Annotated in this window: 54 protein-coding genes and 1 pseudogene (2 of these 55 cut by a window edge); 28 read left to right on the forward strand and 27 right to left on the reverse strand. The window is 71.9% G+C overall.

All coding sequences use genetic code 11. The annotated features are described in order from the left end of the window. Positions 1 to 111, forward strand: the end of a protein-coding gene (locus AB0B35_RS25085; RefSeq protein WP_361049393.1) for a glycosyltransferase 87 family protein. The gene continues 1,317 nt to the left of window position 1, outside the view; the window shows 111 of its 1,428 coding nt (coding positions 1,318–1,428); the start codon falls outside the window, past its left edge; its stop codon occupies positions 109 to 111. Between the two features lie 79 nt (positions 112 to 190). Here the strand turns inward: AB0B35_RS25085 and AB0B35_RS25090 are convergent, their stop codons facing one another. Beyond that, complete coding sequence (locus tag AB0B35_RS25090) at positions 191 to 2,071, reverse strand: hypothetical protein (RefSeq protein WP_361049395.1); 1,881 nt, start codon at positions 2,069 to 2,071, stop codon at positions 191 to 193. Between the two features lie 10 nt (positions 2,072 to 2,081). Continuing rightward, on the reverse strand, positions 2,082 to 2,867 hold the full coding sequence (locus AB0B35_RS25095) for a deoxyribonuclease IV (protein ID WP_361049397.1): 786 nt from the start codon (positions 2,865 to 2,867) through the stop codon (positions 2,082 to 2,084). A 181-nt stretch (positions 2,868 to 3,048) separates the two neighbouring features. On the opposite strand from AB0B35_RS25095, the gene AB0B35_RS25100 reads away from it, so the two are divergent. From AB0B35_RS25100 to rplI, 5 genes are all read left to right on the forward strand, one after another. Continuing rightward, positions 3,049 to 3,888 carry a hypothetical protein gene (locus tag AB0B35_RS25100; RefSeq protein WP_361049399.1) on the forward strand — a complete coding sequence of 280 codons (840 nt, stop codon included), beginning with the start codon at positions 3,049 to 3,051 and terminating at the stop codon, positions 3,886 to 3,888. Between the two features lie 476 nt (positions 3,889 to 4,364). After that, complete coding sequence (gene rpsF, locus AB0B35_RS25105) at positions 4,365 to 4,655, forward strand: 30S ribosomal protein S6 (protein WP_120317645.1); 291 nt, start codon at positions 4,365 to 4,367, stop codon at positions 4,653 to 4,655. Between the two features lie 98 nt (positions 4,656 to 4,753). Then, on the forward strand, positions 4,754 to 5,269 hold the full coding sequence (locus tag AB0B35_RS25110) for a single-stranded DNA-binding protein (RefSeq protein WP_191838515.1): 516 nt from the start codon (positions 4,754 to 4,756) through the stop codon (positions 5,267 to 5,269). Positions 5,270 to 5,321: 52 nt separating this feature from the next. Next, a complete protein-coding gene (gene rpsR, locus AB0B35_RS25115; RefSeq protein WP_120317647.1) occupies positions 5,322 to 5,561 on the forward strand; it encodes a 30S ribosomal protein S18 in 240 nt (79 codons plus the stop codon). Positions 5,562 to 5,575: 14 nt separating this feature from the next. Beyond that, the gene (gene rplI, locus AB0B35_RS25120) at positions 5,576 to 6,025 is read left to right on the forward strand and encodes a 50S ribosomal protein L9 (RefSeq protein ID WP_361049401.1); all 450 of its coding nucleotides are present in this window, start codon (positions 5,576 to 5,578) and stop codon (positions 6,023 to 6,025) included. Positions 6,026 to 6,191: 166 nt separating this feature from the next. On the opposite strand, the gene AB0B35_RS25125 is transcribed toward rplI, so the two are convergent. Then, entirely contained in the window at positions 6,192 to 7,643 is a 1,452-nt protein-coding gene (locus tag AB0B35_RS25125; protein WP_361049403.1) for a von Willebrand factor type A domain-containing protein, read from the reverse strand. Positions 7,644 to 7,812: 169 nt separating this feature from the next. Continuing rightward, on the reverse strand, positions 7,813 to 8,463 hold the full coding sequence (locus tag AB0B35_RS25130; RefSeq protein WP_361049405.1) for a hypothetical protein: 651 nt from the start codon (positions 8,461 to 8,463) through the stop codon (positions 7,813 to 7,815). A gap of 390 nt (positions 8,464 to 8,853) precedes the next feature. On the opposite strand from AB0B35_RS25130, the gene dnaB reads away from it, so the two are divergent. The 4 genes from dnaB (at position 8,854) to crcB (AB0B35_RS25150) (ending at position 11,400) form a co-directional block, all read left to right on the forward strand. Next, positions 8,854 to 10,185, forward strand: a complete 1,332-nt coding sequence (gene dnaB / locus AB0B35_RS25135) for a replicative DNA helicase (protein ID WP_239120468.1) — start codon at positions 8,854 to 8,856, stop codon at positions 10,183 to 10,185. A 16-nt stretch (positions 10,186 to 10,201) separates the two neighbouring features. After that, positions 10,202 to 10,594 carry a fluoride efflux transporter CrcB gene (crcB, locus tag AB0B35_RS25140; RefSeq protein ID WP_361049407.1) on the forward strand — a complete coding sequence of 131 codons (393 nt, stop codon included), beginning with the start codon at positions 10,202 to 10,204 and terminating at the stop codon, positions 10,592 to 10,594. After that, positions 10,576 to 10,899, forward strand: coding sequence for a DUF190 domain-containing protein (locus tag AB0B35_RS25145; RefSeq protein ID WP_361049409.1), 324 nt, complete (start codon positions 10,576 to 10,578; stop codon positions 10,897 to 10,899). Before crcB (AB0B35_RS25140) ends, AB0B35_RS25145 begins: the two co-directional genes overlap by 19 nt. A 138-nt stretch (positions 10,900 to 11,037) precedes the next feature. Continuing rightward, positions 11,038 to 11,400, forward strand: a complete 363-nt coding sequence (crcB, locus tag AB0B35_RS25150) for a fluoride efflux transporter CrcB (RefSeq protein ID WP_361049411.1) — start codon at positions 11,038 to 11,040, stop codon at positions 11,398 to 11,400. Between the two features lie 15 nt (positions 11,401 to 11,415). Here crcB (AB0B35_RS25150) and AB0B35_RS25155 read toward each other — a convergent pair whose 3' ends face one another. Together AB0B35_RS25155 and AB0B35_RS25160 are read right to left on the reverse strand one after the other, a co-directional pair. Continuing rightward, a complete protein-coding gene (locus AB0B35_RS25155) occupies positions 11,416 to 12,858 on the reverse strand; it encodes a glycosyltransferase 87 family protein (protein ID WP_361049413.1) in 1,443 nt (480 codons plus the stop codon). Positions 12,859 to 12,940: 82 nt separating this feature from the next. Then, a complete protein-coding gene (locus tag AB0B35_RS25160) occupies positions 12,941 to 15,466 on the reverse strand; it encodes an EAL domain-containing protein (RefSeq protein WP_361049415.1) in 2,526 nt (841 codons plus the stop codon). 303 nt (positions 15,467 to 15,769) lie between these two features. Here AB0B35_RS25160 and moaCB point away from each other — a divergent pair, with 303 nt between their 5' ends. The 3 genes from moaCB to AB0B35_RS25175 all read left to right on the forward strand — a co-directional run bounded on the left by moaCB (position 15,770) and on the right by AB0B35_RS25175 (position 18,456). Next, on the forward strand, positions 15,770 to 16,768 hold the full coding sequence (moaCB, locus tag AB0B35_RS25165) for a bifunctional molybdenum cofactor biosynthesis protein MoaC/MoaB (RefSeq protein ID WP_361049551.1): 999 nt from the start codon (positions 15,770 to 15,772) through the stop codon (positions 16,766 to 16,768). A gap of 81 nt (positions 16,769 to 16,849) precedes the next feature. Then, positions 16,850 to 18,037, forward strand: coding sequence for a molybdopterin molybdotransferase MoeA (locus tag AB0B35_RS25170; RefSeq protein WP_361049417.1), 1,188 nt, complete (start codon positions 16,850 to 16,852; stop codon positions 18,035 to 18,037). Then, positions 18,034 to 18,456, forward strand: coding sequence for a molybdenum cofactor biosynthesis protein MoaE (locus AB0B35_RS25175; RefSeq protein WP_361049419.1), 423 nt, complete (start codon positions 18,034 to 18,036; stop codon positions 18,454 to 18,456). Before AB0B35_RS25170 ends, AB0B35_RS25175 begins: the two co-directional genes overlap by 4 nt. Before the next feature lie 83 nt (positions 18,457 to 18,539). On the opposite strand, the gene AB0B35_RS25180 is transcribed toward AB0B35_RS25175, so the two are convergent. From AB0B35_RS25180 to AB0B35_RS25190, 3 genes are all read right to left on the reverse strand, one after another. Continuing rightward, entirely contained in the window at positions 18,540 to 19,964 is a 1,425-nt protein-coding gene (locus tag AB0B35_RS25180) for a glycosyltransferase 87 family protein (RefSeq protein WP_361049421.1), read from the reverse strand. 286 nt (positions 19,965 to 20,250) lie between these two features. Further along, the gene (locus AB0B35_RS25185) at positions 20,251 to 20,772 is read right to left on the reverse strand and encodes a DoxX family membrane protein (protein WP_361049423.1); all 522 of its coding nucleotides are present in this window, start codon (positions 20,770 to 20,772) and stop codon (positions 20,251 to 20,253) included. 10 nt (positions 20,773 to 20,782) lie between these two features. Beyond that, a complete protein-coding gene (locus AB0B35_RS25190; protein WP_361049425.1) occupies positions 20,783 to 21,262 on the reverse strand; it encodes a hypothetical protein in 480 nt (159 codons plus the stop codon). A gap of 54 nt (positions 21,263 to 21,316) precedes the next feature. On the opposite strand from AB0B35_RS25190, the gene AB0B35_RS25195 reads away from it, so the two are divergent. From AB0B35_RS25195 to AB0B35_RS25235, 9 genes are all read left to right on the forward strand, one after another. Further along, on the forward strand, positions 21,317 to 22,075 hold the full coding sequence (locus tag AB0B35_RS25195; protein ID WP_361049427.1) for a prepilin peptidase: 759 nt from the start codon (positions 21,317 to 21,319) through the stop codon (positions 22,073 to 22,075). Positions 22,076 to 22,474: 399 nt separating this feature from the next. Continuing rightward, entirely contained in the window at positions 22,475 to 22,648 is a 174-nt protein-coding gene (locus tag AB0B35_RS25200; RefSeq protein ID WP_361049429.1) for a Flp family type IVb pilin, read from the forward strand. 71 nt (positions 22,649 to 22,719) lie between these two features. Next, the gene (locus AB0B35_RS25205) at positions 22,720 to 23,115 is read left to right on the forward strand and encodes a TadE family protein (RefSeq protein WP_361049430.1); all 396 of its coding nucleotides are present in this window, start codon (positions 22,720 to 22,722) and stop codon (positions 23,113 to 23,115) included. Continuing rightward, complete coding sequence (locus tag AB0B35_RS25210; protein ID WP_361049432.1) at positions 23,103 to 24,191, forward strand: pilus assembly protein TadG-related protein; 1,089 nt, start codon at positions 23,103 to 23,105, stop codon at positions 24,189 to 24,191. The genes AB0B35_RS25205 and AB0B35_RS25210 overlap by 13 nt, the downstream gene beginning before the upstream one ends. Before the next feature lie 23 nt (positions 24,192 to 24,214). Then, positions 24,215 to 24,985 carry an RcpC/CpaB family pilus assembly protein gene (locus AB0B35_RS25215; RefSeq protein ID WP_361049434.1) on the forward strand — a complete coding sequence of 257 codons (771 nt, stop codon included), beginning with the start codon at positions 24,215 to 24,217 and terminating at the stop codon, positions 24,983 to 24,985. Between the two features lie 10 nt (positions 24,986 to 24,995). Continuing rightward, positions 24,996 to 26,222: a P-loop NTPase gene (locus AB0B35_RS25220; RefSeq protein ID WP_361049436.1), complete on the forward strand. Its 1,227-nt coding sequence runs from the start codon at positions 24,996 to 24,998 to the stop codon at positions 26,220 to 26,222. Positions 26,223 to 26,227: 5 nt separating this feature from the next. Next, positions 26,228 to 27,682 carry a CpaF family protein gene (locus tag AB0B35_RS25225; RefSeq protein ID WP_361049438.1) on the forward strand — a complete coding sequence of 485 codons (1,455 nt, stop codon included), beginning with the start codon at positions 26,228 to 26,230 and terminating at the stop codon, positions 27,680 to 27,682. A gap of 146 nt (positions 27,683 to 27,828) precedes the next feature. Next, positions 27,829 to 29,670 carry a type II secretion system F family protein gene (locus AB0B35_RS25230; RefSeq protein WP_361049440.1) on the forward strand — a complete coding sequence of 614 codons (1,842 nt, stop codon included), beginning with the start codon at positions 27,829 to 27,831 and terminating at the stop codon, positions 29,668 to 29,670. A 2-nt stretch (positions 29,671 to 29,672) separates the two neighbouring features. Next, positions 29,673 to 30,602 (forward strand): type II secretion system F family protein, encoded by a 930-nt coding sequence (locus tag AB0B35_RS25235; RefSeq protein WP_361049442.1) that lies wholly within the window; start codon positions 29,673 to 29,675, stop codon positions 30,600 to 30,602. 120 nt (positions 30,603 to 30,722) lie between these two features. On the opposite strand, the gene AB0B35_RS25240 is transcribed toward AB0B35_RS25235, so the two are convergent. From AB0B35_RS25240 to moaA, 5 genes are all read right to left on the reverse strand, one after another. Beyond that, positions 30,723 to 31,331 (reverse strand): response regulator transcription factor, encoded by a 609-nt coding sequence (locus AB0B35_RS25240; RefSeq protein WP_239168017.1) that lies wholly within the window; start codon positions 31,329 to 31,331, stop codon positions 30,723 to 30,725. Between the two features lie 114 nt (positions 31,332 to 31,445). Continuing rightward, a complete protein-coding gene (locus AB0B35_RS25245) occupies positions 31,446 to 34,484 on the reverse strand; it encodes a UvrD-helicase domain-containing protein (protein WP_361049444.1) in 3,039 nt (1,012 codons plus the stop codon). Positions 34,485 to 34,549: 65 nt separating this feature from the next. Beyond that, entirely contained in the window at positions 34,550 to 35,947 is a 1,398-nt protein-coding gene (locus tag AB0B35_RS25250; protein ID WP_361049553.1) for a metallophosphoesterase, read from the reverse strand. Positions 35,948 to 35,963: 16 nt separating this feature from the next. Next, entirely contained in the window at positions 35,964 to 36,206 is a 243-nt protein-coding gene (locus AB0B35_RS25255; protein ID WP_361049446.1) for a MoaD/ThiS family protein, read from the reverse strand. A 3-nt stretch (positions 36,207 to 36,209) separates the two neighbouring features. Then, positions 36,210 to 37,214 (reverse strand): GTP 3',8-cyclase MoaA, encoded by a 1,005-nt coding sequence (gene moaA, locus AB0B35_RS25260; protein WP_361049448.1) that lies wholly within the window; start codon positions 37,212 to 37,214, stop codon positions 36,210 to 36,212. A 64-nt stretch (positions 37,215 to 37,278) separates the two neighbouring features. Here moaA and AB0B35_RS25265 point away from each other — a divergent pair, with 64 nt between their 5' ends. Both AB0B35_RS25265 and AB0B35_RS25270 read left to right on the forward strand, forming a co-directional pair. Then, entirely contained in the window at positions 37,279 to 38,682 is a 1,404-nt protein-coding gene (locus AB0B35_RS25265) for a 3' terminal RNA ribose 2'-O-methyltransferase Hen1 (RefSeq protein WP_361049449.1), read from the forward strand. Next, a pseudogene (locus tag AB0B35_RS25270) lies at positions 38,679 to 41,338 on the forward strand (polynucleotide kinase-phosphatase). The gene AB0B35_RS25265 and the pseudogene AB0B35_RS25270 overlap by 4 nt, the downstream one beginning before the upstream one ends. 236 nt (positions 41,339 to 41,574) lie before the next feature. Here the strand turns inward: AB0B35_RS25270 and AB0B35_RS25275 are convergent. Further along, positions 41,575 to 42,468, reverse strand: coding sequence for a fructosamine kinase family protein (locus tag AB0B35_RS25275; protein ID WP_361049451.1), 894 nt, complete (start codon positions 42,466 to 42,468; stop codon positions 41,575 to 41,577). A gap of 149 nt (positions 42,469 to 42,617) precedes the next feature. Then, entirely contained in the window at positions 42,618 to 43,709 is a 1,092-nt protein-coding gene (locus tag AB0B35_RS25280) for a DUF4192 domain-containing protein (protein WP_361049453.1), read from the reverse strand. Positions 43,710 to 43,806: 97 nt separating this feature from the next. Between AB0B35_RS25280 and AB0B35_RS25285 the strand changes: the two genes are divergently transcribed. From AB0B35_RS25285 to AB0B35_RS25295, 3 genes are all read left to right on the forward strand, one after another. Beyond that, positions 43,807 to 44,412: an NTP transferase domain-containing protein gene (locus AB0B35_RS25285; protein ID WP_361049455.1), complete on the forward strand. Its 606-nt coding sequence runs from the start codon at positions 43,807 to 43,809 to the stop codon at positions 44,410 to 44,412. Continuing rightward, positions 44,409 to 44,669, forward strand: a complete 261-nt coding sequence (locus AB0B35_RS25290) for a DUF6457 domain-containing protein (protein WP_361049457.1) — start codon at positions 44,409 to 44,411, stop codon at positions 44,667 to 44,669. The genes AB0B35_RS25285 and AB0B35_RS25290 overlap by 4 nt, the downstream gene beginning before the upstream one ends. 142 nt (positions 44,670 to 44,811) lie before the next feature. Beyond that, entirely contained in the window at positions 44,812 to 45,840 is a 1,029-nt protein-coding gene (locus tag AB0B35_RS25295; protein ID WP_361049459.1) for a hypothetical protein, read from the forward strand. Positions 45,841 to 45,904: 64 nt separating this feature from the next. Here AB0B35_RS25295 and AB0B35_RS25300 read toward each other — a convergent pair whose 3' ends face one another. The 3 genes from AB0B35_RS25300 to AB0B35_RS25310 are packed head-to-tail and all read right to left on the reverse strand — an operon-like array spanning position 45,905 to position 49,403. Further along, entirely contained in the window at positions 45,905 to 47,719 is a 1,815-nt protein-coding gene (locus tag AB0B35_RS25300; protein ID WP_361049461.1) for a beta-propeller domain-containing protein, read from the reverse strand. A gap of 56 nt (positions 47,720 to 47,775) precedes the next feature. Beyond that, positions 47,776 to 48,207, reverse strand: coding sequence for an Lrp/AsnC family transcriptional regulator (locus tag AB0B35_RS25305; protein WP_203699059.1), 432 nt, complete (start codon positions 48,205 to 48,207; stop codon positions 47,776 to 47,778). Beyond that, positions 48,207 to 49,403, reverse strand: coding sequence for an ABC transporter substrate-binding protein (locus AB0B35_RS25310; protein ID WP_361049463.1), 1,197 nt, complete (start codon positions 49,401 to 49,403; stop codon positions 48,207 to 48,209). Before AB0B35_RS25310 ends, AB0B35_RS25305 begins: the two co-directional genes overlap by 1 nt. 194 nt (positions 49,404 to 49,597) lie before the next feature. Here AB0B35_RS25310 and AB0B35_RS25315 point away from each other — a divergent pair, with 194 nt between their 5' ends. Then, entirely contained in the window at positions 49,598 to 50,128 is a 531-nt protein-coding gene (locus AB0B35_RS25315) for a bacterial proteasome activator family protein (protein WP_361049465.1), read from the forward strand. Positions 50,129 to 50,257: 129 nt separating this feature from the next. Here AB0B35_RS25315 and AB0B35_RS25320 read toward each other — a convergent pair whose 3' ends face one another. The 8 genes from AB0B35_RS25320 to AB0B35_RS25355 form a co-directional block, all read right to left on the reverse strand. Next, positions 50,258 to 51,082, reverse strand: coding sequence for an HAD family hydrolase (locus AB0B35_RS25320; RefSeq protein ID WP_361049555.1), 825 nt, complete (start codon positions 51,080 to 51,082; stop codon positions 50,258 to 50,260). Positions 51,083 to 51,168: 86 nt separating this feature from the next. Further along, entirely contained in the window at positions 51,169 to 52,440 is a 1,272-nt protein-coding gene (gene serS / locus AB0B35_RS25325) for a serine--tRNA ligase (RefSeq protein ID WP_361049467.1), read from the reverse strand. A 37-nt stretch (positions 52,441 to 52,477) separates the two neighbouring features. Beyond that, positions 52,478 to 53,146 carry a hypothetical protein gene (locus AB0B35_RS25330; RefSeq protein WP_361049469.1) on the reverse strand — a complete coding sequence of 223 codons (669 nt, stop codon included), beginning with the start codon at positions 53,144 to 53,146 and terminating at the stop codon, positions 52,478 to 52,480. A gap of 81 nt (positions 53,147 to 53,227) precedes the next feature. Then, positions 53,228 to 53,965 (reverse strand): AIM24 family protein, encoded by a 738-nt coding sequence (locus tag AB0B35_RS25335; protein ID WP_360523268.1) that lies wholly within the window; start codon positions 53,963 to 53,965, stop codon positions 53,228 to 53,230. Between the two features lie 137 nt (positions 53,966 to 54,102). After that, a complete protein-coding gene (locus AB0B35_RS25340; RefSeq protein WP_361049471.1) occupies positions 54,103 to 54,456 on the reverse strand; it encodes a metallopeptidase family protein in 354 nt (117 codons plus the stop codon). 3 nt (positions 54,457 to 54,459) lie between these two features. Then, entirely contained in the window at positions 54,460 to 55,416 is a 957-nt protein-coding gene (gene pheA / locus AB0B35_RS25345; RefSeq protein ID WP_361049473.1) for a prephenate dehydratase, read from the reverse strand. 176 nt (positions 55,417 to 55,592) lie between these two features. After that, complete coding sequence (locus AB0B35_RS25350) at positions 55,593 to 56,108, reverse strand: hypothetical protein (RefSeq protein WP_361049476.1); 516 nt, start codon at positions 56,106 to 56,108, stop codon at positions 55,593 to 55,595. 37 nt (positions 56,109 to 56,145) lie between these two features. Then, a protein-coding gene (locus tag AB0B35_RS25355; protein WP_361049478.1) for a hypothetical protein crosses the window boundary here: on the reverse strand, positions 56,146 to 56,534 show its 3' portion. 40 nt of this gene lie beyond the right edge of the window; the window shows 389 of its 429 coding nt (coding positions 41–429); the start codon falls outside the window, past its right edge; it ends in the stop codon at positions 56,146 to 56,148.

The following is a 56,534-nucleotide window of genomic DNA, read 5'->3' on the forward strand; positions in this document are numbered from 1 at the left end:
GTGCGGCAGGCGTACGCCGGTAGCGACACCCCCGACCCGGACGGCGGCCCGGCCAACGAGCCGCTGGATGCCGACCCGGCAGCCGCCCGGCCGGTCCCCGCGATCGCCTGAGGGCTCGAAGAGCGCAAGCGAGAGCCCCCGCCACCCGGGATCGTCTCCGGGGTGGCGGGGGCTTCGTCGTGTCCGCCGCCTACGACAGCGTGAAGACCACCGCGTCCGGGGCGTCGGTGCGCTGCACGCCGAGCCCGTCGGCGGGCGCGGTCAGGGCCGGCTCGTACGGCGTGCCCTTGGCCTCCTCGCGAAGCACGAGCACCGTCTTCACCCCGAGTTCGCGCAGCCGGCTCACGCTCGCCTGGTCGGGGAACGTCTTGGTCAGCTCCCGGATCTCGTTGAGCGTGGTGGGGGTGAAGCCGCTGTTGCCGTTGACGATCGGATCCAGCCGGTCCGTCGACCAGACCATCACCTTCATGTCCATCAGCGGGTCGCTGGGCAGCACCAGCATCGGGGCCTGCGCGGTCGCCATGGACGGCGGCTGCAGCGGCACCACCGGGTGCTCGGTCACGTTCAGGCCCTCGGCGATCACCAGCAGCAGCGGCAGGAACGTGGCCAGCCGCAGCAGCGGGTGCGGCCGGGCCGGCACCCGGTCCTCCGACACCGTCTTGGCCTGCTCGACGAACGCGGTCACCGCTCCGGCGGCCAGGATCGCCAGCAGCAGCGTCGTCCAGATGACCAGCCGCCCGGGGGTGCGGATGCCGCTCCAGCCCGGCAGGATGTCGTACAGGGTCATGTAGCCGGGTCGGCCGCCGAAGAACTTCGTGCCCATCGCCAGGATCACCGACAGCACCACGCCGCTGAACAGCAGCATCCGCTTGCGCAGCGTCCAGGCGGACATGACCAGACCGGCGAAGGCGAGGCCGTACAGCACGAATCCGGGCAGCAGGCTGGTCTCCCCCGCCGCGCCGCCCAGCACCTCCCGCGCTCCGGAGTGCGCCTCCCCCCACGGCATGGACTGGGCGGGGCTGGTGAAGAAGCCCAGGATCGGCGGGGAGTAGAAGCCGACCTCCCAGTCCGAGCGCTCGGCGTACGGGTGCAGCTCCAGGACCTTGAAGTAGGCCAGCGCCATCAGGCCGCCGACCGCGGCGAAGACCAGGCCGCCGACCGCGTCGGCCGAGAACAGCTTCCAGCCGAACGGCTTCGGCTCGCTCCAGACCCACTTGCTGCGCACGAAGTACGTGATCGCGCTGACGAGCACGATTCCCGCCAGCACATACGCGAACGGCAGGCCGATGCCGAAGCCGAGGCTGATCTGCCAGGCGGCGACCAGCCAGCCTGCCAGCGCCCAGCCGGGCTTGCGCAGCTCCGGCCGGTAGCCGTGGCGCAGCGAGAAGCCGTGACCGCGGGCCAGCATGGCCAGCGCCAGGGCGATGCCGCCGACCGACATCACGTGCATGTGCCCGGCCTGGGCCAGTCGCCACGGCGCGTACGCGAAGGCCGCGCCCGCCACGGCGGCCCCGGTCTTGCCCGAGCCGAGCTGCCGGAGCAGCACGTACGCCCCGAAGAAGGCGAGCGCGTGCAGCAGGACGTACATGATGTTGTAGCGGACGAGCGCCGCCTCCAGCCCGGTGCCGAACAGGCCGGCCGGGGCGTAGCCGAGCAGGGTGTCGGAGAAGGCGAAGCTGTACTTCTCCGGGTAGAAGCTGTTCGAGTGCCACAGCTGGGACCAGTCGGTCTTGAGAACGTGCCCGGACCACGCCATCTGCCACGCCTGCAGGGTGGGGTCACCCGTGTCCTGCGGGATCGTGTACGCCGGATAACGCAGGGTGGGCCACGTCATCGCGACGGCGAGCGCCAGCGAGGCGTACGCGGCCAGCGCCCACTCGTGCAGCAGCGCGTAGCGGGTGCCCCGCAGCGCGCGGCGCAGCCGGGTCGGCGTCTCCTCCGCCGTGTCCGGGGCGAAGCGGGCGAAGGCGTCCTCCTCGACCGGCTGCGGCTCGGGTGCGGCGTGGCGAGGGGCAACCGGTTCCTTGACGGCGGTCGGCTCCTTGGCGGGCGCGGCGTCGGTCCCGTTCACAGGTTCCCCTCTACTGGTGTGCGCGCAGGTACGCGATGTCGGCGGACTGACCCTCCACCCCGCCTGGCGTCTCCACCACGGCAGGAGCACCGGCGGCGCGCACCACGGCGGCCACCAGCTCGGGGTCGATCATCCCGGGTTCGTCGTTCATGACTGTCAGATTGTCGTGCCGATCGCGGCCGGAGTCGAATCCGTCTCGTGATCCGTTCGCATGCACGAGATCGATCCGCCCCGTGATGGCCTTCACCCGGTCCACGATGTCGAGCAGCTTCTCGCCGCCCGCGTGGGCGTGGCAGGTGTCCAGGCAGAAGCCCACGCCGAACTCGCCGACCGCGTCCCAGAGCCGGGCCAGCTCGTCGAAGCGCCGCGCGCAGGCGTTGTCGCCGCCGGCGGTGTTCTCGATCAGGACCCGGGTCGGCAGGCCGCCCTTCTCCTGCGCCTGCTGCAGCGCCTTGCGCCAGTTGTCGATGCCGACCGCGACGTCCTCGCCCTTGTTGACGTGTCCGCCGTGCACGATGAGGCCGCTGGCGCCCACCGTGGCCGCCGCGGCGGCGTGCTGGGCGAGCAGTTTGCGGCTGGGAATGCGGATGCGATTGTTCGTCGATGCGAGATTGAGCACATAAGGGGCGTGCACGAAGATCTCCACCGAGCTGGCCCGCAGCGTCTCGGCGTCCGGCCGGGTCTCCGGGGCTTTCCAGCCCTGTGGATCGGCAAGGAAGAACTGCACGACATCGGCGTTGCGCGCGGTCGCCTCAGCTAGTGGATCTTCATAATCGACGTGAGCCCCGATAAGCATTCGACCAGTATTACCGCTCCGCGCGGCGGGCGCTGCGGTCGCATGCGCAACCGGAGCCGGTTTGTTGCGTTGATTTCAATGCCGCACCGTGCTCCCCCAGCCGGGGAACAGCGAGGCGTGCCTCCTCGCCCCCCGCGAGGCGACCGGAATCCGGGGCGCACGCCCCAGGGGGAGATGCGTCATGTCGTACGCCATCCGTCGGCGAGCCGCGGCCTTCGCGGCGGCCGGCCTTCTCGCGGGCCTGCCGCTGCTCGGCGCCAGCCCGGCCGGGGCCGCCGAGCCCGAGGCGGCGCCCGGCGTCAGCTTCAGCGGCGGCGGTTTGGGCCTGCTGCTGTGCGGCTCCAAGCCGGCGACCACGAAGATCACCGTCGCCGCGGAGTCGAAGGTGCGCCTCACCAACGGCCTGGGCCAGGGTGCGACCCTGCAGATCGACGGCAAGGACAGCGCGGACGTCGCCGACGGCGAGACGGTCGAGGTGCAGTTCCACCGCGGCCCGGTCAAGGTCGCCATGGTGCCCGAGTGCCTGCTGAACCTGAACCCGACCTTCGAGCCGCTGACCGTCGAGGTCACCAGCCGCTCGACGTCGACCCCGTCCAGCTCCGGCTCGACCAGCGGGCAGGGCAGCAGCAACAGCGGTTCGACGCCGACCCGCAAGCCGTCCGCGAAGCCCAGCCCGACGAAGGCGGCGAGCCAGCCGGGCACCAGCCGCTCGACCAGCCGCAACGACACGCAGGCGCCGGGGACCGAGGAGCCGAACGTGGCGGATCCCGATGTGACGCTGTTCCCGACTCCTGGCGAGGACGACGAGCAGGCTGGCGGGGTCGAGGAGTCGCCGGCGGCGGTGTCGCTGATCGACAAGGACGGCGACATGCTCAACGCCGACCGGGCGTCCTCCACTTCCCCTGACAAGGGGCCAATCGGACTTCTAGCAATTATCGCGACAGTGTGTGTCGTTGGCGTGTCAGCCGGGGCAATCCGCGCTATTATCGCTCAGCGAGCAACTCGGGCAGAGTTCGCGTAGTATTACAGATACTCCGCGGGGCGCTTCTCTCCAACATCGTCGGTGTGGTCGTTCCTCCCCAGGTCCCACCCAGCAGTTCGGAAAGAGCGCCCCGCGGTCCTCCTCACGAGACGCGGTCACCTGGATCAGGTGGCCGCGTCTCGCCGTCTGTCGACATCCCGACGCCGGCCGCCGCCGTGCTTGATCGTCCGACTTGCCAGGCAATCGGGCGAATCTTGACTGCTCATACGCCCATCTGCCTGGCAAGTCGGGTGATCTCGGCCAGGTCGGGCGGCCGGGTGCCGGCGGGCGTGACGCGGCGGTGGGGCGGCGACGGCGGGCGCGGGCGGGCGACCAGGTAACATGGTCGGGTTCCGTGTGCCGCGGGCAGATCCCGCGGCATTCGCATGGAACGACGCAGACCTCCTGCTACGGACAGTCCGTAGCCGAAGAGGCCGGTCACCGGCCTCGCCAAGCCCATAGGAGGTGAGTACGTCTTGCGTCACTACGAAGTAATGGTGATCCTCGACCCCAGTCTCGAGGAGCGCACCGTTGCCCCGTCCCTGGACACGTACCTCAACGTGATCCGGACCTCGGGTGGTTCGGTCGAGAAGCTCGACGTGTGGGGCCGTCGCCGGCTCTCCTTCGAGATCAACAAGAAGGCCGAGGGCATCTACGCCGTCATCGACCTGCAGGCCACGCCTGCGGCCGTTGCCGAGCTGGACCGCCAGCTGCGACTCAACGAGTCCGTGCTGCGCACCAAGGTCATCCGTCCGGAAGTTCGCTGACCTTCCCGACACCCGCGACGCCCGGACCACTTCACGTGTGCTGTCGCATCCCTGTGGGAACCTTTGCGGCAGAACAAATGTGAACCGAGGAGAAGGTCATGGCTGGAGAAACCACCATCACGGTCATCGGCAATCTTGTCGACGACCCTGAGCTGCGCTTCACCCCGTCGGGTGCGGCTGTGGCGAAGTTCCGTCTCGCTTCGACCCCCCGCACGCTGGACCGCGCGTCCGGCGAGTGGAAGGACGGCGAGCCGCTCTTCCTGTCGTGCAACATGTGGCGGCAGATGGCGGAGAACGTAGCCGAGTCGCTGCAGAAGGGCTCCCGCGTCATCGTCTCCGGACGGCTGCGCCAGCGGTCGTACGAGACGAAGGAAGGCGAGAAGCGCACGGTCTACGAGCTGGAAGTCGACGAGATCGGCCCGTCGCTGCGGTACGCCACGGCGAAGGTGCAGAAGATGTCGCGTTCCGGCGGCGGAGGCGGTGGGGGCTACGGCTCCGGCTCCAGCGGCGGCGGCAACAGCTCCGGCGGCGGAGGCTTCTCCGACGACCCGTGGGCGACGGCTGCTCCCGCAGGCGGTTCGGGTGGCAATTTCGACGACGAGCCACCGTTCTGACAGGTGACCGTGCACGGTCCCCGGTCAGTGGAAACAGACTGAGGTAGAGATCATGGCGAAGGCTGCGGCCCTGCGCAAACCGAAGAAGAAGGTGAACCCTCTCGACAAGGAGGGGATCACCTACATCGACTACAAGGACACCGCGCTGCTGCGCAAGTTCATCTCCGACCGCGGCAAGATCCGCGCTCGGCGGGTGACCGGCGTGACCACGCAGCAGCAGCGGCAGATCGCCCGTGCGGTCAAGAACGCCCGCGAGATGGCGCTCCTGCCGTACACCACCACCGGTCGCTGAGAGGAGGGCACCTGATGAAGATCATTCTGACGCACGAGGTGTCCGGTCTCGGCACTCCCGGCGACATCGTTGAGGTCAAGGACGGCTTCGGCCGTAACTACCTGCTCCCTCAGGGTTTCGCGATCCTGTGGACCAAGGGCGCCGAGAAGCAGGTCGAGTCGATCAAGCGGGCCCGCGGGGCTCGTGAGGTCCGCGACCTGGGCCACGCCAACGAGATCAAGTCGCAGCTCGAGGGCCTGAAGGTCACCCTGTCGGCGCGTGCCGGCCAGGGCGGCCGTCTGTTCGGCTCCGTGACCGCGACCGAGGTCGCCGAGGCGGTCAAGACCGCCGGCGGTCCGACGCTGGACAAGCGCAAGATCGAGCTGCCGTCGGCGATCAAGTCGACCGGTGGCTACACGGTGCAGATCAAGCTGCACCCGGATGTGACCGCCAAGTTCAACCTGAACGTGGTCGCCGCCAAGTAAGACCCCGTAACACCCGGCAGGCCCCCGGACCACTCGGTCCGGGGGCCTGCTGCCGTCCCACCCACTCCACCCCGCCGGGCCAGCCCGAACCGGCCCGCAACCCTTGGGCGATCCGGCCGGGCTCATGACCGCGACTCGTTAAGAGTTGCGGCAGGGGTGGGGCTGGTCAGGACAGGCGCTGGGCGGTGTGGATGAGGTCGGCGAGGTCGTCGACCGGGCGTTCGTCGAGGCGGTCGGCGGCGTCGTCGGCGATCTTCGCGAGGTCGGCCAGGTTCACGGCGCGGGCACCGTCACCGCCGCGCAGTGCCACGGCGAAGAAGGCGGCCGCGTAGCAGACCTTCAGCCGGGGGTCGGCCGAGGCGAACTCCCCGGTCAGGTCACCGGCCGCGATCGACTCGTACGTCTCGGAGGGCTGCTTCGTGCTCGGGTCCAGCCACCGCACCCGCACCTCCGCGATCCGGCCCGTCGCGCCCGGCTTGAGCCGCACCAGGTAGAGGGCGGTCACCGAGTGCCCCGGGCCGACCTCGCCGCCGTCGACCCGGTCGTTGCGGAAGTCCTCGTCGGCTACCTGCCGGTTCTCGTACCCGACCAGCTCGTACGACGCGACGGTCGCGGCGTCGAATTGGACCTGCGCCTTCGCGTCCAGCGCGCGCAGCGCCAGCGTCGCGGGCAGCCGCCGCACGAAGACGTCCCGGGCCTGGCGGCGCTCGGAGACGTACACCACGAATCCGTCGCCACGGTCGGCCAGCCGCTCCATCAGTTCGTCGCCGTAGTCGCTGCCGACCCCGACGCCGAGCAGCGCGATCTGCTTGTCGGCCTCCTCGCGGACCTGGCGCAGCAGCCGGTCGGCATCGGTGGTGCCGGTGTTGGCCAGACCGTCCGACAGCAGGATGACCCGATTGCTGGAGCCCGTACGGAAGCCGTCGCGCGCGGTCTCGTACCCGGTGACCAGGCCGTCGCCGAGGTTGGTGCTGCCGCCTGCCCGCAGCGAGTCGATGGCGTCGTGCAGCCGCTGCTTCTCGGCGACCCGGGTCATCTCGCGTACCACTTTGGCGCGGTCGTTGAAGGTCACGATCGCCACCGCGTCGCTGGGCCGCAGTTGGTCGATGAGCGTGTGCAGGGCATCCTGCACCAGGTCGAGTCGGTCGGGGTCGGCCATGGAGCCTGACACGTCGATGACGAAGGTGAGCGCGGCATCCTTGCGCTGCTCGCTGTCCTCACCGCGGGTCTGCAGGCCGATGCGCAGCAGCCGGGTGTCACCGGAGGCCTCGTGCGAGGCGGGCAGCCGCGTGCCGTCCACGTGCACGGCGAAGCCGTCGCCCTTCGGCTGCGGGTAGTGCTGGTCGAAGGAGTTCACGAACTCCTCGGGCCGCACGGTGTCCGGGTCGGGCCGCCGGCCGTCGCGCAGGCGGCCGGCGGTGTAGCCGTACGAGGCGGTGTCCACGTCTAGCGCGAAGGTGGACAGGTCGTCGCGCGACGGGCGCTGCGGTCCGGTCTCGTTCTGCGCGCCGTCGCCCCGGCTGGGTGGATGTGGGGAGCTGTTCGGCGCGTCGCTGGAACCGCAGCCGGCCAGGGCGAGCAGGGCGCAGACGACTACGGCGGAGCTTCTCAGTCTCATCGGGACCTCCCGTGAAGCCGGTCCGGGCCGGGTGATTCCGGCCGGGTCGGATACCGGACTTCATGGGAAGCGCGTTGATGATCATTTACCGCTTCCGTGGCATACCTGAGATGAAAGCGGAACCGGTCGTGACCAAACCGTGCGCTCGCCGTGATCTGGCGAGAACGCCTCAGATGATGCTGAGCAGGACAGTCGTCGCGCCGCCGGCCACCACGGCGGAGCAGAAGCCGATCGTGGCCGGACGCCAGCTGTCGCTCGCCCAGCGCAGCACCGCCGCCATGGCGAGCGCGCCGAGCAGCGCCAGACCCCAGCGCGGTGACCCGGCGATGAGGTCGCCGAGCGCGGCCGACCGCTCCGACTCGCAACCGCCGAGCCCGGCGGCCACGCAGGCGGGGTCGGACCGGCCGGAGAGCAGCAGCGCGCGCACGATCAGCACCACCAGCGGCACGGCGTAGAAGCCGGCGGCCCACAGCAGCGCGGTCCAGTAGTCGCGTTCGGTGCGGGACGGCTCGTCGTAGCCGGTGCCGTAGCCCTGACGCGTCTCCGGGGTGTGGAGGTTGGCGAGGTTGTCCGGCCAGCGGTCGTCGTAGCCGTCGTAGTTCTCGCCGGTGACGTACGTGTGGAAGCCGGCGTCGGCGGCCTGGCCGTAATCCGCGGACTGGCCGTAGTCGTCGGCGGTGCCGTACCGGTCGACGGCGTTGCGCTGCCGGGGGATGGTGGGGTCCGACGGCCCCGGCCAGCCGCCCGCCCGCACGTTGGGCGCGGCAGGCGGCTGCGCTCCCCAGCCGTCGTGCTGTGACGACCAATCCGGATATCCCACGGTCGGAGCCTGGCGGAGACCGATATCTCAGGCAATCCCCCGAACCGGCGAGAATAGGCAACTGGCGATCTTATGACCCGCGCCACGCCAGATAAAAATCTTGCAAAGAATCTTGTTTGCACAGCCTGTGTGAAGTGAAATCGCAGGTCAAGGCGTTATCCACAGCCTGTGGGGGAAAGTTGTCCACAGGCTGTGCACAGGGTCCCCCACAGGCTGGGGCGGGTTGTCCACAGGTTGCCCCCAGTCTCGTCCCCGCGGGTGTTTGTGCGGGGTGATTCACGCGCCTAGGGTCAATCGAATCGGGTTGTGAGGGGAGGCGCCGTGACATCGGTCGGGGACGGCGTACGCGGGCAGTTCACCGCGGTCCAGGCAGCCCCGGCGGCCGAACAGGTGCCCTTCGAGAAGACCCCTCCGCAGGACGTCGCCGCGGAGCAGTGCGTGCTCGGCGGCATGATGCTGTCCAAGGACGCCATCGCCGACGTCGTCGAGATCCTGCGGGCGAACGACTTCTACCGCCCCGCCCACTCCACCATCTTCGACGCCGTGCTCGGCCTCTACGGCCGAGGCGAGCCAGCCGACGCGATCACCGTCGCGGCGGTGCTGGAGAGCGCGGGCGACCTGGCCCGCATCGGCGGTGCGCCGTACCTGCACACGCTCATCTCGACAGTGCCCACCGCGGCCAACGCGTCCTACTACGCACGCATCGTCAGCGAGCGCGCGGTGCTGCGCCGCCTGGTCGAGGCCGGCACGAAGATCGTGCAACTGGGCTACGGCTCCGCGGCCGGCTCGGGCCGCGACGTCGACGACGTCGTGGACCTCGCCCAGCAGGCGATCTACGACGTGACCGAGCGCCGGGTCAGCGAGGATTTCGCGATCCTCGCCGACATGATCCAGCCGACGCTGGACGAGATCGAGGCGGTCGGCGCGGCCGACGGCAGCATGCGCGGCGTGCCGACCGGCTTCAGCGACCTGGACCGGCTGCTGAGCGGCCTCCAGCCCGGCCAGCTCATCATCGTTGCCGGGCGGCCCGGTCTGGGCAAGTCAACTGCGTCAATGGACTTCGCTCGCCACGCCGCGGTTCGCGCCGACATGGCCAGCGCCATCTTCTCGCTGGAAATGTCGAAGACCGAGATCGTGATGCGTCTGCTGTCGGCGGAGGCGCGGGTGCCGCTGCACGTGCTGCGCTCCGGGCAGCTGTCCGACGACGACTGGACCAAGCTCGCCCGCTGCATGGGCGAGATTTCCGAGGCGCCGATCTTCGTCGACGACACGCCCAACATGAACCTCATGGAGATCCGGGCCAAGGCGCGCCGCCTCAAGCAGCGGCACAACCTGAAGCTGATCGTCGTCGACTACCTCCAGCTGATGAGCTCGCCCAAGAAGACCGAGAGCCGCCAGCAGGAGGTCTCGGAGCTGTCGCGTGGCCTGAAGCTGCTGGCCAAGGAGGTCGAGTGCCCGGTGATCGCGGTCAGCCAGCTGAACCGTGGCCCCGAGCAGCGCACCGACAAGCGGCCGCAACTGTCCGACCTGCGTGAGTCCGGCTCCATCGAGCAGGACGCCGACGTCGTGATCCTGCTGCACCGCGACGACTACTACGACAAGGAGTCGCCGCGCGCGGGCGAGGCCGACTTCATCGTGGCCAAGCACCGTAACGGCCCCACTGACACCATCACCGTCGCCGCGCAGCTGCACTTCTCGCGCTTCGTGGACATGGCGATCTGACCGCAGGCCAGTCGGCATGCGCAGGCAGTGGGACGTGCTCGCGGTGATCTCCGCGGGCGGTGTGCTCGGCGCGCTGGCCCGCTACGCGGTGAGCCGGCTCCTGCCGCCCTCCCCCACCGGGTTCCCATGGGGGATCTTCCTGGTAAACGTCACCGGCTGCCTGCTCATCGGGGTGCTGATGGCACTGGTCGCGCACGTCTGGCCGGGGCGGCGGCTGCTGCGGCCGTTCCTCGGCACCGGCGTGCTGGGCGGGTACACCACCTTTTCCACCTATACCGTCGACATCGTGCGGTTGGCGGACGCCGGAGCGGTCGCGGTCGCGGCGGTGTATCTGGTGGGCACGCTGCTGGTCGCGTTGCCGGCGGTGTACGGCGGGATGGTGGTGACCCGATGGCTGGTACGACGGTGAACGGTCTGCGCCTGACGATCCTGGTCGGCGAGGGCGACCGGTGGCGGCACCGCCCGATGTACACCGAGATCGTGCACCGGGCGCACGCGGCCGGGCTGGCGGGCGCGTCGGTGCTGCGAGGCGTCGAGGGATTCGGCACGCACTCGCGCATCCATACCGACCGGTTGCTGTCGCTGGCCGAGGAACTGCCCATGATGGTCGTCATCGTCGACGCGGAGGAGCGTATCCGCGGTTTCCTGCCGCAGCTGGCCGAACTGAGCCTCGAAGGCCTGGTCATGCTGGACCCGGTCGAGGTGCTGCGGTGAGCGAGTCTCGCGAGCGAATCCGGCGGGCTGGGGCGCACCGTGACGACGAGCGGAGCGGGGAGGAACGGTGAGCGAGTCTCGCGAGCGAACCCGGCGGGTTCAGGCCCACCGTGACGACGAGCAGAGCGAGGAGGAGCGGTGACCGTGTTGCTGGTGGCGCTCGGGGCGGCCGTGGGCGCGCCGCTGCGCTACCTGGTGGACCGTGCGGTGCAGGCGCGGCACGACGCGGTCTTCCCGTGGGGAACGCTGACCGTGAACGTGGCGGGTTCGCTGATCCTCGGCCTGCTGACCGGCGCGGCGCTGGCCGGGGCCGTGCCGGGCAGTGTGACGGCGCTGCTGGGCACCGGGTTCTGCGGCGCGCTGACGACCTACTCCACCTTCGGGTACGAGACGGTCAAGCTCGTCGAGACGGGCAGCTTCGGCCAGGCCTTCGCCAACGTCGCCGTCAGCGTGGCGGCCGGGCTCGCCGCCGCCGCGGCCGGCTACGCCCTGACGGCTTGACGCCGTGGGGCCGGGTCAGCCCACATTCGGGTGATCATGAGTTTGTGCCCGCGACACGCCGCCGAACCGTGCCATAAGTTCATGATCGACGGGAGGGGGTGGGCGGAGGGGGAGGGACCAGAGGGCGAGGGCGGCGGGGTAGAGGAGGTAGCCGAAGCGGGTGGCGGGCAGCAGGATGATGGCCGCGAGCAGGCCGGTGGCGGTGATGAGGGCCGCCGCGCCGGCGTCGCGGGGCGGGCGGCGCAGCAGCCACAGGCCGACGGCCAGGCCGGCGAGCGCGAGCAGGGCCAGCGCGACGAGCCGTCCACCGGGGACGTGCTGGGCGATCAGGTAGCCGAGCAGGGGTGATGCGGCAGGGCTGGTGACCAGGCCGTGGCCGGTCGGGAAGCGGATCACGTTCTCCACGAAGGCGGCCGGGTCCACCAGCAGCGCCGGGGCCAGCGTGAGCAGGGGCAGACCGGCCGCGCCCACGGCGTAGCGGCCGCCCGACCTGCGGACCAGGGCGTACGCGCCGAGCACCAGCGCGACGGGCCAGGCGAGCAGCTTCATGGCCGCCGCCGCGCCGATCGCCACGCCCGCCCAGCCGAACCGGTCCCGGGCCGCGAGCGCGAACGCCAGCAGGCACAGCGCGAGCACCGGCAGGTCGTCGCCGCCGGTGGCCAGGGTCAGCGCGCACAGCGGCAGCACGGTCGCGGCCTGTACGGCGCGCACGAGCAGCGCGTCGCGGGTGGTGCTGCCGTCCCGCAGCAGCCGTGCCGCCAGTGCCACGACGAGCACGGTGACCAGCGCGAACCAGATCCGCGCGTCGGTCCACCAACTGTCGCCGAAGACCGCGCGGGGCAATCCGAACACGGCCATCCCCGGCTGGTACGGCGTGTATCCGAGCAGCGGTTCGGGCAGCGCGGCGATGCCCTCGCGGCCGAGGTAGGGCGTACCGGTGTCGAGCAGGCGCCGCGCCGACTCCTCGACGACGAGCACCTCCTCCTGCGCCCGCCCGCTCATCCCGCCCGCCCGCGCTACCGCCTGCGCGACGAGCGGCACCAGCGTCACCGCCACCCACGCCCCGACCGTCACCCAAGCCCGCGCGACCTCCCCGCTCCCCCGTGCCGTCCGGTCCCGGACCGCGCCGGTCAAGATCGTCGGAGTTGCCTGGCACTCGTGCGTATCTTGGGCGCGCTTTGACCCACCTGCCCGGCAAGTCGAGTGATCATGAGCGCGGCGGCGCAGGAGGAGCTGGATGAGGACGGCCAGGGTCGCGGCGGCGTAGCCCCAGACGGCGACCGCGCCCCAGGCACGGTGCGAGGCGAGCGTAGAGCCGGCCGCGGTGGACCAGGCGAACAGCGCGGACAGGGCATACAGGCCCAGGTCGGCGGCGAGTCCACCTGCGGCGAGGTCGAGCGATCGCCAGATCCGGCCCGGTGTGCCGCGGACACCGCGGTCCCCGGCCCTGCTGCTCACGCCGGGATCCCGGGGTGCGCGGCTCGGACAGGGGGCACCGTGCCGGTCATCCGCTCGTTCATGCGGAGGAGTCTGACACCCGCTAGCCGCCGTTGCTGCCGGTGGTGCCCGAAGCGCGGGGGGTGCGGCCCGGGCTGCGCTTGGCCGGCATGCGCACCACTGCGTTCGGGTCGTGCAGCGGAGGGGCCAGCCGGACGGGGCCGTCGTCCGCGCTGATCAGCGCGAGGACCTCTTCGATCGGCATCGGCTTGGCGAACAGGTGACCCTGTCCGGCGGTGCAGCCCAGGTCCCAGAGCATGTGCCGCTGGCTGTCGCGCTCCACGCCCTCGGCGACAACCAGCAGGTCGAGGTGGCGGCCCAGTTCCAGGTGGGAGCGGACCACGGCCGCGGCGCTGGGGGTGTTCTCCATCTGCGTCACGAACGAGCGGTCGATCTTCAGTTCCTTGGCGGGCACCCGGGACAGCACCGACAGCGAGGAGTATCCGGTGCCGAAGTCGTCCAGCGCGATCATGCAGCCCAGTTCGGCCAGTTCGGCCAGCACCTTGTCCACGATGTCCAGCTGGCTGACGGTGTGCGACTCGGTCAGCTCCAGCACCAGCGCGTCGCCGGGCAGGCCGTGGTCGTCCAGCCGCCGGGTCACCAGTGCGGGCAGCCGGCGGTCGAGCAGGCTGCGCGGGGAGATGTTCACTGCCACCGGCCACCGGCAGCCCAGCTCGCGCCAGCGTGCCGCCCCGGCCAGCGCCTGGTCGAGCACGGCGTCGGTGAACGCGGTGAGCAGGCCGGATCGCTCGATGGAGCCGAGGAAGCTGCGCGGGTCGACCATGCCCTTGTCCGGGTGCTGCCAGCGGGCCAGCGCCTCGGCGCTGATCGGCTCGCCGCTGGCCAGGTCGACGATGGGCTGGAACTGGAGGATGAACTCCTTCTCCGCCACCGCCCGCGGCAGCATGCCGCCGACGACGAGCCGGGCCCGGTCGGCGGTGTCGTTGTCGGGGGCGTACGCGGCCACCGAGCGTCCGGTGCGCTTGGCCTGGTACATCGCGATGTCGGCCCGGCGCAGCAGCTCGACGAAGCCGCCCTCGCACGGCCCGGTGGCCACCCCGGCGCTGGCCGACACGACCAGCGGCATGCCGTCGACGTCGACCGGCTCGTGCAGCGTGGAGAGCAGGTGCTCGGCCTGGTAGAGGGCGAGCGCGGGGGCGGGCAGGTTGCGCAGCAGCACCGCGAACTCGTCCCCGCCGAGCCGGGTGACCAGTGTCTCGTCGCCCGCGGCCGCCGACAGCCGCTGCGCGACCGCGATGAGCACCTGGTCGCCCGCGCCGTGGCCGAGGGCGTCGTTGACGTCCTTGAAGTGGTTGAGATCGAGCACCAGCAGCGCGGTCACGCCGCGCCCGCCGCGCTTGCGGTCGAGGGCGTCCTCGGTGTCCAGTTGCAGCCGCCGCCGGTTGGGCAGCCCGGTGAGCAGGTCGTGGGTGGCATCGTGCTGGTGCTGTCCGGCCATCTGCTCCAGCTGGGCGTACGAGGCCGCGTTGCGGATCGCCGTGCACAGCGCGCCGGCGAACGCCCGCAGGGTGAACTGCTCCCGCTCGGACAGGGCGACCGGGACCTGGAAGCACAGCCGCAGCTCGCCGACGCGCTCGCCGTCGTTGTCGCCGATCAGCGGGACGACGGCCGTGGTCGCCTCGTCCGCCGGGGACTGATCGGGCCGACCGTGGTAGGTGATGGCGCTCTGGGTGCCGTGGACCGACTGCTGCACGCCGTCGAGGCATACCTCGATCTCGACCCGGTCGGCGGAGAACAGGCGCGCGCCGTTGCGGACGGCGGTGTGCAGCACGGTTTCCATCTGCACGACGTTCATGGCGTCGGTGGCCTCGGCCAGTTGCTGCCAGGCCAGCCGCTCGGCCCGAGCGCGCAGGCGGCCGCGATAGGTCAGGTGCAGGCTGAACACGATCGCCGGAATGGCGATGAGCAGCTGCGGCTCGGCCCCGAGCACGGCGAGCGTGAGCACGGCAACGGCGAACCGCACGAACGCCGAACCGAGGCGCAGGTCCAGGTCGGCGAGGAAGCGGTCGCGCATGCTCGTGCCGGTCGCCAGCGCGATCACCGGAATGATCGTCATCTCGTCGGCGATCAGGGCGGCGAGGTAGGCCAGCGCCAGCGGGCCCAGGTGCTCCAGCGGCGGATCAGCGGCACCGCCTGCCAGGGCCAGGGTCACCGCCGCGACGGCGCAGTTGACGATGCCCTTGGCCACGCCGAAGACGAACTTGATCGGCGGCAGTTTGCGGGTGGACTTCTCAATGGTGATGCCGACGGCGGCGCAGAGCACCGCCCACTGCGGCGGCAGCAGCACCGCTGCGATCAGCAGTGCTGAGTCTGCCCAGGTCACGTCCAGGTTGTTGGATCCCACCCGCACTCGCACCGAGGTCAGCGAGGCGAACGTGATCAAAGCGGTCAGCGCGACGGCCTGCAGGGCCGTGCGGGAGTCGACCCCGCTGCTCGCCGCGGTGCCGACGGCGACTAGCACCACGGCACCGGCGATGAGCGCGACGAAACGAACAAGCAGCTTGAGCTGCTGGTCGGCCTGCTGTGGAGCAGGGGTCTGGCTGGCCACGTCGGACCTCTTCCGTCAGAGACAGATGGTCGTGAGTGTGGACAGCCTAAGCGATTGTCAGTGCCACTCGAAGGTGCGCATCTCCGACTCCTTTCCACTCGACCCCTGTGCTTGCCAACGTCTGATGCAGAGCGTAGTTTCTGCACGGTCGATTTCTAGTGGTGCATTCACATTTCAAATAACTATGGCGATTTATCACGTTTGGTGGTGGGTCGCCTACGCATAGTGTTCGCTTCCAGTGTTCGCCCAGGAAGCAACTAGGCTCATGTCGTGACAGAAGGAACAGCTCCCTCCTCACCTCAGCTGACTCATGTGGACTCCCGCGGGGAGGCCCGGATGGTCGACGTCGCGGGCAAAGAGATCACGCTGCGTGTCGCCGTCGCGGCGGGTCGCGTCGTCACCACGCGTGACGTGCTCGATCTCCTGCGCGGGCGGGGCGTGCCGAAGGGCGACGCGCTCGGCGTGGCGCGGCTCGCCGGCATCATGGCCGCCAAGCGCACCCCTGATCTCATTCCGCTGTGCCATCCCATTGCCATCCACGGCGTCACCGTGGACCTCACCGTCACTGACGACGGGGTGGACATCCAGGCGACCGTTCGCACCGCCGACCGTACCGGTGTCGAGATGGAGGCTCTGACCAGCGTCGCGGCGGCCGGTCTCGCGCTCATCGACATGATCAAGGCAGTCGATCCCGCGGCGGTGATCGACGGCGTGCGGGTGCTGCGCAAGGAGGGCGGCAAGACCGGCCTCTGGGAGCGCGGAGCCATGCCCGCGGTTTCCCGGCCGGACCCCGGGCCAAACCTCGGTGCGCCGAAGGTCCGGGTCATCGTCGCCTCGACCAGGGCGGCAACCGGGGTGTACGAGGACCGGGGCGGCCCGCTGCTCGCGGACGGCCTGCGCGCGTTCGGCTGCGAGGTGGCCGACGTGGTGGTCGTGCCCGACGGCGAGCCGGTGCGCCAGGCGCTGCGAGCGGCCCTGGCCGAGCGGCCCGACGCGATCGTCACCACGGGCGGCACCGGCATCAGCCCGACCGACCGCACCCCCGACATCACCCGTGAACTCGTCGACTACGAGGTCCCCGGCATTGCCGACGCGGTGCGCGGCAGCGGAGCGACCCCGCTCGCCGCGCTCTCCCGCGGCGTCGCCGGGGTCTCCGGACGGACCCTCGTGGTCAACCTGCCCGGCTCCACCGGCGGGGTCCGCGACGGGCTCGCCGTGCTGGCGCAGGTGCTCCCCCACGCCGTGGAACAGCTGCGCGGCGCGGACCATCCGGCATCAGCCGGCACCGGCACACAGGTCTAGGGTTCAGAGCATGAGCGAGCGCGGCGGAGCGAATCAAGTGCTCCCGGGTCATGCTGACGCTGCGCGCAGCGAGGAGGAAGCATGACCGCGCCTGAGGACTGGGTGTCGGCCCGCCGCGCTGTGCACGCCGCGGGCTGGCGGGCGCAGCTCGCCCCGGTCACCGTGCCGCTGGCCGAGGCCGACGGGCTGACCCTGGCCACCGCCCTGGCGCCGCGCAGCGACCTGCCGGCGTTCCCCACGTCGAGCGTCGACGGCTGGGCGCTGCGCGGGCGGGGCCCATGGCGGGTCACCGGCCGCGTGCTGGCCGGCAACGTGCCCGCGCCGCTGTCCGGTGACGGGGTCGCGGTCGAGATCGCGACCGGGGCCATGGTGCCGGAGGGGACCGAGGCCATCCTGCGGGTCGAGCACTCGACGCGCAGCGGCGACCTGGTCGACGGCACCCCGAAGGCCGAGCGGGAATGGCGGATGCCGGGCGAGGAGGCCCGCGCCGGCGAGCCGCTGCTGCCCGCGGGCACGCCGGTCACCCCGGCGGTGATCGGCCTGGCCGCCTCCTGCGGGCATGACACGCTGCCGGTGCGTCCGGCCCCGCGGGCCGCCATGCTGGTCTTCGGCGACGAGCTGCTCACCTCGGGACCGCCGGCCGACGGCCGTATCCGCGACGCGCTGGGCCCGGCCGTGCCGGCCTACCTGCGCCGGCTGGGCGTGGTCTGCGAGCCCCCGCCGGCACCGATCAAGGACACCCTCGACGCGCACGTCAAGGCGCTGCGGGCGGTCCTGGAGAGCGGCGTCGACCTGGTCTGCACCACCGGCGGCACCATGCACGGCCCGGTCGACCACCTGCATCCGGCGCTGGCCGAGCTGGGCGCGTCGTACGTGGTGAACACGGTGGCGGTACGGCCCGGCTTCCCGATGCTGATCGCCGCGGTGCCGCACGGCGGGCGCACCCGTTTCGTCGCCGGGCTGCCCGGCAACCCGCAGTCGGCCGTGGTGGCGCTGGTGTCCCTGGTGGTCCCGCTGCTGGCCGGGCTGGCCGGTCGGCCCGAGCCGGCGTTGCCACAGGTCACCCTCGGCGAGCCGGTGCCGGGCCGCGGTGACTACACCCATCTGGCGCTGGTACGGATCGACCCGGTCGACGGCCTCGCCCGGCCGGTGTCCCACGTGGGATCGGCGATGCTGCGCGGCCTGGCCGGCGCGCAGGGGTTCGCCGTGATCCCGCCCGGCGCCACCGGCCGCGCCGGTGACACCGTCGAACTGGTGGAGGTGCCGTGAACCGGGTCGTGCTGGCCGAACTGACCACCGATCCGCTGGACGTGGCGGCGCACGAGGCGGCCGTGGCGGACCCCCGGGCGGGGGCGGTGGTCAGCTTCGCGGGAGTGGTGCGCGACCACGACCACGGCCGGTCCGTGGCGACGCTGACCTACGAGTCGCACCCGAGCGCCGCCGACGTGCTGCGCGAGGTGGCACAGGAGCTCGCCGACGACCCCGACGTCTATGCCGTGGCGGTGTCCCACCGGTACGGCCCGCTGAAGATCGGTGACGTCGCGCTGGCGGCGGCGGTCTCCACCGCGCACCGCGCGGCGGCCTTCAACGCCTGCGCCCGCCTCGTGGACCTGGTCAAGCAACGCCTGCCGATCTGGAAGCACCAGACCTTCACCGACGGCACCGACGAGTGGGTCAACTGCCCCTGACGCCGTGTTGTGCGAAAGGTGCGCAAAAACAGGGAAACTGCTGCTTCCGTGAAGCTGGAAGCAGCAGTTTCCCTGAAACTGCGTCAGCGCTCGGCCTGCGCGCCCGCGGTCGCGGGCTCCTTGCGGGTCGGGACGACGGGGGCGGGGCGGGTGGCGGGCAGGCGTGGGCCGGTGTTGCCGCCGAACGCCGGTTCGGCGCCGGGGCGGGACGGCAGTGCCGCGACCAGTGCGATCAGCGCGATGGCGAGCGAGTTCTCGGCCAGCATGCCGAACAGGCCGTCGGCGTAGTGCGACACCGCCGGGAGCTGGTGCTCGTACGGCCAGATCGGCGAGATCAGGAACAGCAGGTAGAGCGCGATCGCCGCACCCGCGTGCCGTGCGCCGACCAGCGCCGGGAACCAGATCGGCTCGCGCAGCCCCGGCGTGGACCGCCCGCGGGCCGCCAGCCCGCGGCTGGCCGCCCGGCGGCGCAGCGCCTGATCGGCGAGCGCGACGACGGCCGGCACGACCCATACCAGGTGGTGCGTCCAGGAGATCGGGCTGACCACGTTCGCGGTCAGGCCGACCAGGGTGAACGCGATCAGCTCGTCGCCCTCGGCGTGCGCCGCCGCGGCGCGGGTCAGCCCCACGGCGAGCAGCACCAGCGCGAACGCGATCCAGAGCACGCTGGGCGCGGTCGCGGTGTCGTACAGCCGCGACAGCAGCCCCGCCAGGGACTGGTTGGGGGTCATGTCGGCGACGCCGACCCGCTCGGTCTGGAAGATCACGTGTCCCCAGTACAGCGCGGACTCGTGCGGGACGATCACCCATGCGGCGGCGGTCGCGATCAGGCCCGACAGCGTGGCCGTCAGCGCGGCCCGCCACTGCTTGCTGACCAGGAAGTACACGATGAACAGCGCGGGCGTCAGCTTGATCGCCATGGCGATGCCGACACCGACGCCGGCCCAGCGCCAGCCCTTGCGCAGCGCCACCAGGTCCGCCATGATCACCGCGAACAGCAGCAGGTTCACCTGGCCGAAGCCGAGCGTCTCGCGCACCGGCTCGATCGCGGCGAACAGCGGCAGTGCGACGGCGACGGTCAGCCAACGCGGCCAGCCGCACCGGTCGGCGACGGGGATCAGCAGCGCGGCGAGCACGACACCCAGCGCGACCAGGCCGAAGAACAGGTTGAACAGTCCCGCGGCGGCAGGTGTCAGCGCTGCCATGGGCAGCATCAGCAGGGCCGCGAACGGCGGGTAGGTGAACCCGAGCGTCGTGTCAGGTGCGATGAACTCGTACAGCTCGCCGCCGCCGCTCCACCACACCACCGCGCCGTGATAGATCTTCATGTCGAAGAAGTCGTACCACCGTCCGAAGTTCTGCTCCGTCACCCAGGCGGCGTAGCAGATGGCGGCGACGATGCCGACCCGGACGAGCGTGCGACGATCCCACTGGGGGGATCTCCAGTCACGGATGATTCGGGGGGTCCTGGTGAGGCGGGGCAGACTGCGCACGCCGCGTGCCGGCATGGCGTCGCCACCTCCTTTTAGGGGTCGGGTCTCGGTAGCCCGTTCGTGTCTGCTGAGCAGCCTAGAACGGCGCACCACTCCAGTACCTCCCGTGTTACCCGACCGTGTCCGATCCCACACGACTTTGCGACATTTCTAGCTGGTTAACGCAGCCTGCGAAGTTAAGGTGATTGGCGTCACACTGGTACCTCTGGCTGCGAAAACGCACGCTCTGTATGTCGCAACGGCACGGACCGGGGCGAAGAAACGCCGATGTCTGGGCGGCTCACCCCGCCCCTACCCGGGATCAGCCGAGATGTAACTGCGTCGACGCCTTCTCCTGAGCCTTGCGCAACGACTTCTTCGCCGACTTCTGCGCGTCGTGCACGGCCTTGCGCCCTCGCCAGCCCAGGCTCGGCGAGCCGGCGGTGTCCACGGCGGCCAGCAGCAGCCCCGCCAGCAGACCGAGATTCTTGGCGAAATGCACCATCTCGTTGTTGCGCTGCTCAGGGTTCTCGATCCGCCAGAACGGATGGCCGACCACCGTGGCGGGGATGAGGGTGCCCGCCAGCAGGGCCGCGGCGGGCCGGGGCGCGGTGCCGGTGGCAAGCATCGCACCGGCTACCACCTGGACGCCGGCGTTCATCCGGACCAGCGTCTTGGTCTCCGTGGGCAGCCGTGGGTCGACGGCTTCCAGCAGCGGCACGACCTGCTCCGCGAGGGGTTCCGCCTTGACGGCGTACCGACCGGGTTTCAGCAGCGCCTGCGCGCCGGCCGCGATGAACAGCCCGCCGAGCATGGCCCGAGCGACCCCTCGTACTGGTCTCATACCACCATTATCAAGGACGTTCGCCCATGCACAGGACGAAATCCAAACCCTCCAGTTCGCTGTCGAAGAAGTAGTGGTAGCGGTAGTCCTTCACACCGGCGCACTCCCCGGTGTCGCTGGTCGCGTCGAATCGCGCCAGCACCTCCAGCGCGCCCGGCGCGCATTCGCTCAGCACGAGTTCGGGTTCCTTCTCGGTGCCCTGGTTGGCCACGCAGTCACCCGGCTGGGCGAACCGCGCGGTGCGCGGTGGGCCGGAGGGGGTCGCGGTGGCGACCGGGATCGGCGGGGCGTCGGAGCCGAACGGGTTCGGCACGATCTTGAGCGCGACCAGCACGCCCACGAAGATCACCAGGGACGCTGCCAGCAGCGCGATGCCGATGACGGCGGGGCCTCGGCCGCCCATGCGTGGCCGGGGTGGGGCCTGCACGATCGGCAGCAGCTCGGTCGGCTGCGCCAAGGGCTCGGGCGGGTATCGGTCAGGGGTGTGCAAAGCATGGCTCCGCGGGGACGAGATCGGGGTGCGTGCCAAGGTACCGTGCGCGACATGCCCCTCGATTCCTCCGTCACGATGTTGTCATTGGCCGCGGGTGCATTCTTCGGCGCGGTGACGCCACGGGTGGCCTACCGGTTGTCGGTGGCCTGGGGCGAGCCCGCGCTGCCCGGCTGCGCGGCATGCGGGCAGGCGTTCGCCGCCGGTCCGGCCGGCTGGTGGCGGTTCGCGGCGCGCTGCGCCTCCTGCGGGGTACGCCAGGGGCCGAGTCCCTGGTGGACGGTCCCGGTGGGGGCGCTGGCAGCCGGGGCGACCGCGGCGAGCCTCGCGGGCCACGGCTGGGCGCTGGCCGCCGGGCTGCTGCTGAGTGTCGCCGGGGTGCTGCTGGTGGCGATCGACCTGGCGGTGCAGCGGCTGCCCGACCCCATCGTGTGGCGGCTGGCGGTGGCCGTCGCGGTGCTGCTGGCGCTCGCGGCCGCGACCGGCGGCGGCTGGTCGGCGTACGGCAGGGCGCTGGCCGGCGGCGCGGCACTGCTGGGCGCGTTCGGGCTGCTGGCGCTGCTGACCGGCGGCCAGATCGGACTCGGCGACGCGAAGGTCGCGGGGGTCTCCGGACTGCTGCTCGGCTGGCTGGGCTGGGGCGCGGTGCTGTTCGGAGGCCTGCTGGCCCTGCTGCTGAACGGGGCCGTCGCCGTCGTGCTGCTGGCTCTGCGGCGGGTGACCTGGCGCGGCTCGCTGCCGATGGGCCCCGCGCTGCTGGGTGGCGTCCTGCTGGCCCTGGTCGCGGCCGGCGAGCTGGCGCAGGTGTCCTGAGCAGGGCGAAGTCTCACCCGAACGGGCGATCCGGCCGGCGAGTGTCGGCAAGCCGACTGTGCCCCGCCGACGTGGGCGCAGGCATTTCGGAGGCCTGGCCGGACGGCACCGCAGCCTGTCCGTTTAGCGACTTTTAGACGAGCTATGACATAGGCCGATCATGCGAGGTCTGTCGTGCGCGGGCTGTCGCTGTCCGGCGGATGCCGATTTCACGATCACGTTGGGTGTTCGGCTGATCGCCTTCGGCGGGCACCTCGATCGCGACGTGACGCTGACATGACATAGGAGTGACGGGCTGTAGCTCACTGGGCAGGCTCCCAGGAGTCGGCCGCTCGGCCGGCAGCTGTCGTGGACCGGCCGCCTGGCGCGGATCGGCCGTTGCTGGGGGTGCACTCGCACATGCTCAAGCTCATCACCAAGACCCAGGCCGCCTGGGCGAACCGTGACCGTGGCGCCACCGCCGTCGAGTACGGACTGATCGTGGCCCTGATCGCGGCCATCATCGTCGGCATCGTCACGACTCTCGGCACCGACATCCGGGCCGCCTTCACGACCGTCGTCAACGCCATCTAGGTCCGCGCAGTGGCAGGGCCGGCCCGACGCGGGCCCTGCCACCACGTCCCGGGAAGAGGTGCGAGGCAGCCATGACAAGGCGCGACCGTGGCGCGGCGGCGGTGGAGATGGCTCTCATGCTGCCCCTCCTGCTGCTGCTCGTGTTCGGCATCATCGACTTCGGGCGGATGCTGAACACCCAGATCAGGGTGACCGAGGCGGCCAGGGAAGGCGCGCGGGCGGTCACCATCACCAACGCCAACTCCGCCGCGGCCCCGAGGGTCAGCGCGGTGCTCGGGTCCACCCCGGTCGCGGTGACCGTCACGAATCCGTGCGGCAGCGCCGGCTCCACCGCCGACGCGCGCGTCCGGGTGGAGCACACGTTCACCTTCGTCACCCCGATCTCGGGCCTGGCCGCGCTCTTCGGCGGTTCCGGCTACGGAACGGTGCGGCTGGACGCGACGGGAGTCATGCCATGCCGCTCCTGAACCGGCCCGACCGGGGCGCCGCCACCACCATCGTCACCATCCTGCTGGCCGGCGGGGTGCTGCTCGGCATGACCGCGCTGGTCGTGGACGTCGGACGCCTCTACGTCGAGCGCGAGGACCTGCAGTCCGGCGCGGACGCCGCGGCCATGGCCGTCGCCCTCGACTGCGCCCGCCGCAACGACCCGGCCCGCGACGCCGAATGCCGGGCCGCGGCCGGCACCACGTCGGCGTACGCGAACAGCAACGCCGCCGACGGGGTGAGCGGCTACCGCTACGTCTGCGGCTCGGACTCCCGCCTGCCCACCTGCACCGGCACCGGGCAGGGCAACCTCACCGACTGCCTGGGCGAGCGCCCGACGGACGTCTCCTGGGCGGAGGTGCGCACCCGCACCGAGGTGCCGGGCGGCAGCCTCATCCTGCCGCCGGTCTTCGCCCAGTCGCTGGCCGGCGGATACAACGGCACCACCGTCGAGGCGTGCGCCCGGGTGGGCTGGGGCCCGCCCGCGGGCGGCTTCGCGCTGACCTTCTCGCTGTGCGAGTACCTGGACGCGGTAGGCGCGGGCGACTTCGTCACCGGGGTGCCCACGGCCGGCGACGAGCGGGTGCTGCACGTGCACGGCCACCCGGACGCCAACCCGTGCAACTCCGGCCCGTCCGGGTCCAACCTGCCCGGCGGGTTCGGCTGGACGGACCACGACTCGTCCTGCCTCACCACGATCACCGGCGGCACGTACGGGTCGGACCCGGGCAACGGCACGCCCAACGACTGCAAGGACGACCTCACCGCACTGATCGACGCGCGCCGCGCGGTCGGCATCCCGATCTTCGAGTACGTCACGAACAACGGCAACAACGGCGTCTACACCCTCCGCGGGTTCGCCGCCTTCGTGGTCACCGGCTACCGGCTGGCCGGCATGAGCCCGCGCGACCGCGAGTCCTGGCTCAGCGGCGGCAGCCCGTGCCGCGGCAACGACGACTGCGTCTACGGCTACTTCACGAACGCGGTCGTCGAGTGGACCGGATCGTTCGGCACCTCCTCCAGTCTCGGCGCGACGGTCGTCAAGACCATCGGCTGACCCCGTACCCCTAAGGAAGTTTCATGACCCGGCGCATTCTCGGCGTGGTGCTCGCGATCGTCCTGGCGGTGCTCGGCACCGCGGCGGTGCTCCTCTACGTCAGCAAGGCCCGCGACTCGGTGGCCGCGGGGCAGAAGGCGGTGACCGTCGTCGTGGCGGCGCAGCGCATCCCGGCCGGCACCAGCGGCGCCTCGGTGAAGGCGCGCGGGCTGACCGAGGAGGTCGTGATGCCCGCCGGCGCGCTGCCGCCGGACGCGCTCACCGCGCTGCCCGGCGAGCTGGACGAGCTGGTGCTGACGCATGACGTGCAGCCGCGCCAGTTGCTGCTCAGGGGCATGTTCGGGGCTGCGACGAAGCTGTCGGGCGGCGTCGCGGTGCCCGAGAAGATGATGGCGGTCAGCCTCAAGATGGCGGTCGAGGAGGAGGTCGGCGGGTTCGTCCGGCCGGGCTCGCAGATCGCGGTGTTCGCCACGTACACGCTGGTCGACGAGGCGTACAAGAAGATCACCGGGGAGAACAACAAAGGCACCAAGCTGCTGCTGCCCCGGGTCGAGGTGCTGGCCGTCGGCGCGTACGGCGAGGACGGGGTGACCTCGGCCCAGCGCGAAGAGGTCGCGGTGACCGAGGACGGCAAGGTGACCCTGCTGGTCACCGTCGCGGTCACCCAGGAGCAGGCGGAGCAGCTGGTGCACTCGGTGCGCATCGCCCAGATCTACCTCGCGCTGCTGACCGACACCTCGGAGACCCGGGTCAAGCCCGGCGTCGCGGTGGACAACCGCACCGTGGGCCGCTGAGGACGATCCGATGACGATCATCTACGAGTTCGATCCGCGCTTCGCCCATCACCTGGCCACGCTGCTGGGCGACGCCGTGGTGGTGGATTCGGCGCCGGCGCTGGTCGAGCAGGTGAACACCGACCGCGACGAGCACCTGGTGCTGTTCGGGCCGAGCGTGCCGCTGGCCGACGCGGTGGCGTTCGCCGGGCAGTGCCGGCTGCGCCGCCCGGAACTCGGGGTGGTCCTGCTCCGCCCGGAACTCGGGGTCGACGTGCTGGCCGATGCGTTGAAAGCAGGTATCCGCGAAGTGGTCGATCCGTCGAATCACGCGGCCGTGCTGGCCGCGAGCGCCCGCTCCCGCGACCTGTCGCGGCAGCTCGCCGGGGCCAACCGGGCCAGCGGGCGGGCCGCGGTGCCCGGTCCGCCGACGCGGCCGCAGCCGGGTGTCCCGGACGAGCCGGCCGACGGCCAGGTGATCACGGTGTTCGCGGCCAAGGGCGGGTGCGGCAAGAGCACGATCGCGACCAACCTGGCCGTCACGCTGGCGCAGGGCACCAAGGCGACGGGGCACCGCCGCGTGTGCCTGCTGGACCTGGACCTGGCCTTCGGCGACGTGGCCATCATGATGCAGCTGTCGCCGCAGCGGACCATCGCCGACGCCATCCCGGTCGCGGACCGGATCGACGAGACGGGCCTGCGCACGATGCTGACCCGGTACGAGTCCGGCGGCGCGGCGGTGGACGTGCTGCTGGCCCCGGTCCAGCCCGCCATCGCCGAGGAGATCACGCGCGACCTCGTCACCGAGGTGGTGCACCTGGCCCGGTCCATGTACGACTTCGTGGTCATCGACACCGCGAGCGCCTTCACCGAGCAGATGCTGGCGGCGCTGGACGCCACCCACCACTACGTGCTGGTCGGCACGCCGGAGCTGCCCTCGCTGAAGAACCTGCGGGTCACCCTCGACATGTTCGACCTGCTCGACTACCGGCGCGAGGCCCGGACCGTTGTGCTGAACCGGGCCGACTCCAAGGTCGGCATCACGATGACCGAGGTCGAGAAGGTGATCCGGGTGCCCATCAGCGGGTTCATCCCAAGCAGCCGGGACGTGCCGGTGTCGGCCAACCGCGGCGTGCCGCTCGCCGCCGGCCAGCCGCAGCACCCGGTCAGCAGCGCCATCCGGGAACTGGCGGTCAAGCGGTTCCTGGGCGCGCCCGCACCCGCCAAGCGCGGCATGTTCACCCGGAAGAAGGGCTGACCCCGATGTCCCTGCAGGACCGACTCGGTGTGCGCGGCACCCCCGCCCCCGCCGCCGCGCCCGGCGTGCTCAGCGAGCGCATCAGCAGCGTCAACGAGGCCTCCGGCGCGGTCGGCGGCCATGCCATGCCCGTGTCGTCGGTGCCGGTCAGTGCGGTGCAGTTCGGCCGGCGCAACACCCGGCGGGCGTACGACCCGCTGGCGGCCGTGCGCAAACGCGCCCACCAGGCACTGCTGGAGCTGCTCGGGCCGCAGCTCTACGACACCGTCGCCGACGACGCCGAGCTGGAGCGCCGGGTGCGCGAAGCGCTGCCCGAGGTGCTGGCCCGGGAGGAGGCCAACCTCACCGCGGGCGACCGCGCCACGGCATACCGGCAGATCCTCGACGAGATCCTGGGCCACGGCCCGATCGAGCCGCTGCTGCGCGACCCGGAGATCACCGAGATCATGGTGAACGCCTGGGACCGTATCTTCGTCGAGCGCTTCGGGCACATCCACGCGGTCGACGCCGCGTTCATGGACGAGACCCACCTGCGCCGGGTGATCGACAAGATCGTGTCGCGGATCGGCCGCCGGGTCGACGAGTCATCGCCGATGGTCGACGCCCGGCTGCCCGACGGCAGCCGGGTCAACGCGGTGGTGCCGCCGATCGCGCTGGACGGGGCCGCGCTCACGGTGCGCAAGTTCGCCGCCGACCCGTTCACCGTCGAGGACCTGGTCCGCTTCGGCACCATGCCGGAGCGGGTCGCCGATCTGCTGCGCGCCTGCGTGCAGGGCCGGCTCGACATCCTGATCTCGGGCGGCACCGGCACCGGCAAGACGACGCTGCTCAACGTGGTGTCGTCGTTCCTGCCACCCGACGAGCGCATCATCACCATCGAGGACTCCGCCGAGCTGCGGCTGCTTCAGGACCACGTGTTGCGGCTGGAGTACCGCCCGCCGAACGTCGAGGGCCGCGGCGAGGTGACCATCCGCGACCTCGTACGCAACGCGCTGCGTATGCGCCCGGACCGCATCGTCGTCGGCGAGGTCCGCGACGGCGCGGCGCTGGACATGCTCCAGGCGATGAACACCGGCCACGACGGCTCGCTGACCACGGTGCACGCCAACACCCCGCGCGACTCGCTGGCCCGCCTGGAGACGATGGTGCTGATGGCGGGCATGGACCTGCCGGTGCGCGCGATCCGGGAGCAGGTCGCCAGCGCGGTGGACGTGGTGGTGCAGCTCGCCCGACTTCGGGACGGCACCCGCCGGATCACCCACGTCACCGAGGTCACCGGCATGGAGGGCGACGTCATCACGCTGCAGGATCTGTTCGTCTTCGACCACCGCGCCGGCCAGGACCAGTACGGCCGCCATCAGGGCGCGCTGGTCAGCACCGGGCTGCGGCCGCGCTTCGTCGACCGCCTCGCCGACCACGGGATCACCGTGGGGCCCGAGCTGTTCGGCAGGGGCCAGTGAAGCGCCCGGCGGGAGCCGTCGCGCGCCTCGGCGTGGTTCTGCTCACGGCCGCCGCGGCTCCGATCGTCACCGGTGCTCCGGTTCACGCTGCCGCGTCGGCTTTCGCGGGGGTGTCGAGCCGTACTGCCGGCGTGCTGTCGGTCGGCGTGTCACGGGCAGTCCTGGCCGAGCCGGGGATCACCGTATCCGGCCTGCGGCAGGAGGCGGGTCTGGTCGAGTTCTACCTCTCTGCCACCGACCTACCCGCAGGCACGGCGCTGGACCGGGTCGCCGTCGCCGTCGGCGACCGGGCTCTGCCGGTGACCAGTGCGCAGATCAGCGCCGCGCAGGGCGAGACGACCGCGCCGCGCCGAGCGGTCGTGCTGGTGCTGGACACCTCCGGGTCGATGGTCGGCGCGCCGATCGACGCCGCCCGGGAAGCGGCTCGCGGCTACGTGCGGGCGCTGCCCTCGGACGTCGAGATAGGCCTGGTCACCGCCGGTGCGCCGGCGGCTGTGGTGCTCACCCCGACCCGGGACCGCGCCGCCGCCGAGAGGGCCGTCGACAAGCTCGGGGCCAAGGGCGAGACAGCGCTGTACGACGGGGTGCGCGCCGCCGCGGGTCTGGTCGGCAAGGGTGAGTGGGGCCAGCGCCGGATCATCGCGCTGTCCGACGGCGCGGACACGGCGTCGACGGCCACGCTGGCCGTGGCCCGGAAGGCGACCGCCGCGATCCCGGTCGACACGATCGCCTTCAAGACGCCCGCCGCCACGGCGGGCATCCTGGCCGGCCTGTCCAGGGACACCGGTGGCGTCGCCTTCACGGTGGCCGACCCGGCGGCGCTGGGCGACGCGTTCGCCGAAGCGTCCGGCTCCTTCGCCGTGCAGTTGCTGGTCCGGGTCACCGTGCCGGCGGACCTGGCCGGGCAGCAGGTCCGGCTGGCGGTGAGCGCGGCGGGTGCGCGTACGGAGGTGCCGATCGCCCTGGCCGTGGACACCGGGGCGACGGTCCCGCTGGTGGGCGTGGAGTCCCCCGGCCCGGGGCCGACCTGGCTGCTCGTGCTCGGCGGGCTGGTCTTCGCCGCCCTGCTCGGCGCGTTCCTGCTGGTGGTCTCCCCGATGCTGGCCGCGGCCGAGCGGCGACGCCGCCTCACCCAGGTGGACCAGTTCGTCGCCGCGCCCCGCAAGGCTGCCGTGCAGGGCGAGTCCGGCCAGGTCGCCGCGGCCGCGCTCGCGCTGTCGGAGCAGGTGGTGAAGTCGGCCAACGCCGAGGGCCGCCTGGCGACGCAGCTCGACCGGGCCGGTATGCGGTTGCGGCCGCACGAGTGGCTGCTGCTGCGGGCCCTGGTGTGCCTGATCACCGGCCTGCTGCTGGCCATGTCGGTCGGCCTGGGCGCCGGGGTGGTGCTCGGACCGCCGGTGGGCTGGGTGCTCACCTCGCTCTACCACCGCAACCGGGCGGCCAAACGGGTCACCGCCTTCCGCGAGCTGCTGCCGGACGCGCTGCAGCTGATCGTCGGCTCGCTGCGTTCCGGGTTCTCGCTCGCGCAGGCTGTGGACGCGATGGCCCGGGAGCTGCCCGATCCGATCGCGGCCGAGTTCGGCCGCGCGCTGGGCGAGACCCGGCTGGGCGTCGACATCGAGGACGCGCTGGACCGGGTCGCCACCCGGATGCGCAGCAAGGACCTGGCCTGGGCGGTCGTCGCGATCCGGGTGCAGCGCGACGTCGGCGGCAACCTGGCCGAGGTGCTGACCACCACGATCGAGACCATGCGCGAACGCGAGACGCTGCACCGCGAGGTCAGCTCGCTGTCGGCGGAGGGCCGGATCAGCGCCTGGATCCTGCTGGCGCTGCCGATCTGCATCGGCGGCTTCATGTTCCTCACCCGCGCCGAGTACATCCGCCCGCTCTACACCCACCCGGTGGGCATCGTGATGAGCATGCTGGGTGTGCTGCTGGTGATCGGCGGCGCGGCCTGGCTGTTCAAGATGATCAAGATCGAGGTGTGACGGTGTCCGGACAGCTCATCCTCATCATCGGGGCGGGCGCGGTGTTCGCCGCGATCGCGCTCGCCGTGCTCACCCTGGCGTCGGCCAGCGTCAGCCGGTCCGGCGTGGCCAGGGCGCTGGAGACGATCGACACCGTGTACGCCCCCGGCAGCGCGTCGGCCGCCGAGGAGCGACTCGGCGACCGGCTGCGACCGGCGGTGGCCCAGGTCTCCGCGCTCGGCCGGCTGCTCACCCCGAAGGGGGCCGCGGCCCGCCTGCAGCGCCGGCTCGACCATGCCGGCAACCCGGTGGCCTGGCCGCCGGAGCGGGTCGTCGAGATGCAGGGCCTCGGCCTGGTGGTCGTCGCCTTTCTCGGCGGGGCGTTCGGCTTCGCGTTCGGCTTCGGACCCGGCGGACTGATCCTGTCGGTGCTCGCCGGTGGAGCGCTGGGTTTCTGGGCGCCGTTCCTGGTCGTCTACGACCTGGGCGTACGCCGCCAGCAGCAGATCCGCCGCCAGCTGCCCGACGCGCTGGACCTGCTGACCCTGTCGGTGGAGGCGGGGCTCGGCTTCGACGCGGCCCTCGCGCAGGTCGCGGCGGCGATGCCCGGCGCACTGGCCCGGGAGTTCGCCCGCATGCTGCACGAGATGCAGATGGGCCAGCGGCGGGTGGAGGCCCTGCGCGCCCTGGCCGCCCGCACCACGGTGCCCGAGCTGAAGACCATCACCATGGCCCTGGTGCAGGCCGGCGAGCTGGGCATCCCGATCGCCGGAGTGCTGCGCGAGCAGGCTCGGCAGATGCGGGTCAAGCGCCGCCAGCGCGCCGAGGAGGCAGCCCGCAAACTGCCCGTGAAGGTGATCTTCCCGCTGGTGCTGTGCCTGTTCCCGGCGCTGTTCATCGTCGTGATCGGCCCCGGCATCATCAACGTGATGGAGGCCTTCGGCGGCCGCTGACGGCCCCCGCCCTCCATGATCGTCCGACTTGCCCGGCACTCGTGCGTATCTTGACCGTGCTTACGCCCACCTGCCTGGCAAGTCGGGCGATCTTGCCAGGGATCGGGGGCGGCGGGTCCGTCAGATGAGGTACAGGCGGGCCGCGGCCTGGAGAGCCTGGGTGCGGTTGTGCACGCCGAGCTTGTCGTAGAGGCGGGCCACGTAGGTGCGCACCGTCGACTCGGTCAGCCGCATGCGCACCGCGATCGCGGCCAGGCTGCCGCCGGTGTTCAGCTGCTGCAGGATCTGCTCCTCGCGCGGGCTCAGCGCGGTGGACCGGGTCCGGCGGCGGGCCATCGCCTCGGCCAGGTTCGGCGCGGTGAACGAGGCCGGGGCCACCGCCGCATGCCGCACCGCCGACATCAGCAGCTCCACCGGCGCGGATCGCGGCAGGTAGGCCGACAGCCCGGCCTGCAGTGCCTGGAGCAGCAGCCCGTCCTCGGCCGGGCCGGTGAGCACCAGCCCGAGAGTCGGCCGCGCGGCGCGCAGCTCGGCGGCCAGCTGCAGCCCGCCCTGGCCGGGGATGGCGGCGTCGATGGTGACGACGTGCGGGTCGAGGTCGCCGATCAGCTCGCGGGTCTCCTCGCCCGTGGCGGCCTGACCGACCAGGTCGATGTCGGGGTGGGTCGAACAGGCGAAGCTGTACCCCAACCGCACGAGCGTGACGGGGTCAACCGTGATCAGCTTCACTGACAAGGGGGGCTCCTCGTGACGCTGCGGACACTTCCGTCCTACTGAGCGCCGTCGGGCCCGCCAGTGTCACTGTCACGTCACCCCAGTCATTCGTTCGGGTGTCACGGTTCGTCAGATCAGGCGAAGCTGCTGGTCACGAGGTCGTCGCGGGGTGAGGTCGCCGAGCTGCTCCAGCAGGCCCGCGTCGACCGCCTGCAGGAACGGCGTCGGCCGGCAATCCCGCTCGCTGCCGTAGCGGACCCGCCGCGCCGCATGGCTCAGGTAGAGCCGCCGCTGCGCCCGGGTCAGCCCGACGAAGAACAGCCGGCGCTCCTCGGCGACCTCCGCCTCGGTCGGCGCGGAGCCGGGGAAGCGCAGCGGCAGCAGCCCGTCCTCGCAGCCGGCCAGGAACACCACCGGGAACTCCAGGCCCTTGGCCGCGTGCAGGGTGAGCAGCGTGACCGCCTCGGCGCGCGGGTCCAGCGCGTCGACCTCCGCGCCGGTGGCCACCTCGCCCAGGAAACGCTGCAGGTCCTGCCCGCAGCGCAGGGCCAGCGGAGTGAGCAGGTCCACGGCCGCCCACACCTCGTCCGGCTCGGGCGAGCCGCCGCCCAGCGCGGGCCGCTCGATGAGCACCTTCGCGGTCAGCTTCAGCCGCGCCGCGACCGAGCCGGTCAGGCCGGTAGCCAGGCGCAGCTCGGCCAGCAGCGTGTTCACCCCGGCCCGGCTGCGCAGCCGGTCGTGCGAGCGCTTCTGCACCGGCACACCCGCCCGCGACAGGGCGTCCACGATCGCGGCGGCCTGCGCGTCGGTGCGGTACAGCACCGCGATGTCGTTGAACGACACCGTCGTGCCGGTCACTCCGCGCACGTCGGCCTTGGTCCGGTGGGACACGCCGCCGACCAGCTCGTCGACCTTGCGGGCGATGAACGCGGCCTCGTCGGCGGGGCTGCTCGCGGCGTACTGCCCGATCAGCGCCGCCTCCGGGTCGACCTTCGCCGGGTCGAGGCGGCGGCCCGGCACCAGTGAGCTGGGCGAGATCGCCTGCACCGCGGCGGCCAGGATCGGCGCGGACGAGCGGTAGTTGCGGGTCAGCCGCACCACCCGGGCGTCCACGAAGTCGCGGGAGAACTGCAGGAAGAACGACACGTCCGCGCCGCGGAACGAGTAGATGGCCTGGTCGGGGTCGCCGATCGCGCACAGGTTGCCGTCGCTGGGCACCAGCAGCCGCAGCAGCGCGTACTGGTCCGGGTCGACGTCCTGGTACTCGTCGACGAACACCCACGGCCAGCGCGAACGCAGCTTGTCCTGCACCGACGGCTGCGCCTTGAGCAGCGCCACCAGGCGCGGGATCAGTTCGTCGAGGGTGACGCCCTCGCCGTCCGGCTCGTCCACGACGACCAGGTCGGGCTCGTGCTCGCGCAGCACCGACAGGGCCAGCGAGTGGAACGTCGACACGGTCACGTCCTCGGCGACCGGGCCGAGCAGCCCGCCCAGCCGGTGCCGCAGCTCCTCGGCGGCCCGCCGGGTGAACGTGATGGCCAGGCAGTCCTCGGGGTAGACGTTCATCTCCGCGCACAGGTACGCCAGCCGGTGGGTCAGCGTGCGGGTCTTGCCTGTGCCCGGCCCGGCCACGATGAGCAGCGGCCCGCCCGGGGCGGACGCGGCGACGCGCTGCATCGCGTCGAGCCGGTCCAGCAGGCCGGTGCCGACCTCCTCCATCCCGGCCAGCATCGGCTCGAACGGCTCGTGCGGCGACGGCTCCGGCGGCAGGGGCGGCGCGGAGACGGGCTTGCTGCGGCGTACCGCCGGCTTGCTCGCGGCCTGCTTCGGCGCACGGGCCTTGCGCGGCGCGGGCGCGATCGGGGCGACCGGTAGGTCGAACAGGGTGTCGGCGGTGTCCTGCGGGCGCAGCTCACCGGGCTCGAAGAGCCGGATCACGCCGTACTCGCCGTCGTAGCCGGGCACCCGGTGCACCTGCCCGGCCCGCAGCCGGCGCAGCGCCTCGCCGAGCAGTTCGCCACCGGCCGCGGTGACCTCGTCCAGCGGGGCCTCCATCAGGATGGACAGCTCCGAGCCCAGCGCCGCGACCAGCGCGTTCACCCGGCCCTCGACGGTGCGGGTCTTTGGGCCGACGCCCTCCAGCTCGCCGACGATCTCCGGGAGCTGCACCAGGTGGGTGACCGGGCGCGCGTTCGGCGCGGGCGTGCCCTCTGGCCGGTCGGCCAGCGCCTCGACCCGGGCCAGCACGCCGATGGTCAGCGGCCGCTCGCACACCGGGCAGATGCCGTTCGTCGCCCGGGACTCGGCCGGGGTCCAGTTGACGCCGCAGTCGCGGTGCCCGTCCCCGTGGTACTTGCCCTCTTCGGGGAAGAACTCGATCGTTCCGGCCATACCGGGCGCACCGGCCAGCGCGGCTTTCAGCGCGTAGTAGTCCAGCGCGCAGTCGAACCGGGTCGCCTCCCGGGCCAGCGCCTGCGGCGAGTGCGCGTCCGAGTTCGAGACCAGGGTGTACCGGTCCAGGCTGGACACCCTGTGGTTCATCGCCGGGTCGCTGGACAGGCCGGTCTCCACCGCGGTGATGTGCTCGGCGAGGTCTGCGTAGCAGTCGGCGATCGCGTCGAAGCCCGACTTGCTGCCCAGCGCGGAGAACCACGGCGTCCAGATGTGCGCGGGCACCAGGTACGCGTCCGGGCTCGCCTCCAGGGTGATCTCCAGCAGGTCGCGGGAGTCCAGGCCCAGGATCGGGCGGCCGTCGCTGGCCAGGTTGCCGACCCGGCCCAGCCGGTCGCGGAAGCGCTGGGCGGATTCGAGGTCGGGCAGGTAGATGAGGTGGTGCACCTTGCGGGTGCGGTCGCCCCGCTTGTAGATCGTGGAGATCTCGGAGCTGAGCATGAACCGGGCCGGCTCCCCCGCGGCCAGCCGGGCGGGCAGCCGCTGCGAGACGTCGCGCTCGGCCTCGGGCGAGAGCCGGAACAGGCCGGGCTCGGCCTCGCGCAGCGAGTCGCGCAGGTGCTCGTACCAGGCGGGGTGGGTGACGTCGCCGGTGCCCAGCAGGGCCACGCCCTTGCGCCGTGCCCACCAGGCCAGCGTGGGCAGGTCGAGGTCCTTGCTGCACGCACGCGAGTACCGCGAGTGGATATGCAGATCAGCAGTCCAGACGGGGGGCACGCAGCATCCTGACATGCCCGGCCCGTCCGGCGGGACCCGCCACGCGCGTCAGTGAGAGTTGTTACCTACATCGCGCGCAGTTCTACCAATGTGATATCCGGGGGTGCGCCGACGCGCACCGGCGGTCCCCAGAACCCGGCGCCGTTGGTCACGTACACCTGGGTGCCGTCGACCTCGCCGAGCCCGGAGATGACCGGCTGCTGCAGGGCCGCGATCAGGTTGAACGGCACCATCTGGCCGCCGTGGGTGTGCCCGGACAGCTGCAGGTCCACGCCGTGCTTCGCGGCCTCGAAGGCCTGGATCGGCTGGTGGGCGAGCAGCACCACGGGCTTGTTCGGGTCCCGGTCGCCCAGCGCCTTGCCGAAGTCCGGCCCGCCTTCGCCGAGGTCGCCGCCGCTGACGTCGTTCACGCCGGCCAGGGTCAGCCCGCGGATCTCCAGGCGCTCGTTCCGCAGCGGCCGCATGCCCAGGCGTTCGACCTCGACCAGCCACTCCTCGGCGCCGGAGAAGTACTCGTGGTTGCCGGTGACGAAGTAGGCCCCGTCCCGGGAGCGCAGCTCGGCCAGCGGCGCGGCCTCGTCGCCCAGCTCGGCGACGGTGCCGTCGACCATGTCACCGGCGACGGCGATCAGGTCGGCGTTCATGCCGTTGATCGAGCGCACGATGCGGCGGCTGTGCTCGATGCCGGTCAGCGGTCCCAGGTGGATGTCGCTGACCAGGGCGATCTTGTAGCCGTCCATGCTGCGGGGGAGCTTCGCCAGCGGGATCTGCACGCGCTTGAGCACCGGGTCGCCGAGCGCGGTCTTCACGCCGTACGCGGTGATGCCGGTCGCGGTCAGCCCGGCGAAGATCGCCGCACTCCGCGCGATCAGCAACCGCCGGCTCGGATCGACCAGCCCGTCCGGGCTTGATCCACCGACTTGCCCGGCACCCGTGCCTTTCGCGGCCTCACTTTCACCCACCTGCCCGGCAAGTCCGGTGACCTTGGCGGGGTTCCCTGCTGTCTCGGGCAGGCCGGGCTCGGCGAGCAGGGTCTGCAGTCCGCCGGAACCGCTGGAGGTGGCGCTGACCGACTCGGTGGCACCGGCAGGGACGGTCGCGCTGACTGCGCCTTGAGCGGTGGTCGCACCCTGAACGACGCCCGTGGCGGGCCGACGCGCCCAGGTGCGGTTGGCGATCACCCGGGGGATCTCCAGCACCAGCAGCGTGACCAGCAGGTAGAACAGGACGGCGAGCCACATGTAGCCGACCATCGGGATGACCCAGGACGCCTTCGCGCCGATCACCCGCGGCACGATGAACGCCCCCAGCAGTGCCAGCGCCAGCCCGATGATCACCGCGGCGCCGATCCGGCGGCCGCGGGTCGTCGTGGTCGTGTCCTTGAACAGGCGCTTGTACAGGTACCAGTGGATCGGGCCGACCACGACCAGCACCATGCTGAAGAACATCAGCGCTTGCAGCACCACGGGGGTCTTCCCTTCACCCGCCGGCGAAGGGCGGGAGCACGTCCACGGTCGCGCCGGGCGGCAGAGGCGCGCGGCGGTCGTGCCAGGCTAGCCCGTCAACCAGAAAGCTGGCTGAAAGCAGCACCCGGCTCAAGGCGTCCCCGTGGGCCGCGCCCAGCTCCTTGATCAGCTGGGTCAGGTCCTGCCCGGCGGGCAGCTGCTCCTCGGTGACCCCGGCGGCGGCCCGGGCTCCGGCGAAGTAGCGGATCGTCAGCACTCGTCATCCTCCGATGGCGGACATGGGGCGCACCGGCTGGAGGAACGACGGGTCGTCGATGCCGTGGCCGGGCAGTTTGCCCCACATGGCCGTACGCCAGCGCGCGGCGATCTCCTCATCATCCGCCCCGCCGCGCAGCAGCCCGCGCAGATCGGTCTCGCCGGTCGCGAACAGGCAGTTACGCACCTGGCCGTCAGCGGTGAGCCGGGTCCGGTCGCAGTCGCCGCAGAACGGCCGGGTCACCGAGCCGATCACGCCGACCTTCGCCGGGCCGCCGTTCACCAGCCAGGTCTCGGCGGGGGCGCCGGCCCGCTCGGCCGGGTCAGGGCTGAGGTCGAACTCGGCCTCAAGCGCCGCCAGGATCTCCGCCGCGGTGATCATCTGGTCGCGGCTCCAGCCGTGCTGGGCGTCCAGTGGCATCTGCTCGATGAAGCGCAGCTCGTACCCGTGCGCGAGGGCGAAGCGCAGCAGGGCCGGGGCCTCGTCGTCGTTGATGCCGCGCAGCAGCACCGCGTTGAGCTTGACCGGGGTCAGCCCGGCCGCGGCGGCCGCGGACAGCCCGTCGATCACGTCGTCGAAGCGGCGGCGCAGCGCGATCGCGGCGAAGCGCTCGGGGTCGATGGTGTCCAGGGAGACGTTGACCCGGTCGAGCCCGGCGTCGCGCAGCGGCACGGCCAGCCGGGCCAGCCCGATGCCGTTCGTGGTGACCGACAGCTTCGGGCGCGGGGTGAGGGCGGCACTGCCCGCCACGATGCCGACGATGCCGGGGCGCAGCAGCGGCTCGCCGCCGGTGAAGCGCACCTCCTCGACGCCGAGCCGGGTCACCGCGACAGTGATCAGCCGCAGCACCTCGTCATCGGTGAGGATCTCCTGCTTGGGCAGCCAGGGCAGCCCTTCCGGGGGCATACAGTACGAACAGCGCAGATTGCAGCGATCCGTCAGTGAGACCCGCAGATCCACGGCACGTCGTCCGTACCGGTCGATCAAGCCTGTGCTGGCAGAGGTCACCTGACGAACCTATCGCGTCACAATCGGAATGCGCGTCCCCTGGTCACCTGGCAGGATCGCCGCCGTGTTGCTGACCCTCTCGACGACCCATTCGCCCGCCACCGACCTCGGCTTCCTCCTCGTCAAGCACCCCGACCGCGTGCACAGCTTCGAGCTGAGCCACGGCACGGCGACCGTGCTCTACCCGGAGGCGAGCGAGCAGCGATGCACCGCCGCGCTGCTGCTGGAGATCGACCCGCAGCGGCTAGCCGACACCCGCGCCGACGGGCAGCAACTCAACCAGTACGTCAACGACCGCCCGTACGCCGCGTCGAGCCTGCTGGCCGCCGCGCTCAACCGGGTCTTCCGCACCGCCGCGCGCGGCATGTCCAAGGACCGGCCCGAGCTGGCCGCGAGCGCGATCCCGCTGTCGATCCGGGTGCCGTCGCTGCGCGCCAAGGGCGGCCTGAAGCTGGCCGAGCGCCTGTTCGCCCCGCTGGGCTGGACCGTGCGCGGCGAGGTGCTGCCGCTGGACCCGGCGTTCCCCGAGTGGGGCGACAGCCGGTACGTCGACCTGACCCTGGACGGCGAGCTGCGCCTGGCCGACGCGCTCAACCACCTCTACGTGCTGCTGCCCGTGCTCGACGACGCCAAGCACTACTGGGTCGCGCCCGACGAGATCGAGAAGCTGCTGCGGGCCGGGGAGGGCTGGCTCGCCGGGCACCCCGAGCGGGCGCTGATCATCCGGCGCTACCTGGCGCACAGCCGGGCCCTGGCGGCCAAGGCCGACGCGGCGCTCGCGCCGCTGGAGGAGGCGTCCGCCGACGACTCCGTCGCCGAGGGGCCGGTGGTGGAGAGGACCAAGCCGCTGAACGTACGGCGGCGCGCCGCGGTGCTCGCCGCGCTGGCCGAGACCGGGGCGACCCGGGTGCTCGACCTGGGCTGCGGCGGCGGCGCCCTGCTGGGCGACCTGATCCGGGAGAAGCGCTACACCGAGATCGTCGGCGCGGACGTGTCGCCGAAGGTGCTGGAGATCGCCGAGCGGCGGCTGCGCCTCAAGCGGCTGCCCGACCGGCAGCGCGCCCGGATCAAGCTGGTCCAGTCCGCGCTGACCTACGTCGACGAGCGGCTGCGCGGCTACGACGCCGCCGTGCTGATGGAGGTCATCGAGCACCTCGACCTGCCCCGGCTGCCCGCGCTGTGCGCCGCCGTGTTCGGCGACGCCAAGCCCGGCGCGGTCATCGTGACCACGCCGAACGTCGAGTACAACGTGCGCTACGAGACCCTGCCCTCCGGCGGCCACCGGCACGACGACCACCGCTTCGAGTGGACCCGGGCCGAGTTCGCCGCCTGGTGCGACCAGGTCGCCGCCGACTATGGCTACACGTACACGCTTCGGCCCGTCGGCGACGAGGACCCGGAGGTCGGCGCCCCGACCCAGCTCGCCCTGTTCACCAAGACCGCCGCCACCGAGGAGGTGCCCGCATGACCGCGCACGACGAGACCACCACGCCGGAACGCCGCGGCACCGTGGTCGCGCTGCCCGAGCTGTCCCTGGTCGTGCTCGTCGGGATCTCCGGGTCGGGCAAGTCGACCTTCGCCCGGGAGCACTTCTTGCCGACCCAGGTGCTGTCCAGTGACGCCTTCCGGGGGCTGCTCGCCGACGACGAGAACGACCAGGCCGCCACGAAGGACGCCTTCGAGGTGCTGCACCTGGTCGCGGGCAAGCGGCTGCGGGCCGGCCGCCTCACCGTCGTCGACGCGACCAACGTGCAGTCGCACGCCCGCGCCGCCCTGGTCGAGGTGGCCAAGGCGCACGACGTGCTGCCCGTCGCCGTGGTCATCGACACCCCCGAGGCGGTCTGCTGGGAGCGCACGCAGGCCCGGCCGGACCGCACGTTCGGGCGGGAGGTGCTGCGCCGCCAGCACCGCGACCTGCGGCACTCGCTGAACAAGCTGGCCCGCGAGGGCTTCCGCAAGGTGTACGTCGTCAGCGACCCGGCCGCCGTCGAGCTGCGCTACGAGAAGCTGTTCAACGACCGCACCGAGCTGACCGGGCCCTTCGACCTCGTCGGCGACGTGCACGGCTGCCGCGCCGAGCTGGAGCAGCTGCTCACGGCGCTCGGCTGGGAACTGACCCGCGACGACTCCGGCCGTGCCGTGGACGCGAGCCACCCGCAGGGGCGTACCGCCGTGTTCGTCGGCGACCTGGTGGACCGCGGCCCGGACTCCCCCGGCGTGCTGCGCCTGGTCATGAACATGATCGCCGCCGGCCGGGCGCTGTGCGTGTCCGGCAACCACGAGAACAAGCTGCTGCGCCACCTGCGCGGGCGCAAGGTTCAGCTCACCCACGGGCTCGCGGAGACCGTCGCGCAGCTGGAGACCGACCCGGTCGACGGCCTGCCCGGCTTCCTGGACGGCCTGATCAGCCACTACGTGCTCGACGGCGGGCGGCTCGTGGTCGCGCACGCGGGCCTCAAGGAGGCCTACCACGGTCGCGCCTCCGGCCGGGTGCGCTCGTTCGCCATGTACGGCGACACCACCGGTGAGACCGACGAGTTCGGCCTGCCCGTGCGCTACCCGTGGGCGCAGGAGTACCGCGGCCGCGCCATGGTCGTCTACGGGCACACGCCCACCGTCGTGCCCGAGTGGGTCAACAACACCATCTGCCTGGACACCGGCTGCGTGTTCGGCGGCAAGCTCACCGCGCTGCGCTACCCCGAGCGGGAGCTGGTCGAGGTCGACGCGGCACAGGAGTACTACGCGCCCGCCCGACCGCTGCACCCCGCCGCGCCGCCCGACCGGGCCGCGGGCGCGCTGCGGCTGTCCGAGGTGACCGGCCGCCGCCACGTGCAGACCCTGCACGGCACCGTCACCGTGCCCGCCGAGCACAGCGCGGCGGCGCTGGAGGTGATGAGCCGGTTCGCGGTCGACCCGCGCTGGCTGCTGTGGCTGCCGCCGACCATGGCCCCGTCGTCGACGTCGGCCGTGGACGGCTACCTGGAGCACCCCGCCGAGGCGCTGGCCGACCTGCGGAACGCGGGCGTGCACCGGGTGATCTGCGAGGAGAAGCACATGGGCTCCCGCGCGGTCGTGCTGGTCTGCAAGGACGCGTCGGTCGCGGCCAAGCGGTTCGTCGACGACGGCAGCACCGGCGTGATCTACACGCGTACCGGGCGGCCGTTCTTCGACCCGGAGCGCACCGAGCAGCTGCTCGCCAAGGTGCGCGACGCGGCCACCACGGCGGGGCTGTGGGCCGAGCTGGACACCGACTGGCTGCTGCTCGACTGCGAGCTGCTGCCCTGGTCCGCCAAGGCGCAGACCCTGATCCACCAGTACGCCGCCGTCGGCGCCGCGGGTCGCGCGGGGCTGCCCGCGGCGCTGGACGTGCTGTCGGCCGCCGCAGGTCGCGGGCTCGATGTCGACGCGCTGCGGACGCGGCTCGACGGATCGCTGCGCGACGTGCACGCGTTCACCGACGCCTACCGCCGGTACGTCGCCCCGACGGACGGGATCACCGGCATCACACTGGCCCCGTTCGCGGTGCTGGCGGCCGAGGGCAAGGCCTACCTCGACGCCGACCACGGCTGGCACCTGTCCGTCGCGGACCGGCTGGTCGAGGCCGACCCGGCGACCTTCACCCCGACCCGCCGCCTGGTCCTCGACCTGCCGGCGCGGCCGGCGCGGACCGACCGGGCAGCCGCCGCCGACCAGGCGACCGAAGCGTCGGCCACCCCGACCGGCGCGTCGGACTCGGCCGACGCCGAGGCGGCCTTCGCGGACGCGGTGACGCGGGCGACGGACTGGTGGCTGGAGCTGACCGGTTCCGGCGGCGAGGGCATGGTGGTCAAGCCGTACGCGGGTCTGTCCGTGCGCGGTGCCAAGGCCTCGTGCAGCCCGGCGTGAAGTGCCGCGGCCGTGAGTACCTGCGGATCATCTACGGCCCGTCGTACACCGAGCCCGCACAGCTGGCCAGGCTCCGCGAGCGCAAGCTCGGCCGCAAGCGCGCGCTCGCCCTGCGCGAGCACGGCCTCGGCCTGGCCGCCCTGGACACGGTCGGCCGCGACGGCCCGCTCTGGCGCGTCCACGAGCTCGTCTTCGCCATCCTCGCCAGCGAATCCGAACCCACCGACCCCCGCCTGTAACCCCCCCCGTCAGCCCGAAGGAAGGGCACCTTCCCATCGCCATACGTAGAGGAAGGTGCCCTTCTTAACGCCCTTGGCCGGATGGCCAGGGCGGGGCGGTGGTGCGGGCGGTGCGGGGGGAGGCAGGGGGCGGGACAGTGCAGTTTCGGGGAAAGTGCGCTTTGGGGATTCCAGATAGCCGCAGTTTCCTTGAAAGTGCCGCTGGTCCGCCGCCGGTTGGTCGCCGTGGTGGATGGTCAGGCGGTCAGGGGGAGGCAGGCGGCCGTGGTTTCCCGGACGCCGGGGGCGAAGGCCGCGCCGAACAGGGCGGTGTGCAGCAGGTACATGGAGAGCTGGTGCAGCGGGACGCGCTCGGTCCAGCCGTCGGCGGGTGGCCAGGCTTCGGCGTACGCGGCGAGGACGCGGTCCAGGAACGGTGCGCCGCCCCACAGCCGCAGGTAGGCGAGGTCGGTCTCGCGGTGGCCGCCGTGCGCCGCCGGGTCGACCACTCGGCATCGGCCGTCGGCACCCCAGAGCAGGTTGCCGGTCCACAGGTCGCCGTGGATCCGGGCCGGCGGCTCGTCACCGCCGACCCGGTCGAGACCGGCCAGCACCCGTTCGACCCGGGCCGTGTCGGCGGGCTCCAGCGCCCCCCGGTCCACCGACAACCGCAGGTACGCGCCCAGCCGGCGCTCGCCGTACCACTCATGCCACGGGCCGGGATGCGCGGTGTTGTCCATCGGCGCGGAGCCGTGGAACCCGGGCCACGGCGCGCCGAACGCCCCCGCCCCGGCCCGATGCAGCCCGGCCAGCGCCCTGCCGAACTCCTCAGCGGCCGCCGCCGACGGCTGCCCGTGCTCGATCCACGCCATGCCGAGCAGGTCGGGGGTGTCGACCAGCACCTCGGGCACCGCGACCGTGCCGGTCTCGGCCAGCCAGCGCAGGCCGTTCGCCTCGGCGGCGAAAAAGCCCTCCGGTGCCCGTCCGGCCGCCTCGGGCCACGACTTGGTGAAGATGGATTCGCCGTCGTCGAAGGTCAGCCTGCTGGTGTGGCAGATCGAGCCGCCGTCGACGGGCGTCTCCCGGATCCGCTGGTGGTGCAGGAATGTCGGCAGCAGGTGCGGATGCGCGCGCAGGTAGGCCAGGTCCACGGTCCCATTCTGAGCCGTCGCACGGCTGGGGCTTCGCGGGCGTGCCCGTGCGGGACCCGGCGCGTCCCGGCCGCTCGTACAAGCACGATTTCCCGGATTCCGCGCCTACCCGAGGTCGGGACTACCGGTTCCGGCGGCTGGACAATGGTTTACGGCACGGGCCAGGAACCGATGCTGCCGGGCGGCACGGCCTGGTCGAGCGCCTCGCTGAGCAGATGCGCGAGCGTGTACGCCGGGTCGGCCAGCAGCGCCCGCCGCACCGCGGCACCGGCCAGCACACCGTTGCCGGACCGCCAGGCGCACCAGGCGAGCAGGCTGGCCACCGGGGCCAGCAGGGCGGGCTCGCCGCGCCGGGTGAGGTCCAGCCACAGGTCCAGCTGCCAGGGCTCGGTGTCGGTCCGCTGCCAGGCGTGGTCGCGGCAGCGCAGGTCCAGCAGGAGCACGGTGAGCCAGGCGGCCTCGTCGTCGTCGAGTCGTCCACCGGCTTCCGCCACGCGGAGCGCATCCTCGACCGCGACCACCCCGGCCCGTACCAGCCGCCCATCGGCGACACCCTCGTCCGGTCCGCCGCTCCCGGCTTCACTGCCGCGCCCGCTGGGACGCCGAGCTGCTGATCGAGCATCGTCGCCGCCGTGTCCGCCACTTCCGGGCCCGGCTTCGGCCTCATCGTCGCCGAGCAGGGCCGCGAGCCGCTGCTCGGCGCGGTCCACGGCCTGCGCCATGGCGATGGCGGCCAGCCCGCCGATGGGCCGGACCAGCCGTTCCACCGCGGCCCGGTCGGGCTGGGCGACCAGGCCTTCGTACGTCGCGATCGCCGCGGCGGCGGTCGTGCTCGGGTCGAACGGCGCGCCCCCGGGCGGAGTGCACTCGTCGCACTGCAAGCAGTGGTAGCGATCGCCGGCGTGCAGCAGCACCTCGCGCACGTGGTAGCCCCGGGCGTCGAGGGCGTTCGCGACGCTGCGGGTCACGTCCGCGGCCGTCGGATCAGGACCGTAGCCGACGAGCACCACCGACGTGATCGCCGCGCTCCCCCGGCCCGCGGCGGTCAGCAGTCGGCTGAGCCGCCGCACCGTCTCCGGGCGGGGCCGCCCGAGGTCGGCGCGAGCGGCGACGCCGATGCGCCGGTCCGCCAGTCCCAGCACGACGACACTGTCGGCCGGATGGAAGCCGAGCAGGTAGGGCACATATCCGAGCAGGTCCGCACGCTCGGTGAAGGTGTACGTCGGGGTGTCGGTCGTCATGTGCGGGAGCCTTCCCGCGGCGGCGCGACGGAGACAGCGATGATCGCTAGCCTGTGGATGACACGCCGGTTCGTCCACAGGGCGGGGGAGAGCGCGGATGATCTCGTACGCGGCGCTGGTGCTGGCCGGAGGCGCTGCCCGGCGGATGGGTGGCGTAGCGAAACCGCTGCTGCCCGTCGGCGGGGTGCCCATGCTGCGCCGGGTCCTCGGGGCGGCGGCCGATGCGCGGGCACTGGTCGTCGTCGGCCCACCCGAACTGGCCGCCGAGCTGCCCTCCGGAGCCGTGCTGACCCGCGAGGACCCGCCCGGCGGCGGGCCGGTCGCGGCCATCGCCGCCGGTGCCGCGGTGCTGCCCGCAGACGCCGAGCGGGTGCTCGTCGTCGCCGCCGACCTGCCCTTCCTGACCCGGGAGGCGGTGGCGGCGCTGCTCGCCGTGGACGCGGACGTGGTGATGTTCACCGACGCGGACGGCCGACGGCAGCACCTGTGTGCCGCGTGGCGGCTCGGCGCGCTGCGTGCCGGGCTTCCCGCGAACCCGCACGGCGCCCCGATGCGCGCGCTGCTCACCGACGTCGACGTGGTCGAGCTGCCGTGGGCGGGGGAAGGGCTTCCGCCGTGGTATGACTGCGACACCCCCGACGAACTGCGGGCCGCGAACGACAGGCGGACGCCCCGCGACGGGCATACCGAGGAGGCGCTGTGAGCGAGCGGCCGAAGGGCGTCGACCTGCATGACTTCACCGAGGCGGCCTGTGCCGAGCTGGGCCTGCCCCGTGCGGACGTGGACGTGACGATGGTGCTGGACCTGGCCCGGGAGGTGGCGCACCACGCGGTGCGGCCGGGCGCGCCGGTCAGCGCGTACCTGCTGGGGCTGGCGGTGGGTCGCGGCGGCGACCCGCGGGAGCTGGCCGCCCGCCTGACCGGCCTGGCCCACCGCCTCGGCGCATCCGACCAGGACTGAGAGACGCACGGCACAAGGGCGCGGTGGGTCGCAAGGCCGACTACGCGAATCTCCCTCCGGTCGGTAGTGTCTCGGTGACAGAGAACCCAGGTTTGTCCGCCGGCGTGCCGGGACAATCCAGGTTCGACGAGGAGGCGCACCGATGTCGGAACTGTCGATTCCCGGCCTGGCGGAGGCCGGGCTGCTCGACGAACCCACCACCGCGGACCTGCATGCGAAGGTCGCCGAGGCGTGGCGCGAGTTCGCCCGAGCCCTGGCCGGAGCCCTGCCGACGCTGCCGGTCGGCAGTGAGCTGGAGCTCGCGCTGGACCCGACCGCGTCCGGCACCGGTTCCGCCGTGTACGGCGTGAACGTGGCATGCCTGGAGGGTGGCTCCCTGCAGGCGCGTGCGGTCAGCAACGCGAACCTGCCGGAGGGGTTCCGCCTGGAGCGGCCCGCGATCGCGGCGATGGTCGCGCTGGGCTGGTCGCCGCCCGGCGTGCTGGCCGGTTCGGGGGACAACTTCGGCATGGCGGGCGCGGCCGAAGGGCTGGCCAACGTCATCACCCGGACACTGCGCGACGTGTACGGCGCACCGCACCCCGCGTTCCTGGTGTACGAGGCGCACGACGGCGAGGAGGAGCCGGTCTCCATCGAGCCGCTGGGCACCGCGCGGCACGAGTCGACGGTGGACGCCTTCCTGCCCTCGATCGACTCGCTCGACGCCAGCGGGCTGGAGCTGGCCGACCGGGTGCGCATCGTGGTCTCCGCGATGCTCAAGTCCGACCCGGACGAGCTGCAGGTGGACGGCGACGGCGACATCGGCATCCGGGCCGGTTCGGCCATGGTGTTCGTGCGCGTCCGGGAGAACCCGCCGCTGATCGACGTGTTCTCGCCGGTGCTGACCGACATCGAGCCGAGCGAGAAGCTGTTCGTGAAGCTGTCCGACCTGACCAACCGCATGCCGATCGGCCGCCTCTACTGCACCGCCGGCACGGTCTGGGCCTCGATCCCGGTGTTCGGCCGCGACTTCCAGGCCAGCCACCTGGCCCTGGCGATCCAGGTGATGACCGGGCTCGCCGACGAGCTGGACGACCGCCTGCACGGCGAGTTCGGCGGCAAGCGCTTCTTCGGCGAGGGCGACAAGCCCGCGGGCAACGTGCCCGAGGCCCGCATAGGCCAGTACCTCTGACGGACCTGGCGGTCCGACGCGAACCCCGCTCGCACCGGACCGCCAGGAGTATCCGCGGCCCGGGTCAGAGGCCGATCCGGCTGAGCTGAGGGCCACCGGTCAGCGAAGTCGCGACGGCCACGGTGTCGGTGACCGTCCACAACGTGTCGTCGACGACCAGGCTGCGCCGCGGGTAGCCGCCCGGGTTCACCTCGCCGATCTTCTGCAGTGCGCCCGCGTCGACCCGGAACAGCAGCGCTCCGGCCTGCTGCCCCCGGTCGTACGCCGTGTACGGGATCACCAGCAGGCCGGTCGCCGGCCAGTACAGGAACGCGTGCGGGTCGTGTTCGGCCTCGCTCCAGCCGTTCGGGATCTTCTCCTGGTCGAGCCGTTTCGGATCGGTGCCGCCGACGTCGAACAGCGACACCTGCAGCCCGCTCACCCGGCCCTGGTCGGAGGCGTCCTGGCCCACGCCGACCAGCCGTCCGTCCGCGACCGGGTGCAGGTAACTGCTGTAGCCGGGGATCTTCAGCTCGCCGGTGAGCACCGGCCGGGCGGGGTCGCGCAGGTCTATGGCGTAGAGCGGGTCGGTCTGCCGGAAGGTGACCACGTATGCGGTCGGGCCGAGGAAGCGCACCGCGTAGATCCGCTCCCCCTTGCCCAGCCCGCCCAGCTTGCCGAGCGACCGCAACTGACCGCCGTCGCGGCGCAGCGTGTACACCGTGGACTCGCTGCGCTGCTCGCGGTTCCATGGTTGGCCGGAGGTGGTGGCCACCCGCAGCACGCCGTCGTGCTCGCTGAGCGAGTACTGGTTGAGCAGCCAGCCGGGCACGCTGCCGGAGGCGGCGAAGGACGGTCGCGGCCCCGAGACGTCGAACAGGTACAGCTCGGTGCGGTTCTTCGCCTTCTCGCCCCGCCAGCCGTCGTCGTGGGCGAGGTACAGGTGGGAGCCGGTTCCGTACACCGTGCGGGCGTCGGCGAGCACCGCCGCCGGCAGGCCGTCGCCCAGCGTGGCCCGGCTCAGGTCGAAGCTGAGCACCGTCACCAGCGAGGTCCCGCTGAACTCGGCGGGCGTGCTGACCTGGCCGCAGTCGATCCGCCCGCCGGTGCCGTCGGCGGTGTACGCGGGCAGCCAGCGGTCCAGCGGCGCGGCGTCGATGACCTTCCGGTTCGCGGCGATGCGCTCGGCGTCGGTGCCCTTCTCCAGCCAGGTGAAGTCGATCATCGGGGAGGAGCTCACCACGACGCGGGCGGTGCCGTCGGCCAGCCGGGCGTCGGTCAGCTCGGCGCCGATCTCGTACTGGCCGGTCACCCGGGGTTCGTCGGCCAGGTCGACCAGCCGGAGCCGGGTGGAGGACGGTCCGCCGTACCCGCGCAGGTTGCTGTCGGCGACGCCGCCGAACATGGTCATCCCGTATTGGCCGGTGAGCACCAAGGCCCGGCCGCCCTGCAGGAAGAGCTGGTGCGTGCCGCTGCCGAGGTGCAGTGAGCCGGCCGGCCGCCGGGTCGCCGCGTCGATGACCCGCAGGGTCTCGCCGAGCACGGTGACGATGCGCCGCCCGTCGGTCTTGACGATGTCCGGCTCGTCGACGCCCGCCTCGTGGGTGTTGGTGCCGGAGTAGGACTTGGCCGTGTCGGCCGCACCCCCGGTCGCCCGCGCGCCCTCGGCGGCCGAGGCGAGCGGCACTCGCCACCGGCTGCCGGGCAGCCCCCAGGGCGTCACGGCGCGTTTGGCCGCTTCGCGCACCGACGTCAGCAGCGCTTCGCAGGAGTCGTACGACACCAGGCGGAACTCCGGCGCCGGCCCCGGAGCGGGCGGCGGGTCCGCGGTCACGCCACCGCCCGCCGTGCACCCGGCCAGGGACAACGCGGTGAGCAGGCAGAGCACGCTTCGTCTCATGCCCGTCTTCGACGCGCGGACGGCGCTCCCGGCTCCCTCCGGCGTCGAAGCTGCCGTCAGTCGACCAGGCGGGACAGCACGATCATGCTCCGGGTGCTGGTGATGAAGGGCTCCGCGCGCAGCCGCTCCAGCGCCTGCTCCAGGTGGGCGATGTCGGCCGCGCGCAGGTGCACCAGCGCGTCGGCCTCACCCGAGACGGTGTACGCCCCGACCACCTCGGGGTGGCGGCGGGTGGCCTGCGTGATCTGCGCGGGCGTGGTGCGCCCGGTGCAGAACAGCTCGACGAAGGCCTCCGTGCCGCCACCCACCGCCGCCGGATCCACGACGGCGGTGAAACCCTTGATCACCCCACCGGAGCGCAGCCGGTCCACCCGTCGCTTGACGGCCGGCGCTGACAGCGACACCACCATGCCGATCTCGGCGTAGGTGGTGCGCGCGTCGCTCAGGAGCGCGGCGATAATTCGCTGGTCAACGTCGTCCAACTGCACTACCCGAGGGTAGCGAGGTCGCTGATCAGCACGTTCGACAGGATGGGGCCGTCCTTCTCGACCTTGCGCAGGTACCACTTCTGCTGCGGCGAGCGCTGCTGGTTGAACTGCCAGTTCCCGCGCGGGCTGATCACCTGGCCGACGTTCGACAGCAGCGTGTTGACCTTCTGCGCGCTGGGCGTGGCGTCACCGCCCAGCGTCAGCGCCTGGTCGAGCACCGCGGCGGCGTCGTACGCGGCGACCGCGAACGCCGTTGGGGAGCGCTGGAACTTGGACTGGAACAACGACGAGAACGTGTGGTTGGCCAGGTTGTTGAGGTCGGCCGAGTAGTGCATCGCGGTGAACAACCCGCGTGCGCCGTCACCGAGGTCGTCGAGCGCGCTGCCCTCGGCGACCGCGCCCGGGGCGTAGATCTCGACGTCGCGGCCCGGCTTGAGCCCCGCGTCCGCCAGCGCCGCCATGAACTTGACGATGTGCGCGCTCGGCAGATTGCAGAAGATCGCCCTCGGGCTCTTGGCGGCGATCTGGCCGGCGTACGAGGCGTACTCCGCGGTGGTCGGCTTGATGCCGGACTTCACGACGATGGGTTCCTGCGCACCGCCGCCGTAGACGCCGGTGAAGCCGAGCATCAGCTCGGTGCCCGCCGTGCCGGGGGTGGTGATGAGGCTGACCTTGCCGCTGCCGTTGCCGTAACGCCGGCGCAGGTAGTGCGCGATGGCGAGGGCCGGCTCGTCGGACAGGAACGAGGTGCGCCAGATGTACGGCGCGCTGGGCATCTCGGCCGGGGAGGCGTGCGCGGCCAGCAGCGGCACCTTCGCCTCCTCGACCCGGTCGCGCACGAACGGCAGCAGGTCGGGGTTGGCCACGCCGACGACGGCCAGCACCTGGGCCTTGTAGAGGTTCTCCAGGGCCGCGGCGCCGGACTTGGTGGTCTCGCCCTCGTCCTCCACCTCGATGCGCACCGGGCGGCCGCCGAGTTTGCCGTCGTGCAGGTCGACGTAGAGCTTGAAGCCCAGTTCGAGGTCGGCGCCGACCTCCTTGTTCGCTCCGGTGGCGGGGACGAGCAGACCGATGCTGACACCGCTGCGCTCGCTGGGCGTGCCGGCGGTCGAGCAGCCCGCGAGGCCGCCGGTCATGCCCGCAACGCCGACGCCGGTCAGCAGTCCGAGCAGCCTGCGACGGTCAAGGCCGTCCAATGTGTCCTCCAGAGTGACTTCGGCCGGACGCGCGTACCGAAGGGCACGGCCGTGGGGGTGTCGCCAAACCTGTGGGCGCGCGGTCTTATGACCCACTGTGGCGTTCTACCGTGTCCTGGCACTCCCGTCAATGATCAACATCGGCCTGCGTCTCGGGATCTAGGATGGGTGGGTTCGACGCTGAGGAGGTCGTGGTGAGCCAGCAGCATCCCGAAGAGAAGAGTGTCGTGGTCGTCGGTCCGGACGGTCGGCCCATCGGCACGGTCGAGGTCAACCCTGACGGCGCCACCGGGCGGGAGGAGGACCCGAGCCACCTCATCGAGCAGCCGGCCAAGGTCATGCGCATCGGCAGCATGATCAAACAGCTGCTGGAGGAGGTGCGGGCGGCACCCCTCGACGAGGCCGGCCGCCAGCGCCTGATGGAGATCCACCGCCGCTCGATAGTCGAGCTGGAGGACGGGCTCTCCCCCGAGCTGCGCGACGAGCTGGAGCGGATCTCCGTCGACTTCACCGAGGGCGCCACCCCGTCGGAGTCCGAGCTGCGCATCGCTCAGGCGCAGCTGGTCGGCTGGCTGGAGGGCCTGTTCCACGGCATCCAGGCGGCGCTGGTGGCCCAGCAGATGGCCGCCCGCATGCAGCTCGAGCAGATGCGCAACATGCCCGCCCTGCCCCCCGGCACCCACATCGAACCCGGCAAGTCCACCTCAACCGGCCAATACCTCTGAGTCCACCGCCCTCCCCGCCCCACCCCTCCCGCCGTAACTCTCAAGGGCTTGCGCATCGAGGACGTGCGATAGGCGTGACTCTTCAAGAGTTGCGGCAGGGGGTGGCGCGGAGTGGCAGGGTGGGGTGGGTCAGGGTTCGCGTTTGAGGAGTTCGTCGAGGTAGACGGCTACGCCGTCGCGGTCGTTGGAGAGGGTGACCTCGTCGGCCAGGGCGAGGATCTCAGGGTGCGCGTTGGCGACGGCCACCCGGTGCCCGGCCCACTCGAACATCGGGATGTCGTTGGGCATGTCCCCGAAGACCAGCACGTCGGCCGGGTCGATGCCCAGCTCCGCGGCGACCACGGCCAGCCCGGTCGCCTTGTCGACGCCGGGCGGGGTGACCTCCACCCAGCCCAGCCCGGAGTGCGTGAACGCGGCCACCTCGGGCGCGACCAGCCCTCGTGCCGTACGCAGCAGCGTGTCGGAGTCCGTGTCGTCGGTCTTCACAAAAGCCTTGATCACGTCGTAGCAGAGCGATTCCTCGCGCGGCCGGAACTTCAGGTCATCCGGATACGGCCAGTCGTCCACGTCGTCGCCCCACAGCGGGGCGCGCTGCGTGTCCAGGACCTCGACCAGCAGCTTCACCCGCCCGAGGCGGTTCTCCAGCGCCTCGACCAGGCCGGCCACGACCGGGCCGGGCAGCCGCGCGTCGCGCAGCACCCGCGGCGCGGACGGATCGCGCAGATCCAGCACCCGCCCGCCGCCGCCCAGCACCAGCAGGTCGGCGTGCGGCAGATCGATCCGGCTCAGCTCCTCCAGCCGGGGACCGCGGCCGGTGGCGCCCACGATGGGCACCCCGGCCGCGCGTACCCGGTCGAAGACCGCGTGGGTGAAGCCGCTGACGGTCTCGTCCGACCGGACGACGGTGCCGTCCAGGTCGGTGGCGACGAGCTTGGGCAGCCCGCGCGGACGCAGCTCGTCGCTGCGCAGCTCGGACCGGCCGACCGCGTCACGTTCCGGCACCTCGACGTGCCCCGTCCCCCCGTGGTCGGGCACGCCGCTCAGGACCCTGCCTTGGCGGGCTCCAGCACGTCACGGCCGCCCACGAACGGCTGCAGCGCCTTGGGCACCCGCACCGAGCCGTCCGGCTGCTGGTGCTGCTCCAGGAGCGCCACGAGCATGCGCGTGGTGGCCAGCGTGCCGTTGAGCGTCGCCGCGGTCTGGGTCTTGCCGTCGGCGTCGCGGAAACGGGTGTTGAGCCGCCGGGCCTGGAACGTGGTGCAGTTCGAGGTCGAGGTGACCTCCATGTACCGGTTCTGGGTGGGCAGCCATGCCTCGCAGTCGAACTTGCGCGCCGCCGACGAGCCGAGGTCGCCCGCGGCCACGTCGATCACCCGGTAGGCCAGCTCCAGCTTGCCGAGCATCTCCTCCTCCCACGCCAGCAGGCGCAGGTGCTCCTCGGCCGCGTCGGCCGGGTCGCAGTACGAGAACATCTCGACCTTGTCGAACTGGTGCACCCGGATGATGCCGCGGGTGTCCTTGCCGTACGAGCCGGCCTCCCGGCGGAAGCAGCTCGACCAGCCGGCGTAGCGCAGCGGCCCGTCGCCCAGGCTCAGGATCTCGTCCTTGTGGTACGCCGCCAGCGGCACCTCGCTCGTGCCGACCAGGTAGAGGTCGTCGGCCGGCAGGTGGTAGACCTCGGCGGCGTGCGAGCCCAGGAAACCGGTGCCCTCCATCGACTCCGGCTTGACCAGCACCGGCGGGATCATCGGGGTGAACCCGGCCTCCACCGACTGCCACAGGCCCATCTGCAGCAGCCCGAGCTGCAGTAGCGCGCCCACGCCGGTCATGTAGTAGAAGCGGGCGCCCGACACCTTCGCGCCGCGCTCGGTGTCGATCGCGCCGAGCAGCTCGCCGATGGCGAGGTGGTCACGCGGGTTCTCGAACACCGGGCGCTCGCCGACCTCGCGCAGCACGACGTAGTCGTCCTCGCCGCCGCCGGGCGCGCCGTCCTGCACCACGTTCGCGATCGCGAACTGCGCGGCCCGCAGCGCCTGCTCGGCCTCGTTGACCGCGGCCTCGGCCGCCTTCACCTCGGCGGCGAGGTCCTTGGTCCGGGCCAGCAGCGCGGTCTTCTCGTCGCCGGTCGCCTTCGGCATCAGCTTGCCGAGCTGCTTCTGCTCACCACGCAGCGCCTCGAAGGACGCCACCGCGGACCGCCGCGACTCGTCGGCGCGCAGCAGGTCGTCGACGGCGTCGACGGAGTCGCCGCGCAGGCGCTGGCTGGCTCGTACGGCTTCGGGGTCCTCGCGGAGCAGACGCAGATCAATCACGTCGAAAAGCGTACCGGCAGCCGCGCGGAGCTTCGCGTCAGTATTGCCGTATGAACGGCGCGGCGGTGGTGACCGTCAGATCGATGTCGCCCGACTCGTAGTCGTCGGCCTCGTCGCGGTCGTCGGCGGCCGCGTGCCGGCCGCGGAACGGCTCGGGCTCGCGCCGGTGCGCCGACAGCATGGCGAGCCCCAGCAGGACCACCGCCGCGAGCGCCGCCCACATGCCGCGGCCGGGGCTGGAACTGAAGCGGGACAGCAGTTCGGTGTTCATGAAGCCGCCGAACACACGCGGCAGCTCGCTGGTCGTGCTGAGCACGCTCGCCGCTGCCGCCAGCACCACGACCAGCACCGCCGAGGTGCCGAGCGCGGCCAGCCGCGCCGTCGCGCGTGCCGTGACCGGCCCGAACAGTGCCACCGCGGTCGCCGCCGCCAGCAGCATCAGCCCGGACAGGTACGGCGTGCCGCCGGTCGTCGACCAGACCGAGCTGGTCACCTGCGGGATGCTGGCGAAGTACTCGTCGCCGGAGCGGGTGGTGTCGATGATCTGCCACTCCCCGAGCAGCGACGCGATCGCCGCGGCACCGCCGAGCACGACGAGCCCCGTCGTCAGCCGGGAGTCCGTCGTCATCGCACGCCAGCCGGGGCGGCGGCGCTCCGGGGCGGCCGACTCGGGGCCGAACTCCACCACATCGAGGTCTTCGGACATGGGCGCATCATCCCATGTACGGCTGAAAAAACAGGCCCCTCCACGGGGGAGGGGCCTGCCGTCAACGGTCCTGCGCCGGGGTCACTGGCCGAGCAGGCCGCCCAGCAGTCCGCCCTGCTGCTGCTGGCCGCCGCCGCTGCCGCCGGCGATGCCCGCCGGGGGCTCCTCGGACGGCTGCACCACGACGAAGCCCTGGCCCTGGAAGCTCATGGTGAAGGCCTCACCGGTGCTGCGGCCCAGCAGGGTGCCGATGCCCAGCTGCTCGGCGCGGTGGTAGCCGGTCTGCAGGTTGGCCGACCAGCAGATCGCCGCCTGGGGGTCGGCGTAGGTCGGCGCGTCCACGGTCAGCACGACCGGGGTGCCCTTGGTGGTGATCGCGATCCGGCCTTGGCCCGTGAACACGCAGTTGAACAGGCCTGCCGCGGAGAACATGCCCATGCCCTGGACCATCTTGATGTCGTAGTTCAGCGTCGACTCGAAGGCCAGCACGTTGGTTCCGTTGACGCTGAGCGCGTCACCGGGACCCAGGTCGATCAGGTGCACGTCGGCGGCCCGGTCGGCCAGGAACACGTCACCGCGGCCGGTCAGCTTCATCAGCGGCACGCCCTCGCCGGTGATCTTGCTCTTGAGCCACTTGGCCGCGCCTCCGGAGCCGAGCGCCTGGAACTGCACCTGGCCCTGGTAGGCAACCATCGCGCCGGTGCGCGCCATGACCTCGCCGTTCAGCTCGATCTTCAGCATCTTCGAGTTCTGCAGCGTCAGACCGGGAGTCGTGGACTCCTTCTCCAGGTTCTCGGCAGCGAAGAGTGCGCTCTGCATGTCGTCATCCTCCATACAAACGGGGGCGGAGAAACGCACCGAGCGTAGTTGACCTGCACAAGTATGAAAGTCGTGTTGGTGACTGATCGGCAAAGGCCAGGGTGAAGATCGGGGAAACCACGGGGGTTTGCCGACCCTCAGCCCCAGCCCAGTTCGTGCAGGCGGTCGTCGTCGATGCCGAAGTGGTGGGCGATCTCGTGCACCACGGTGACCGCGACCTCCTCGACGACGTCGTCGTCGGTGTCGCAGATGCGCAGGATCGGGAGCCGGTAGATGGTGATCCGGTCGGGCAGCACCCCGGCGTAATCCCAGCCGCGGGCGGTGAGCGCGTGGCCCTCGTACAGGCCGAGCAGCTCCGGCCCGTCCGGCGGCGATTCGTCCTCCACCAGGATGACGACGTTGCGCATCAGGTTGAGCAGCTCCTGCGGGACCTCGTCGAGGGCATCGGCGACCAGCTCCTCGAAGCGTTCCCGGCTCATCTCGACGGCCATGGCTCAGGACAGCTCGCCCCGGCGCAGCCGGCCCAGCCAGGCGGCGGCGTCGGTGTAGTCCGGGTCGGACAGTCCCGGCGGCGGCGGCACCGGCCGCTCCGGAGCCGCGCCGGGCAGGCCCGCCCGGGGGTACGAGCCGAGGAAACGCACCCCGGCGCAGATGCGGCGCAGGCCCTGCAACGCCTCGCCGACCCGCGCCTCGGCCACGTGGCCGGTGCAGTCGAGGAAGAAGACGTACCGGCCGAGGCGCTCGCCGGTGGGGCGGGACTCGATCCGGGTCAGGTTCACGCCGCGTACGGCCAGCTCGGTCAGCACCGCGAGCAGTGCCCCGACCCGGTCGTGGGAGATCCAGACGGCCAGGGAGGTGAGGTCGTTGCCGGTCGGCTCCGGCGGCGTGCCGGGCCGCGACAGCAGCACGAAACGGGTCGCGGCGTCGGGATGATCGGCGATTTTGTCAGCGAGCTGGAGCAGGCCGAAGCGCTGGATGGCGATCGGGGCGCAGATCGCGGCGTCGAAGTCGCCCGCGGCGACCCCGGCCGCGGCGGCCCCGTTGGACAGCACGTCGATCACGGTCGCGTCCGGCGCGTACGTCCGCAGCCAGCCCCGGCACTGTGTGGACGCCTGCGGGTGCGCCGCGATCGACCGCACTCCGGCCAGCGTGGTGCCGGAGCGGACGGCCAGCACGAACTCCACTGGGATGACCACCTCACGGGTGATCACCAGTGGGTCGCCGTCGACCAGCTCGTCCAGGGTCACGCCGACGGCGCCACCGATCGAGTTCTCCCACGGGACCAGCGCCGCGTCGGCGTCGCCGGCCCGCACGGCCTCCAGCGCCTCGGGCACGCTGCGGGCGGGCGTGCGGATGCCTCTCCCGGCGGCCGGAATGGTGAGCAGCGCCTGCTCGGTGAAGGTGCTCTCCGGACCGAGATAGACGAACCGGGTGGGCGGAACTCCAGGCATGAGATCAGCCTACTGAGTTGTCGGTGGCCGCCTGCGCGGCCACGGCATTCGGCCTTGGAAGCCTCCCTTACCCGCCGGTCGCTCGTCCGCTGCGCGGACTTCCGCTCCTGGCGGGTGCGGTCGGCGGCCGAATGCGCTGGTGGTTGCGGCCATCGGTGCGGTCGCCGGCCGAATGCTCAGCAGCCGGCGGTGATGCGGATGCCGGGTGGGGCGAAGTTGCGCACCTCGACGGTGCAGATGTCGGTGCCCGCGGTGACCAGGTCGAGCGAGGCGGGCGCGCCCTTCGTGACGACCTGCAGGGGTTCGCGACCGGCCACGGTGAGCACGGTGTACTGCCAGGTTCCGGCGCAGACCGGTGGCCTGGTCACGGTGACCGTGCCCGAGCCGGGCAGGATCGACGACTTGCGGCGCACCGCGGCGATGATCTGGTCGCCGCTGGGCCGGCCCTGGCAGTCGGTGACGGTCAGCTCGGGGAATGGGCCGGGGCTGCTGGGCGGGGCCGACGGCGGCAGGCTGAAGCTGGGCGGCAGCGTCACCGCACTGGGTGACACGGACGGCTGCGGCACGGTGCCGCCGGGCTTGGGCTGCAGCTCGGGTGGAACTCCGCAACCGCTGAGCAGAGCCGCGCCGACCAGGCACGCGGTGGCGAGCGGGAGGGCCGGGTTGGACGGACGGGTTGGACGCAGGGGCATGGGCAACGAGACTAGCGCGCTGTCGCCCTACCCGCGGTCATACCGCCGCGAAGAAGCTGAGTGAGCCGACGACCTGCCCGGCCTGCCACAGCGGGGTCGCGACGGCGTCGAGGGTGCGGCTGGGCGTGTCCTGGGGTCCGCGCACCCGCAGCAGTCCGCGTGCGGGTCGTTTGGAGGTGAGCGCGAGCAGTGGGGGGATCTGCTCGCGCTCTGCTTCACCCAGCTCGTTGCCGGCGGCGGTGAAGTCGATCAGGCACAGCACCTCGCGCACGTCCCGCCCGGCCAGCTCGGTGTGGTGCTCCACGGAGAGCAGCCGGACCCAGGACGAGGAGGCGGCGACGATCACGCCTGCGGCGTCGATGACCAAACACGACTCCTCGGCCGAGGAAACCGGGACCGACCAGCTGTGCAGCGGGTCGACGGCGA

It is taken from the genome of Catellatospora sp. NPDC049133, assembly GCF_040648455.1.
Lineage (GTDB): Bacteria > Actinomycetota > Actinomycetes > Mycobacteriales > Micromonosporaceae > Catellatospora > Catellatospora aurea.

Bases quoted from the DNA above. Each gene is read 5' to 3' on its own strand.
- AB0B35_RS25095 (WP_361049397.1), bottom strand. From the start codon at position 2,867: ATGCTTATCGGGGCTCACGTCGATTATGAAGATCCACTAGCTGAGGCG.
- AB0B35_RS25100 (WP_361049399.1), top strand. From the start codon at position 3,049: ATGTCGTACGCCATCCGTCGGCGAGCCGCGGCCTTCGCGGCGGCCGGC.
- AB0B35_RS25110 (WP_191838515.1), top strand. From the start codon at position 4,754: ATGGCTGGAGAAACCACCATCACGGTCATCGGCAATCTTGTCGACGAC.
- rpsR (WP_120317647.1), top strand. From the start codon at position 5,322: ATGGCGAAGGCTGCGGCCCTGCGCAAACCGAAGAAGAAGGTGAACCCT.
- rplI (WP_361049401.1), top strand. From the start codon at position 5,576: ATGAAGATCATTCTGACGCACGAGGTGTCCGGTCTCGGCACTCCCGGC.
- AB0B35_RS25125 (WP_361049403.1), bottom strand. From the start codon at position 7,643: ATGAGACTGAGAAGCTCCGCCGTAGTCGTCTGCGCCCTGCTCGCCCTG.
- crcB (WP_361049407.1), top strand. From the start codon at position 10,202: ATGCGCAGGCAGTGGGACGTGCTCGCGGTGATCTCCGCGGGCGGTGTG.
- AB0B35_RS25145 (WP_361049409.1), top strand. From the start codon at position 10,576: ATGGCTGGTACGACGGTGAACGGTCTGCGCCTGACGATCCTGGTCGGC.
- AB0B35_RS25170 (WP_361049417.1), top strand. From the start codon at position 16,850: ATGACCGCGCCTGAGGACTGGGTGTCGGCCCGCCGCGCTGTGCACGCC.
- AB0B35_RS25180 (WP_361049421.1), bottom strand. From the start codon at position 19,964: ATGCCGGCACGCGGCGTGCGCAGTCTGCCCCGCCTCACCAGGACCCCC.
- AB0B35_RS25185 (WP_361049423.1), bottom strand. From the start codon at position 20,772: ATGAGACCAGTACGAGGGGTCGCTCGGGCCATGCTCGGCGGGCTGTTC.
- AB0B35_RS25195 (WP_361049427.1), top strand. From the start codon at position 21,317: ATGCCCCTCGATTCCTCCGTCACGATGTTGTCATTGGCCGCGGGTGCA.
- AB0B35_RS25200 (WP_361049429.1), top strand. From the start codon at position 22,475: ATGCTCAAGCTCATCACCAAGACCCAGGCCGCCTGGGCGAACCGTGAC.
- AB0B35_RS25205 (WP_361049430.1), top strand. From the start codon at position 22,720: ATGACAAGGCGCGACCGTGGCGCGGCGGCGGTGGAGATGGCTCTCATG.
- AB0B35_RS25210 (WP_361049432.1), top strand. From the start codon at position 23,103: ATGCCGCTCCTGAACCGGCCCGACCGGGGCGCCGCCACCACCATCGTC.
- AB0B35_RS25215 (WP_361049434.1), top strand. From the start codon at position 24,215: ATGACCCGGCGCATTCTCGGCGTGGTGCTCGCGATCGTCCTGGCGGTG.
- AB0B35_RS25220 (WP_361049436.1), top strand. From the start codon at position 24,996: ATGACGATCATCTACGAGTTCGATCCGCGCTTCGCCCATCACCTGGCC.
- AB0B35_RS25225 (WP_361049438.1), top strand. From the start codon at position 26,228: ATGTCCCTGCAGGACCGACTCGGTGTGCGCGGCACCCCCGCCCCCGCC.
- AB0B35_RS25280 (WP_361049453.1), bottom strand. From the start codon at position 43,709: ATGACGACCGACACCCCGACGTACACCTTCACCGAGCGTGCGGACCTG.
- AB0B35_RS25285 (WP_361049455.1), top strand. From the start codon at position 43,807: ATGATCTCGTACGCGGCGCTGGTGCTGGCCGGAGGCGCTGCCCGGCGG.
- AB0B35_RS25295 (WP_361049459.1), top strand. From the start codon at position 44,812: ATGTCGGAACTGTCGATTCCCGGCCTGGCGGAGGCCGGGCTGCTCGAC.
- AB0B35_RS25300 (WP_361049461.1), bottom strand. From the start codon at position 47,719: ATGAGACGAAGCGTGCTCTGCCTGCTCACCGCGTTGTCCCTGGCCGGG.
- AB0B35_RS25330 (WP_361049469.1), bottom strand. From the start codon at position 53,146: ATGTCCGAAGACCTCGATGTGGTGGAGTTCGGCCCCGAGTCGGCCGCC.
- AB0B35_RS25335 (WP_360523268.1), bottom strand. From the start codon at position 53,965: ATGCAGAGCGCACTCTTCGCTGCCGAGAACCTGGAGAAGGAGTCCACG.
- AB0B35_RS25340 (WP_361049471.1), bottom strand. From the start codon at position 54,456: ATGGCCGTCGAGATGAGCCGGGAACGCTTCGAGGAGCTGGTCGCCGAT.
- pheA (WP_361049473.1), bottom strand. From the start codon at position 55,416: ATGCCTGGAGTTCCGCCCACCCGGTTCGTCTATCTCGGTCCGGAGAGC.
- AB0B35_RS25350 (WP_361049476.1), bottom strand. From the start codon at position 56,108: ATGCCCCTGCGTCCAACCCGTCCGTCCAACCCGGCCCTCCCGCTCGCC.